This window comes from Rhodococcus sp. 27YEA15 (genome assembly GCF_049739425.1).
Lineage (GTDB): Bacteria > Actinomycetota > Actinomycetes > Mycobacteriales > Mycobacteriaceae > Rhodococcus_F.
This window is the reverse complement of the sequence record NZ_JBMHHW010000002.1, coordinates 460,941-518,611: the sequence shown is the minus strand read 5'-3', so window position 1 is coordinate 518,611 and position 57,671 is coordinate 460,941. Positions and strand designations below refer to the sequence as shown.

Below are 57,671 nucleotides of genomic sequence, written 5' to 3'. Positions count from 1 at the left end.
GGGTGCACATGGCATCATCTTCCCGATGATCGAGACAGCCGAGGACGCCGCAGCAGCGGTGGCGGCCTGTCGGATCCACCCAGGCGGAAATCGCAGCTTCGGCCCGATGCGCGCCGCCTACTCCTTCGGTCGCAACCCGGTCGACGTCAGCAAGGGCGCGGCCTGCATCGTGATGATCGAGACGGCACGCGGTGCTGACAACGTCGAGAAGATCGCGGCCGTGGACGGCATCGACTGCCTCTACACCGGACCGGGAGACCTGGCCATCACCTACGGACTACCGCCGGGACTGGACTCGATTCCCGGGGAGCACGCCGACGCAATCGAGTATATTCGCAGGACTGCACTAGCACACGAACTCCCTGTCGGCATTCCGTGCGCTGACGCGGCAGCAGCGCTCCGCCTGGCAGGCGACGGCTACAGTTTCATACCCGTCGGCGCCGACACCTGGTGGTTAAACGCCCAGGCCGGCGCAACGGTGACCCAACTCGGACTTCGCTGACCAGGAAACGGGCTTGGTGTGCACCATCGTAAGATTCTGCCCACCAAGCCCGTTCACTTCGACTGCGCCGGTATCACTCAACGCGTACCGAGTAAGGAAACCAAGGCATCGACCTCCAAGTCGGTGCCCAACGCGAGGGAGACTTCGTCACTACGGCGCATCAACTCCTTGGCGCGACGCACGGCGGCAGACGGACTCCTCGCGATCGAGCGACCAAGCTCTTCTGCCTGGTCCAGCAAGCCCTGACCCTCGACGACTCGCAACATGATGCCGATCTCGACCGCCTCGACAGCAGAAAGCCGCCTGCCGGTCAGGATCAGTTCAGCGGCCCGCTGGTATCCGATCAGTCGGGGCAGTCGCTGCGTGCCACCACCGCCGGGGACGATCCCGATGGTCACCTCGGGAAGTGCCACCAGAGCCCCCGCTGCCACCAACCGAATATCGCAGGCCAACGCCATTTCCAAGCCGCCGCCGAACGCCGCACCATTGACTGCGGCGACAGTCGGTTGCGGCAAAGCCGCGAGCAATTCGATGTCGCGACTGGCCCTCAGCCTGTCGATCCGCTCCTCGGCGGTAATCGGCTGTGCGGATTCCTTCAAATCCATTCCGGCACAGAAATGCCGCTCACCGGTGGCGGTGAGGACGACAGCATGGACCGCGCGGTCACTGGCGACCGCACGCCACAATGACGACAACTCGTCGCGCATGGATTGGTTACGTGCATGCGCCGCTGCGGGCCGGTCCAGCCATACGGTGAGCAGCCCTTCCTCGAGTCGGGTGCGCACCGACTCTCCCGACCCGCCCGGCAGCAGATCAGCCATGCGAATCAGCGTCCCGGATCGAGCCGTCGGCCGCATAGTCGTATATACCGGCTCCGGTCTTGCGACCCAAGCGGCCGGCCGCCACCAGATTGCGCAGGCCCACCGTCGGGCGGAATCGTTCACCGAGACTCTGCGACAGCGACTCCAGTACCAACAAGTACGTATCCAGGCCGTTGCGGTCCCCCAGCTCGAGTGGACCGATCGGGAAGTTGAGGCCCAGGCGCAACGCGCGATCGATATCTTCCGCCGTCCCCACTCCCTCCTCCAACATTCGTAGGCATTCGAGCCGTACGATCGCCGATATCCGCGAAGTCAAGAACCCGGGACTGTCCTTGAGACACAAGACGGTCTCCTTGCCCAACGACACCGCGAACGCCTGGGCAGCCTCGACGGTCGCATCATTGGTCATCAACCCGCGGACGATCTCGATCAGGCGCATCAACACCACGGGATTGAAGAAGTGCAGACCGATCACCCGGTCCGCGTCCTGGCCCAGACCGGAAGCTATCGACGAGATGGACAATTGAGAGGTGTTGGTGGCCAACACCGCATGCGGACTTGCCACGACGGCCGCCGCACCGAGCACCCGCTGTTTCACCTCGAGATTCTCCACCACGGCCTCGATCACCAGATCAACTCCCGCGGCTGCCTCCTCGACGGAATCGCAGAAGCGCAGCGCGTTTCGTGCCGCAGCAGCTGTCGGCTCGTCGATACGGCCCTTGCACACGAGGATCCCCAAGCTCCGATCAATCTCCTGAGCGGCCTTCTCCAACTGCTCCGAGGACTGGTCGCACACCGCGACCCTGTGCCCACTCATTGCAGCGGCCTGTGCAATACCAGCGCCCATGATTCCAGCTCCGACTATTGCGACCGACCGGCCTGCGAACTCTACATCCATGATCGCACCATAACATGTAGTCAACATATTTGTTGATAAATTTTTCTGACATCGGTAGCGTCGCGACCGTGAACCAACCCGAAGTCATCGTCGCCCCGGCCGAGCAGGGCGTCGCTCTGATCACCCTCAATCGCCCGAGTGAACTCAACGCGTGGACGTACTCGATGGAAAGCACATTCTTCGAAGCGCTCGACAACGCCGTCGGCGACTCGGACGTGCGCGCGATCGTGATCACCGGAGCAGGTCGCGGATTTTGCGCCGGAGCGTCGATGAGCATCCTCGGCACCACCGAGAATCCGGTCGCCCGTCCGGACCGGGCCACCCGACGACGATTCTGCGAACTCACCGCGTTACCCAAACCGACGATTGCTGCCGTAAACGGTCCGGCGGCCGGCATCGGCATGGCACTCGCGCTCTCCTGTGACATTCGAATCGTTGCCAATAACGCGAAATTGACTTCCTCCTTTGCCCGTTTGGGCTTGGTGGCCGAGCACGGTACCGCCTGGCTCCTCCCCCGCCTGATCGGGCTCGGCCGCGCCACGGAATTCCTGCTGTCCGGCCGAGTGATGACCGGCACCGAGGCCGAACAAATCGGCCTGGCGACATCAGCCGTCGCCGCCGAGCGCGTCGTGCCCACCGCGCTGGCGCGCGCTCGTGAACTGGCCGCGACCTGCTCGCCGCAGAGTTGGGCCCAGATCAAACTCCAACTGCACCGCGCCGACGAGATAGACCTCTCATCGGCCTACGAGGAGGCTGCCGACCTGATGGAAGTCGCTCTCGAATCGGCCGATCATCACGAAGGCGTCCAAGCATTCCGCGAACGGCGCAGCCCCACCTTCGCCCCCTGGAATGCATCCGTCGAGAACACTTCCGCCTCTTCATATGAATGCATAAATCAACGTCTTCGTTGACACTTTTGTCGACAGGACGTACGTTCGCTAGGGAACCTTGTCCTCGGCGACGAGGGTTAGCCAAGGCGAGCTCACCAGGCGCGCCGGAAAGATGAGACATGACACCAGGGTTGAGAGTGACCGAGACGAACGGCATCGCCGAAGTGGTGATCGATCGCCCTCCCGTCAACGCACTCGCGCGGACCACGTACCGCGAGATCAAAGAGACGTTCGAGGACTTCCGTGAGCGCGACGACCTATCTGCGGTGATCTTCACCGGAGCCGGAACCCGCGCCTTCTGTGGTGGCCGAGACGTGAAAGACCTCCAGGAAGAACGCAAACTAGGCGCTCCCGCCAACATTGCCGACCCATACTTGATCACCCGCGAAGCTTTCTGGGCTGTACGACACTGCGCCCTCCCCGTCATCTGCGCCGTCAACGGTCCGGCCGTGGGCGCCGGTGTCGCCCTGGTCGCCTGCTCCGACATCGCGATAGCGGTGGACACCGCAACCTTCTCACTGACCGAGATCGACGTCGGTGTCCTGGGGGGTGCGTCCTTCGCTCAACGTCTGGTCGGCCCTAGCATGGCCCGACGGATGATGTTCACCGCTGAACGGGTCCCAGCGAGCGAGGTATTTCGCCGCGGCGGTTTGGATTCCGTCGTCAGCAGCGAGGATCTCATGGACGAGGCTCGCGCACTCGCCGCCCTGATCGCATCCAAGAGCCCCGTCGCGGTCCGGATGGCGAAAGCGTCTCTGGTACGCAGCGACAGCCTGCCGCTCGAAGCCGCCTATCACACCGAGCAGGACTACACCCGCCACCTGGCCGCGCTCTCCGCGTCCACGGATGCGCTGGCAGGGTTCGGAAAGAACTGAAGTCCTCAGCGCCACTATCGCGTCCGCCCGATCCTTTCCGGATCGGGCGGACGCGGCCCGTATTCGTCAATCGAGGGTGACCTGATAGATGCCCGATCGATCAGCGGTTCCGGAAGACCGGATCACGTTTGTCCCGGAAAGCGGACATCGCCTCCTCGTAGTCCTCGGTCGCCTGCACCACGCCGAGGTGCGAGGAAATCAGGTCCAGGCTGGTGTCGAGGTCGTGGCGCTGAGATTGGTAGACCGCGCGCTTGATCATCGCCACTGCGATCGGCGACCGCGCTGCGATCCGTCCGGCGAGTGTCATTGCTGCCTCGAGCAACTCGTCGTCCGGATGGACCGAGCTTACGATTCCCACCACGCGAGCCTCCTCGGCGGACAACATGTCGCCGGTCCAGAGCAGCTCCAACGCCTTGGCCGTACCCACCAGTCGAGGCAGGAAGTAGGCGCCACCGTCACCCGGAACCAATCCGGCCTTGATGTACCCCTCGCTGAAGCGGGCCGAAACCCCCGCCAGCCGGATGTCGCACATCAACGCCATGTCCATACCAGCACCAATCGCCAGACCGTTGACCGCACAGATCAGTGGCTTGTCGAGATCCTGAACGCCCCGCACCACCTTGTACACGCGGTCGGTCAGCATCCGCTTGCGGGCGATCGGCGTCGCTTCCACGGCTGCAAGCTCGTCCAGGTCGACCCCAGTGCAAAAGCCCTTGCCGGTACCGGTCAGGACCACTACACGGACACGCTCGTCGAGTCGGGCGCAGGACAGCGCCTCCGCCCAGGCGTCGATCATCGGCCAGGTAAAGGCACCGAATTTCTCCGGGCGATCGATCCGAATCAGACCGACACTTCCGACTACCTCGTACCGCAGTTCTTCAGCCATCAGGCTCAGGACTCCTCGTGATCAGATCGAGTACCGGCCCGCCCCACGCAGGGCGGACTTGTCACCGCGTCAAGCGGTGCCACAATGGTTCGTCGTCAGCGACGACAGCATCGGCGATCGAATCGATCGAATCGAATCGGCTCCGGTATTCGTCCCGCCACGCCCACAGCCGAGTGGTCGCCAAGTGCAAATCGTGCTCCTGGGTGAAGCCCATCGCACCGTGTATCTGGTGACCGATCTCGGCCACCGTCTTGGCTGCTCCCGCAACCCGCGCGTGGGCAACCTCGAGCAACCACGAGTCCTGTGGGCGTGCACGAACCGCGGCGGCGGCACTCTCCACGACAACTGTCATCGCGCAGACCTCACCGGCCAGCCCGGCGATCATGTGCTGCACCGATTGCAGGGATGCCAGTGGGCGGCCGAACTGTTGCCGCTCTCCTGCGTAGCGCACTGTTTCCTCGTACACACGGTGTGCGGCACCGACAATCTGCGCGGCCCGACCGAAAGCTCCGCGCAGCCGAACCGTATCTATCAGCTCACCGCCGATCGGATGTAGCTCTGCTGCCGAGACGAAGACGTCGTCCAGCAGTAAGTCGTCGCGCGGCTCCCCGGCGACGTTGGCGCCGCATCGAACCGTACAGTCGGCCACCTCAACCACTGCTAGAACTGGTTCGGCTCCGCCGACGAGAACGACGACGCAGTCCGCGACGCAGCCCCAGGGCACTCGGGTGAGAACACCCGAGAGAGACCGACCGCCCGGCACCTCGACGACGTCCAGGTCGAAGGCCAGGGCTGCGGTGACCACGCCCGACGGTAGCGCCACACCGACCGCCTCCAGTGCGTGACCTGCCACCAGGTCCGTTTCCACTATCGGCACCGACACGCAGGCCGTACCGAGCGAGGAGAGAACCACCTCGGCCGCAACCAGGTCGCCCCCGGCGCCACCGAACTCCTCGGCGACCGAGACTGCCTGGACACCGAGTCCAGCGAGTATCTCCCACGCCTCGGGGTGCCATCCGCCCGTCCCCGGGCTGTCACACGCAGCACCGACGGATTCCCGTAGCGCCTTCATCTCGTCCGCATTCATCGCAGCACCGCCTTTGCAATTACACCGCGCAGAACCTCGTTCGCGCCGCCACGAATAGTGAATCCCGGCGCATGCAGGAGTGCGCCGGCCAACATGGCGGCCAGTGTCCCGGTTGCAGTCGGATCTGGGGTCACCTCGATCTGCTCGGCAACCACGTGCACGAGATCCCGCTCGAACCTCGTACCCTGGTCCTTCACGATCGCCGCAGCGACGTCGGGGCGACGGCCGGCATGTAGCTCGGCGGCGACGGCGATCGACATGCTTCGCAACGTCCACAACTCAGCAGTCAATCTGCCGAGCACCCGCCGTCCACCGGGCGTCGCGGCAAGGTAGGGCCTCGCGGCCTCGAGAAGTGGGTAGCTGCTGAGGAAACGCTCCGGCCCGGACCGCTCATAGGCGAGTTCGTGAGTGACTTGGTTCCAGCCGTCACCGATGGTGCCGAGCACGTCCTGATCGGGGACGAAGACATTGTCGAGTACGACCTCGTTGAAGTGGTGGGCCCCGCTCATCAAGTTGATCGGATTGCACTTCACACCGGGACTGGACAGGTCGATGACGAACTGGCTCAGCCCGTCGTGACGTCGACCGGTGTCCAGCGGGCTGGTCCGCACCAGGGTGAGCATCTGGTGCGCACCGTGTGCATGGCTGGTCCACACCTTGGTGCCGTCGACCAGCCAACCTCCGTCGGCCCGAACGGCCTTGGTACGAACGGCCGCCAGATCCGAGCCTGCATCGGGCTCGCTCATCCCGATAGCGAAGTAGAGCTCACCGCGAGCGATACCCGGCAGAAACCGCTCGCGCTGTTCTTCGGTACCGAAACGCAGCAGCGACGCACCGGACTGCCGATCCGCGATCCAGTGGGCGGCGACCGGCGCCCCCGCCGCCAGGAGTTCCTCGGCCAGGACGAAACGGGTGAACGCGTCCGCCCCGAGACCACCGTACTTCGTCGGAAAGGTGGTACCGATCCATCCACGCTCGCCCAACCGACGACTGAATGACGGGTCGAAGCCGGCAAGCCAACTGTCACAACGCGGTTCAAAGGAACGAGCCGAATGCTCGTCGACCAGAAATTCCCGTACCTCGGCCCGGATCGTCTCGGATTCAGCCGGCAGCGCCTGCGCATGCAGCAGTGTCGGTGTCATGATCAAAGCCGTTCCTCGGTTGCGGCTCGGGCGTGAATGCGGGTGTAGTCGTCGAGGCCTGAGCTTTCGGCCCGGCTCCAGTAGTCGACGTTCCGGAACGGTGAGACGAAGACCAGGCGTCCACGCTCGTTCCGGAAGAACGTGTTCGTTCCGGGGTGGGTCCACACGGTTTGCTCGGCGGCGTGTTCGACTTGGGCGTTGTATTCGTCGAACACATCGGAGCGAACGTTGACCGCGTCAACTCCTTCAGCCGCCATCGCATCGAAAAGCCGAGTGATGTAACGCATCTGAACTTCCATGAAATACATGAAACTGCCACTGCCCGGGAACGAATTCGGGCCTCCGAGCATGAAGAAGTTCGGAAACTCCGGCACAGTCACACCGAGGAACGCGCGGGCGTCGTCATCATCCCACGCTTGGCGCAATGTCAGGCCATCGCGCCCGATCACGTCGTAGGAGGAAACAAACCGCGAAGCCTCGAAACCGGTTGCCCATACCAGGATGTCGGCTTCGTGGAACTGACCTTCGGTGTCGACGACGCCGTTGACCTTGACCTCGGCGACGCCTTTGTCGACCAGTCTGACGTGGGGTCGACACAGCGCCCGGTACCATCCGTTGTCGAGCAGGATCCGTTTGCCATACGGGGGGTAGCTAGGGAGAACCTTGTCGAAGAGGTCGTCGGCGTCCTTACCCAACTCGTCTCTGATGTACTGGGTGAAGAACTGCCGGTGTCCGTCGTTACGGGCATTGACTGCCCGTTCCGGGTGCTGCCAGGTCGGGTCTTTCTGCAGCGAGTCGAGGACCTTGTCCCCGAACTGCCAGTACAACTTGAGCCAATACCAGGAGCGATAGAGCGGAACGTCGCTGAGCAGACGGCGGGCTCCTCCGTCGATCGGCTGCATGAACTTCTCGAACGGCGCCACCCACGGGGGAGTGCGTTGAAAGAGCGTCAGCTCCCCGACGTCCCCGACGATCGCGGGAACGATCTGCATGGCGCTGGCGCCACTGCCGATGATCGCCACCCGACGACCACGAATATCGAGGTCTTCGGGCCAGGCCGAGGAGTGGAAGGCCAGGCCTTGGAAGTCCTCGATCCCGGGCAGAGTCGGCATTTTCGGGCGATTCAAGATGCCGACCGCGCTGACCACCGCATTGAACCACTGCCGGTCCTCGACGCCGCCGCTGTCGCGGAGCACCGCATACCATCCCGCCGACTCCTCGTCGAAGGTGATCGAGACGACATCGGTTCCGAACCGGGTCCTCTCCGGGCCACCGATCGCGGCAAAGGTGCGCTCGAGATAGTCCTGCAGTTGCGGGCGGAGCTCGAAATGCATCTGCCAATCGTTCTCCGAAAAAGAGAAAGAGTAGAGATGACTCGGAGTATCGACACCGACACCCGGGTACCTGTTGTCGATCCAATTACCGCCCGCAGCGTCATGCTTGTCGACGACCAGAAAATCGACTCCCATCTCCTGTAACTGCTGCGCAGCGATGATGCCCGAAACACCGGCACCGACTACCAGCACTCGAAAGTTCGACGATGCTGCTACCGGCTTACCCAGATTGCTGCTGCCGACCAACCGTCGACGGAATTCCTCGGAGAACATCCGGCCGTAATTCTCGTCGACTTTCTCCCCGACACAGACACCGAGCATCCGGCTCATCAACTCCGGATCGGGCACCTCGATCACCGGCGCGCCACCGGCCCGCAGGTGATCGAGGGCCGCCACTCCGGCCACCAGGATCTCGTCTTGGATCTCCTGCGGCAGTCCTCCGGTGTCGTGATCGTTCAAACCTGGACTGCGCGTAGGACGATACGGATCATTCAACCAGCGCTCGTCCCCGGTGACCTGATAGATCACCATGAGCAGCGTGGGGATGTTAGCCGTCGCCACTTCACACAGCGTGCCCTCCTCCTGCTGACCGCCCACTGATTCCTTCGACACAGCCGCACCTCCGTTTTGGAATTACTCGAGATCGATGCCCCACAGCGCGCCGATGCGCCGGCCGCGGCCCGTTCGGCGCCGTCTCCGGCCTTGCATGCACGAAGTGCCCCGCGAACACGGGGGCGGATCACCGCTCCCGACCACCGTAATTGCTTCTCGATGTTTTAGTCAACACCGATGTTGATATTTAATAGATCACACCTTGTCGATAAATTCGATCCCAGTTGAGCTCGAGGCAAGGAATACCCGTCGATTCAAGATCTCCAGATAGGAATTACACCCGCGCGACCTTGGGTGACAGATCAACGTCTTCGTGGATCACACTTCGACCGTCGCGAACGGCGAATTAATCAGGACATCCGCTCGATGACCAAAGCCATCCCCTGACCGCCGCCGACACACATCGTCACAAGACCGATCTCCGCATCCCGACGCCGCAAGGCGTTGATCAAGGTGGTGATGATGCGCGCTCCCGTCATTCCGAACGGATGTCCGAGAGCAATGGCACCACCATGAACATTGAGGCGTTCGATGTCGACACCCAATTCACGCTGCGAGGCAAGCACTTGAGCGGCGAACGCTTCATTGATCTCCACCAGATCGAGATCAGCCACACTCATCCTGGCGCGCGCCAACGCGCGTTTGGTCGCCTCCACCGGCCCGAGGCCCATGATTTCGGGCGAAAGAGCCGAGGAAGCGCTGGCAACGATGCGCGCCAAGGGACGCAGACCCAGCTCCCCGGCCTTCTCATCACTAGTCACTACCAGTGCGGCTGCACCGTCGCTAAGGGGGCAACTGTTACCGGCGGTCACACGACCGTCCGAACGGAAGACAGGCCGGAGCGATTCCAATGCCTCGAGGACAACACCCTTTCGTGGACTGTCGTCGGCGGCGACCTTATTTCCGTCAGCCAGCCTGACGGGCGTGATCTCTTCGTCCCAGACGCCATCGAGTGCAGCCTGCTCTGCACGGTTCTGGGAGAGCAAAGCGAACTCGTCCATGTCACGCCGACTCACATTCGATGACAGCGCGACGTTCTCCGCGGTCTGGCCCATCGCGATGTAGATGTCGGGCAGTTCGTTGTCGAGCCGAGGATCACGCCATTCGATGACGCCTCCCTGCGCCGCGGTGCTGGTTCGCGAGCGAGCTGCGTCGAACACCGGATTCTCGGTATCCGGCCAAGAATCCGCGCTACCTCGACCGAACCGACTTACCGTCTCGACTCCGGCAGAGATGAAAGCATCCCCCTCCCCCGCCCGGATCGCATGGAATGCCATTCGTGTGCTCTGCACTGACGACGAGCAGTACCTGTTCACCGTCAGCCCGGGAAGGAAGTCGTAGCCCAACTCCACGGCAACCACCCGCCCCAGATTCTTACCGGCCTCACCAGCCGGCTGTCCGCACCCCAGGTAGAGATCGTCGATATCGCGCGGATCCAACGCAGGCACACGGTCCAACGCTGCGCGCACCATCTGAGTCGCAAGGTCGTCGGGACGAACTCCCGCCAGCGACCCTTTGACTGCCCGTCCGATTGGCGATCGAGTCGCAGAAACGATCACTGCTTCAGACATAACAACCACTCACTTTCATTTGAGGTACCGACCGACTCGGCCATGTCACCACTCACGGCAACTGCCCGAGACGGCGAGCGCAAGACCGGGGACGCACTTCGCCCACGTCAACCGACCTCGATGCTAACCCGATTGACCAAATAATCAACACTAGCGTTGCATAAAAATATCGACAAATCACTCGCCTGACGAAACTTCCTTCAGGAATTGGCAAATACTCAACAGTCAAGTTGAAACTTTGACGTTGACTTTCGGCAGGACTCAAATGTCGTCACCGTTGAACCTTCCCAACCTTCGGAACCGCGCGAAAAAGACCCCAGGAAGTGTCGCAATCGGAAACAATCCGAGACTAGGTCCGCCGAAATCGCCGACAGGCGGCAAGTCGGACGACGCGACCCGAAACACGATGCCCTGGAAGGGGACATATACCCATGCATCACAGTCCGACAAACGCGCCGAGCAGCATGTTTCCACCAGAATGACCGCAACGGCATCGACGCAAACTCGCCTTCACCCGAAGCGCAAGCTGCCGAGTGCATACAGTGAGGCAAGTTTAATCAACATATTCGTTGTATTTCTTCTTACCCCGAACGGAGCCACGCGGAACTCACGAGATCCCGACCCGGACCACTCAGGCTCGGACGCCATTCGAACCGAGGTGAATATCTCCCGCCCGAGCTTTCTGGTCGAAATCTGATAGAACAATGCATGTTCCACTCGATTCGGGCCTCTCGCGATGAATCATCGACCATCCGTCATGGCACAATCAACCTCCACCACATCACCGACTACGCGGGGGCATGCCCGTGATCGACAAACAGCCGAGCGGCGAATCGTCGAATATTCGGACATTTTTCAACGAATTCGTGGACATGAAGAAACTGCAGGACTAGGTTCACGTAATCCGCAGGTGTGACGGCAGGCACAAAATAGGAGGCTGTATGAGTAAGACGTTGAACTCCCTTCGCCCGACCGGCATCCGCACAACCACCGGTGGTCACCTTATGAAGCAGGCCTCCGAGTGGGGGCGCCACTTCAGCTCGACCGGCGTCGATCTGCGACCGCTCGACGACTTAGGAGACGCAGCCATCCGGCTTCGCCCGAACACCTCGAGGCAGGTCTACGACGTGGCGATTCCCAACCATGCTGCAACGGTTCTACCATGAGCATTCAGGCCGAGCCTTCCATCCGGCTCAACGACTCCACGTTTCACACGTTCGAAGCCGAAGACGCATTCAGGTTCCTCCGAGAGCACTCTCCGGTTCACTGGTACCCCGATCTCAACACCTGGATTGTCACGAAGCACAGCGACATCCGATCAGTATCACGAGATAACGAGCACTATACAGTGACGGACGGAATCGAACTGAATACCATCGCGCTCCAAGAACTCGCGTCCGAGCCCATGTTCGGCGATGGTGGCGAGTTCCTCGCCTTTGTCGACCCACCTCGTCACACAATTCTACGAAAGGCTTTGGCGTCCACGTTCACTGCACGGGCGGTTGCAACACGGGAGCAGCGCATTCGTGAACTTGCCCTAGGATTGGTTGACGATATTCCACCAGGCGAGGTAGTAGACTGGGTCCATGTCGCCCAACGACTTCCGGTCATGGTCGCACTCAACCTACTCGGCCTCCCGATCGAGGACGTGGATCAAGTCCGTGGCTGGAGCGAAGCGATGGAGCGTCTCTCCTATCCCCTTACCCCGGCCGAAATGGCACAGGCTCAGGCAGATTTTCTACCCTTGTCGCACTACCTGTCCGAGTGGATCGCCCGGAAGAGCGTGACACCCGCCGATGACTTGACATCTCGACTACTCGAGGTCCAGCGAGACGATGAAAGCATCACCGACGCCAACGTTCTGATGCTTCTCATCACCGTCCTCGCCGCAGGCAACGACACGATGAGATCGCTACTGACCGGGATGGTCGTCGCACTGACAGATCACCCTAATCAACTCGAAATACTGTCCTCGAAACCAACTCTCGTGCCGGACACCATCGAGGAATCTCTACGCTGGGTCACCCCAGCACGCGGATTCCTGCGAACAGTCAGCGCCCCGACCACATTGAGAGGAGTAAACTTGGAACAGGGTCAGCGCGTGTACCTGGCCTACGATTCGGCAAACCGAGACGAGGAGTTGTTCGACCGCCCTTACATCTTCGATATAGAGCGTCCGCGAACCCAGCAGGCTGCATTCGGTTTCGGCACGCATGTGTGCATAGGAGCGGCATTCGCGCGCATGGAGGCCTCAGCCCTGCTGACAGCTCTTCTGGACAGATTTCCTCGATTCGAGTCGGCAGAGCCAGCCGAAAAGATGATCGCGGTGTTGCGGAACGGTTGGCACTCTGCACCGATGCGATTCTTCGAACGCTGAGACCACCACCACGCTCATACCGCTATCCGGAACCTCGTGCCAAGGGTGTACGACAATCCACCCACTTCGATCTCGCCAGAATCTCCTCGAAAGTAGTCAACACCAGCGTTGTGTAATATAGAACGTCACATGCACTTCAAATCATGAAGATGTAGTAGAAGCTGCAGCGCATCCAAATGTCTTCTACATATATGTTGATTATTTGGATACACCTCGACCGAAGCGGGAAGCATACATGGAACCGAATCGAGTTCCGGCACCTACGACGATATCCGTCAACACCCTGATCATCGGCGCAGGCCAGGCGGGGCACACAATCGCCATGACCATGCGGCGCCTCGGACACGGTGACTCCATCGCAATCGTCGGGGCCGAGCAGCACGCGCCCTACACTCGTCCCCCACTGTCGAAGGCATTCCTTCTCGGGCAGGTCGAACCCGAGGACTTCGCCTTGGGCGGATTCGACGCACTGGCTTCCGCCGAGATCACTGCGGTGTTCGGCGAAACGGTCAGCGAAGCAACCGCTCCGACGGCAGACAACGCCGGGCGCGCGGTCACTGACGCGGGTACCGTCTTCGAATTCCGGCAACTCGCCCTTGCTACAGGGGGTTCACCCGTGCACTTGGACGTGCCGGGCGCTACCCTGCCCGGAGTGCATCAACTACGCACTCTCGAAGACGCAAACGCACTTCGGAGCGCGCTGACCACCTGCCGCCGGCTGGTCATCGTCGGTGGCGGCTTCATAGGGCTCGAAGCGGCGGCGGTCGCTCGATCCCTTGGAATCGAGACCGACCTGATCGAAACCTCCGACCGTCTGATGAGCCGGGTGGTCACGTCACAGGTTTCTGAAATGTGCGCCCGCGCTCACACCGCCCGCGGAGTCAAGGTTCACTTGTCGACTCGTGCCACCGCCTTCCACGGCACCGACCACGTCACCGAGGTCGAACTGGAGACGGGTGAGCGACTACCCGCCGACGCCATCTTGGTCAGCGTCGGCATGCGCGCGCAAAGCTCCCTCGCTCGCGGACTTGGCCTCGCTACTGGTCGTGGGATATTGGTCGACGAGGCAGCCAGGACCAGTAACCCGCTGATCTGCGCAGCCGGTGACTGCACCGAGTTTCATCATCAGGCAGCGCCCGGAGGCGGTCGGATCTCCCTCGAATCAACCCAGAACGCCATCGACCAGGCTCGCACCGCCGCCGCAACCCTCGCTGGTAAACCGGCTTTCTACAAGAACATTCCGTGGTTCTGGTCGGATCAGGGCGACTGGAAGATTCAGATCGCCGGATGGGCCGCCGACCATGACGATCATCTGATCCTCGGCGACCCCGCGGATCAGCAATGTTCAGTCATCTACTTCCGCGACAATCGGTTGATAGCCATCCACGCGATCAACCGGCCCGCAGACTACACGGCCGTACGACGAGCACTCACGCGCGGCGCCACTGTTACGCGCGAATCGTTCACCCACACCGAGGAACTGCCTGCAGAGTTACATTCCTGATCACGCGCTCGCTCAGGAGATGCCCGAACTGGCGCGCAGAAGCTACCGTGATGCGGGCGGGCACCCGGTAGCTTCTGCCGCAGTAGCGAGAAAGCCCACCGTGACGAAGTCGAATTCCGCGACCTCAAGGTGTTCCTTCGCCAACCTCTCCAACTCGGTTGCCGATGCCTCACGGCCGACCGTAGTGCCTATTTTTCCTGTGGCCACAACTTCAGTGCCGCCGTCACAAAACGATTCTCACCACGGAGGATTCACCCGGAGCCTCGGCCCGACATCCGAAAATGCGGTGAAACTCCGTTCTGGTCGAGGAGCGCGCGGATTCACTCGAGGCCAGACAACTGCAGTCGACATCCATGTCACCTGCAATACGCCGCACCACTACATCACGTATCCGCCCGAAAGCCGAGACGCGATTCTACGATTGCAATCCGTCTAGCGCGTCCGCGAATTCCGCAGGGCCCCTTAGCCCGACCGTCTCGAAGTTTGTTACTCGGAGTAACCTCGACCGTCACCAGCATGACGATCCATCTGAGAACCAACGCATTTCGTTGCATCTCCCCAAGTCCGCATCGACGACACCGGCCGGCATACCGGCTTCGAGAACGAGATTGTGCGAAACGGTACCAGCATACGTACCCGACCTTCGGCCACACTTTCCCAGCCGAGCCGAACGTCGCCTGAACTGGCTCAAGGCTCGTCGACCGCCTGCAAGTCATAACATCTCGACGAGACACACCTAGCTCATCGTCGAGTACACAGATTCTAGTGTCCTACGTCTGAGATTCGTTCGATATATTTTGCGAGTGAATTGAGGATTTCGTCCGCAGTTTTGGTCCAGGCAAAGGGTTTCGGATTCTCGTTCCAATCGGCGATCCATTCCCGCACGTCCTTCTCCAGTGACGCGACGGAGGTGTGCACTCCACGGCGGAGCAGTTGATCGGTGAGATACCCGAACCACCGCTCGACCTGATTGATCCACGAGGACCCGGTCGGGTAGGGGTCCCTCCCGCTCGCGGGGGAGAAATGAATATGGAACCGTGGATGTTTCGCCAACCAGTCCCGTACGGTGACGGTTTTGTGGGTCGCGAGATTGTCACAGACCAACTGCACATCGAGTTCGGTCGGGACCATTTTGTCGATCGCGACCAGAAACTGCTTGAATTCGACGGCCCGATGCCGGCGGTGCAGTGCGGAAATGACAGTACCGTCGGCGATATCGAACGCTGCGACTCCCCCGAGCACTACGTGCAGGGAGGTACCCCCCAAGCTCATGACATCGGAACGGACTTCAGTCGTGGCTGCGCCGCTCAGGCATACCGGCCATCATCAGCAGCACCGGTTGGGACCGATCGAGAGCTTGCATTCCGGATTTCTCGTCCACACACGGCACGACCGCATGCTCGGGCGGATTGTGGTACAGGCCAACGACATCGACGACTTTGTCGACGAACTGCGGGTGCGTGGAGAGTGTGAAACCGTCGGTGAGGTGCGGTTTCAGCTCGAACTTGCGCCAGATCCGTCCGATCGTCGATGTCGAGAGCCCGGTCTTCTCCGCCATCGACGTTCGTGACCAGTGCGTCGCCTGGGGCGGTGATTGTTCGAGAGTGCTGGTGATGACGTCTTCGACCCGGTCGAGCAGGATCGACGGCGGGCGGCCGGGCCGTGGTTCGTCGGTCAAACCTTCGAGGCGTTTGTCGATGAACCGAGAACGCCACTTGGTGACGGTGCTCGGGGTGACCCGCAGGTCGTCGGCGACCTGCTTGTTCGACGCGCCCGGCTGCGCGCACGCCAAACACGATCTTCGCCCGCAGCGCCAATACTTGCGATGTTTTGGCCCGCCGCGACCACTGCGTCAACTGTTCGCGTTCTCCATCGGAGAGTTCGAGTCCGGTTTTCGGGCGGCCAGGCCGGGGTTTGTCGGTCAACCCGGCCAATCGGTCCTGCGTGAACCGCCGCCGCCACGCATTCACTGTCATCCGCGAGACACCCACCTCGGATACAACATCGTCGTACACCACACCAGGCTCACTGCACGCCAGAATGATTCGAGCCCCAAACCACCATCCGAGACGACCCCTGCGACCACGTGAGCAGTTGAAACCGTTCACTATCAGTCAGCACGAACTCAGGCTCGGAACGCTCAACGCGCACCACCCTCGTATCGTAACAATTTATACAGTGAATTTCAGGCGCAGGACACTAGTGTCCTGCGTTAGAAATTACACCAATTAGTTTATAATCTGTTTCATGTCGCATCGTGGACCTTCGGCTGTTGAAATCACGTTGTCCGTGGCTGAACGTGCCGAGCTGACGCGCAGGGTCGAATCGGGTGGCCGGCGGCAGGCGGAGCGGGCGCGCATCGTGTTGGCCTGCGCCGAAGGTGCGTCGAACGCGGGTGTTGCACGCGAACTCGATCTCACGGTAGCGACATGGCGGCGAAAGTTCGCCGCCGAGCGGCTCGAGGGACTGGCCGATGCCGGGCGAAGTGGGCGCCCGAAGGCGGAATTGGTGTTGAGCGAGGACGAACGAACGCAGCTGACGTCGTGGGCGAGGAGAGCGAAAACCGCTCAGTACCTTGCGATGCGGGCAACGATCGTACTGCGCTGCGCCGAAGGCGGGACGAACAAGCAGGCGGCGGCCGATCTCGGTGTCGACGAGTCGACCGTGAACCGGTGGCGTCAGCGTTTCATTACACACCGGCTCGACGGGTTGGTCGACGAGCCCCGGTCAGGCCGGCCGCCGTCGATCCTGCTCGATCAGGTCGAGGACGTGATCATCGCGACCTTGGAGTCGACGCCCAGCAAGGACACCCACTGGTCCCGGACGTCGATGGCTGCGCACACCGGACTGTCCAAATCAACGATCGGGCGGATCTGGCGCAAGTTCGATCTCAAACCGCACCTGCAGGACTCGTTCAAGCTGTCCACCGACCCGCTGTTCGTCGAGAAAGTGGTCGATGTTGTTGGCTTGTACCACAATCCACCTGAGAAGGCGATCGTGCTCTGCGTCGATGAGAAGTCTCAGATCCAAGCCCTCGACAGGTCACAACCGATCCTGCCGATCGTGCCCGGCACTCCCGAACGGCGCACCCACGATTATCTTCGTCACGGTATTACCAGCCTCTTCGCGGCATTCAACATCGCCGACGGCACCGTCATTTCCGCACTGCACCGTAGGCATCGAGCCGTCGAGTTCCGCAAGTTCCTGATCACCATCGACAAAGCCGTACCCCGTGACCTCGACGTGCACCTGGTGTGCGACAACTACGCCACCCACAACACCGCCGAGATCAAGGCATGGTTGGCCAGGCATCCCCGCTTCCATATTCACTTCACCCCAACAGGTTCGAGTTGGATGAATCAAGTCGAACGCTGGTTCGGACTGCTCACCGACAAGCTCATCCGCCGCGGTGTCCATACCTCGGTCAAAGCCCTCGAAGGCGAGATCACCGAGTGGATCGATACCTGGAACGACAATCCGCGTCCTTTCCGCTGGACCAAGACCGCTGACGAGATCCTCAGATCCCTCGCCGACTACCTCGCCAAGTTCAACCCAACCACGACGAAAACAATCAATAACTAACATGCTTAATTTCTAACGCAGAACACTAGTAGCACTGGCTCACCGTCCGGTCACACTGGATTCGAAGTCATCGGAACCATTGACCGCGGCCATCAGTCCGTGCGTCGAACGATCCACCGACGGGGTTCACCACGAAACCGGAAGCCCCGCCAACGTGTGGTGAAATTGCGAGTCACCCGACCGGACCTCTCCCGCTAGTCGAAGTTGCGGCAAGCGGTCCAAGATGGCGGTCAGCATCTGCGCCGATTCCAGCCGAGCCAAAGCATGTCCAAGGCAGTAATGAGACCCGAACCCGAACGAGATGTAGTCGTTGGGCTGACGGCGGATATCGAACCGTTCCGGATCCATAAACATCAGGGGGTCGCGGTTGGCTGCCGCCAACGACACCATGACCGTGTCGCCCTTAGGAATGGAAATACCTTCCACCACTACATCTTTGACAGCTACTCGTGCCTGCGGGAATTGCGCAGGGCTCTCGCAGCGCAGCATCTCGTCGATAGCTCCTCCCAGGAGTGCTCGATCGGCCTTGAGGTCCTCGAACTGCTCCGGATTGAGCAAGAGCCGATGAATCCCGTTACTGACGAAGTTCGAAGTAGTCTCGTAACCGGCAAAGATCAATTCGAATGTTATGGCGACGAGTTCCCTTTCGCTGAGTCTGCCGTCCTCTGCGCCCTCCGCTTCGATGAGATTCGTGAGCAGATCGTCCCCCGGACTCGAACGACGCTCTGCGATACGGTCCCGGACGTACGCGGCGACCTCCAATGCACTCTCGTTGGCCCCGTCGATGAACAGCGAGATGTCCGTACCGGCGGGAGGAGCCGTCATCGTAGAAGACCACTTCGTGAACAGCGCCAGATCGCCGTGACGGACGCCAAGCAACTCCGTGATGATGTGCTCGACAACCGGATAGGCGAAGTCGTGCAAGAGGTCCATCTGTCCGGCGGGTTCGAGTCGGTCGAGAACCTCGTCCGCAATCTCCCGAATTCGGCTCTCCCAGCGCAGTACGCCTCCTCGTGTGAATGCCTTCGATACCAGTCGACGCAACCGCGTGTGCTCTGTTCCGTCGTTGTACAACATCCGTGAAGTGAAGATCGCCCGCGCCTCCGGATGGTCAACCAGTACATGTTTGAGGGCCGCTTCCCTGCGGCTCAGCAGTGCATCGTTGCGCAACACTTCACGGGCACCCGCATAGGTCGACACCAGCCACACCCCTGAATCGGACCGGACAACTGGCGCTTGCGCTCGCAAGTCGGCAAGAAACTCATACGGGTTGCGGCGCGCCGTCGGATCGCTGAGGAAGCGTCCTACACGAGTAGCGAGATCGACTGCGACAGAGGAAGAGTCCGGTTTCGGTTGTTGGTGGACGTCCGGCGTGGGCGCAACCCTGTCCACTTGCACGCGCTCACGATAGATACGCATTCGAAAATCGTTGTATTCCGATACTGCGTCCGGAATGAGCGATCCTGACGCCGACGTGATCGGTTCCCAGTTATTGCGGATCGCCGCCAGATCGAATTCATCAGGGCTCGGATGTTGATAGCCGTAAGCCGCGGACATGAACACCATTCGCATACTGCCGGCAGTGGCAGCGAAGAACTTCCCGTTCGCATCGCATTCCTCGTGCGCGAGCCAACATGCGGCCGGGGCTACCATCGCCGGAGTGCGGGCCACGCTCTCCACCCGCCGATAGCCCGAATCGACCGATGCGTTCGAACGCGTCATCGCTCCGGGGAGCAGACCATTGACGAAAATTCCAAGAGGAGCGCCTTCGGTTGCCAAAATCCGCGTGAGCCCGGCAAGTCCACCTTTCGCCGCCCCATACGCAGACAATCCTGGACTGCTCACCAACACTCCGTCGATCGAACAGACGTTGACTATGCGTCCATATCCGCGTTTCTTGAAATGCGGCCACGCGGCACGAGAAATGTTGAAGGAACCTCCGACACTGACTTCAAATGCGGCTAGCAAATCCTTCATTGTTTGCTGTTCGAACGGCGCATACGGCACGACCGCCGCATTGTTGACGACCGCATCGATATGACCGAAGTGGTTGAGCGCGTCCTCGACAACAGTGGCAGCAGTATCCTCTACTGAAACATCAGCAGAGCTTGCTACAGCGCGCCCTCCCATAGCCACAATCTCGTCGGCGACCGACTGAGCCACGCCGAGGTCGAGTCGGTCCCTGCCGAATTCCAGCTCTGAGAGCCCGGCATACCGCTCTGCATCTGTCGAAACTCCGATGTCGTTGACCACGACAGCTGCTCCCAGACTGCCGAACAACAGTGCGAACTCACGCCCAAGGCCGCGTCCAGCTCCTGTGACAACGACGACCCTGCCGTCGAAACGCACCTCGGCATTGCTCCTGCAACCCAAATCAGTCGTGCCACTTCGATGACCCATGTGAGCTCCTCGCTAAATCCTCGACGTCAGATCAGACTGCGACCCCTGGGCGGTAAGTGCCTGCAGACCCAAAGTGACGACACCGTTCTTGATTTCGAACGCGACGCTACATAAGAATATGATCTAAGTCAACGATTATGTTGAAATTATACGGGATTGTTCTCAGAGAATATTTTTCGTTAAATAACTTTAAATGATGCGCGAACCAGAAGAAACAGAGCAACCACGCTCAAGTCATATTCAACATCAGTGTTGTTCGTTTTTCGGAGCGGACATGGGCTTCGATGAGGGACCACGTGACTTCGTTGACAAATCCGATCCTCGAGTGACCGCTGACCTGCCGTATCGCAATCGCCGAGCCGAGTCCGTCAGTCCGCATTTTGGTCACAGCCTTTGCCTCGACATCGACTTCGCAAGAGTCAAGATCGACTATCGTGCCGACCCATTCGCACGAATCTGTCCAGAAACCGCCGACAAACTATCGCCAGCTACACCAATAGCTGGGCGACACAAGCGCATCAGCCCCGGCCCAGTCAGCATTGAAGAAATCGCTATTACCCGAAACTTCGACAGCACGATGATGATTGACAAATTCGATACCCGTCCAGAACTGAATCGCGTGTAAGCGTTTGCAGTGGCCGGCCCGGGGCTGGCTGACAGGATAGGTGTCGTCGCTGCAACGCCGTGTGACTCATGAATCGCTCTGCTCCTGTTCGGATGCACTGGCCGGGGTTTGTCCACTCTGTTGTGGCGGCGACGCCGGTCATGCTTCGGCGGCTTGATCAGAAGCCTGCCCGACCCCGTTGCCGCGAGGTCGTGGCCCATTACAGGCCTGCCTCGAAGTGCTCTTTTCCGGGCCGACGCCGACAACGACGTCGGCCATCGGAAAGGACATCCGTCGCTATGCCTATCGTCGCAGATAACTACGAGATCGTCATCGGTGTAGATACCCACGCTGCCGCCCATGCGCTGTGTGTTGTGGCCGCTGTAACCGGTGCTGTGCAGGACAAAGCGAGTTTTCCAGCAAGTCCAACGGGTCTTGATCGGGCCCGCACGTGGATCGCACACAGAGCAGGTCAACAAGCCGTCCTCGTCGTCATCGAAGGCATCGGCTCCTACGGCGCCGGACTCTCCGACCGCGTTCTTGCGGCGGGATTCCCGGTAGCCGAACCCTCCGTGATGGGTTCGGCAGATCGGAGAGGAGTCGGTAAGACTGACGATCTTGACGCCGCCCGCATCGCCCGGTCAGTTCTGTCCGTCGACGTCGATCGACTGCGCCGACCGCGTGCGGACGGATCGCGAGTGGCGATGCGCGTTCTCGTGGTCGCGCGCGAGCAGATGACGTGCGAACGGATGCGCGCGGTCAATGCGTTGACGGCTTTGGTTCGCACTGTCAAACTTGGTGTAGATGCACGAAAATCGTTGGCATACAGTCAAGTAAAGGAGATCGTCACGTGGCGATCTCGGCCCGAGGGCGCCACCACTGCGACGCGCCGAGCAGAGGCCGTGCGACTAGCCAAGAGGATTCGTGCGCTCGACTCGGAGCTGATTAACAATCGAAAGTCTCTCGAAGCATTGGTCAAGACCAATGCGCCAGAACTGACTGCCGCGGTCGGGGTCGGCGCAGTGGTTGCAGCGACTGTCCTGATCGCGTGGTCACATGCAGGTCGGGTGCGCTCCAAGGCTGCGTTCGCTTCACTCGCCGGGACCTGCCCGGTCCCGGCTTCATCAGGTAACACGGTGCGCTGCAGGCTCAATCGCGGCGGTGACCGCCGTCTGAACAGAGCACTGACCACCATCGTCATCGTGAGGATGCGAGTTGATCCCCAAACTCGCGCCTATGTCGAACGTCGACGAACCGAAGGCCACACAACCAAGGAGATCATGCGATCCCTCAAGCGTTACGTCACCCGGCAGCTGTTCCGGACACTTGCCACTGCACACCCAATCTTGGTGTCTTTACAGATATAGAAGCATCTGACTTTTGTTCCGTTCTTCTAGTAAGGATGGAGCATCATGAACAGGAAGTATTCGCCGGGGATGCGTGAGCGTGCGTTGAGGATGCTCGCAGAGTCCGGGCCGGACCACTCGACGACGATGAGCGCGATCCGTCACGTCGCTGGGATGAGCCCGGAGACGCTGCGGTTGTGGCAACGCCGCTACGAGGTCGATGCCGGTGTGAAGCCTGGGTCACGACCGAAGCGGCGGCGGAAATCAAGCGCCTACAGAAGGAGGTCTCGGAGTTGCGGAAGGCGAACGAGATCGTCAAGGCTGCGAGTAACTTTTTCGCGAAGGAGCTCGACCACCCCTTGACGAGATGATCCGGTTCATCACCGAACACCGCGATCGTTTCGGGGTCGAGCTCATCTGCCAGGTCCTGCGACCGGCAGTGAGAGGATTCCTCACCTCTCGGGGCTTCCGCGCCGCGGTGAACCGCACCCTGTCGGCGAGGCACTTGCAGGACAATCTGCTGGTGCCGGAGATCGTTCACCCGCATGCGGAGAACTATGTCATCTACGGGCGCCGGAAGATGCATGCGCTGATGCGAGGGCAAGGTTGAGATGTTGGGCGGGATCAGACCGAGCGCCTCATGCGGATTGCTGGTGTTCGCGGGGTGCGCAAGTCGAAACGGATATTTACAACGAAGTCCGATCCCGCTCTGCAGAGGCCGACGGACCTCGTCAATCGCCGGTTCACCGCTGACGGTCCTCGCCGACTCTGGGTCGCCGCCTCTGGGTCGCTGACTCTGGGTCGCCGACGTGACCTATGTCGCGACGTGGTTCGGGTTCGCTTACCTCGCGTTCGCCACTGACGTCTACTCGCGTCGCATCGTCGGATGGAACGTTGCAGCAACTCTGAAGGCAGAGATCCTGCCGATGCAGGCGCTCGATTTGGCCGCGTGGGACGCCGACGACGATCTGACTGGTCTGACGCATCATTCGGACCACGGCTCGAACCTGGCAACTATATGGCGATGGTCTATACCGACCGGATTGTCGAACTCGGTGCGATTCCATCCACAGGAACGGTAGGTGACAGTTTCGATAACGCGATGGCGGAGGCAGTGAACAACCTCTACAAGACTGAACTGATCCGTCGGCGAGGCCCCTTGCGGACCGTTGAGCAGGTCGAGCTCGCGACTGTCGAATACGTGTGGTGGTGGAACAACCAGCGCCTGCACGGGGAGCTCGACATGCGCACCCCATGTGAAGTCGAAACGGCGTACTACGCTGGCCTCGAATCAGCCCAACCAGCACCCGCCGGACAAGTCTCACCACAGGAACGAAGGTCAAACCGATTCAATCACTCGCCCTACACCGTGTTTGACAAAACAGTCTTAGTACCAGCCGATTTCGACCAGAATGTGAGTTACCAAGCCATGGCCAAGATGGCCTCACGGGAATACTCCCGTGAGGAGTGCATCTCGGCAAGGTGCTTCTGAGTGAGTGCAACCAGTTGATCCTCGTCGCTGCCGACAAGAACCTCACCACACGGACAATTGAGATGCGTCTTCATTGGTTCTCCTCGTACTACAGGATCGGTTCACAACTCGAGAACAAGTCGCGAGGACTTGGAACGGCCCACACAGATCAGCATGGTCCCCTCCTCGTCATGTTCCTCGTCTGACATCAGGGTTCCCCGATGATCGGGCTCCCCTTCGAGCACAACGGACTCGCAACTCCCGCAATAGCCCTCGGTACAGGAAAAGGGGATGTCAGCTCGAACATCTTGAATGACTTCGAGGAGGCTCTTGTCCTTGGGGACCTGGAGAGTCACTCCGGAGGAACGGAGTTCGACTTCGAACGCCGTGTCACTGTCGGTGGCTACGTCAGGCCCGCCTGCCGGAGCTTCGAAACGCTCGAAGTGAAGACGTTCGGACACCCCGGCTTCTGCGCACGCCGTGGTCAATGCTTCGAGCAATGGACCAGGACCACAGCAGTAGACGCTCGCGTCCGTCGAGAGATTCTCGACGATCGACGAGATATCCAGCAATCCGTCTTCATTCTGAGGGACGATGCTGACATTCTCACCACCGAGTGCCACGAGTTCGTCGACGAACGCCATGTGTGCGAGATCGCGACCACCGTAGTGGAGATGCCATTTCGCACCACGAATCCTCACCTCGTCGACCATCGCCTTGATCGGAGTGATCCCGATTCCACCGGCAATCAGCACGAACTCCGATGACTCCGCCAGTTTGAAATGGTTACGCGGCTTCGAGGAACTGAACTCCGACCCTTCTCGGAGCTCACGGAAGACCTCTTCCGATCCTCCACGCCCGTTAGGTTCACGCAACACGCAAATAGAATACGTGTGCAGGTCGTCCCGATCACCGCAGAGGGAGTATTGCCGTGTCAGCCCCGATGGGAGACGAATGTCCAGGTGAGCGCCAGGTTCCCATGCCGGTAACGCCTCACCGAGAGTGCTCTCCAATTCCAGTAAGAGCGCTTCCGTCGCGATTTCAGCTCTACGCCGCACGCGAAGCGTAATTTGATCCTTGTTCTGTGACATCTCTGATTCCTTGTCCTTCACCGTTGGTCCAGGTGCTCAACTGTGAAAGCTCGTCGTCGCGCCCTACTCGCTGATCTACACCTCGGTGACAGCCGGTTGAGTCCTCCTAGAGCGGCATCACGACGTCGTAACGGACGTAGCGCACGCCGCCCTCCATGGTTGTCTCAACTTGCTGCACTACATCGGGATCAGGTCGTATGCCGTGCTCGAGTTGCAGTCGCAGCATCTTGGCCAAAAGACCTTGAGCGTCGTTCTCGCCCTGCTCCCAGATCAGGATCGGGCGGCCGAGGCACATGTGCGGGCCACCACCGAAGGCCATCCCGAAACCGGTGACCTTGTCGACGAGCGGTTGACGGCGAGGGTTGTACTCGTCGACGGCATCACCGAAGACAAGCTCGTCACGGTCTGCCCTGCCGACCCACGCCTTCACCCACTGGCCGGCACGAAACTGTTGCCCATTGCCTAGCGAGGCATCCTCCTTCGCCTTCCGAACCAAGTACGGGCGCGTCACCCGGTGCAGCCGAAGCGTCTCGGACATGCACTTGTTCAGGAACGCTCGGTCCCGGATCTTCTCCCGGTCCTCTGGATGTGTCTCGAGCCACGGCAGAACGTCGTCGAGTCCGTAGACAGAAAAAATCACCGGGTTGTTGACTGCGGCAGCCAGGAGTTCGGTCATCTCGCGAAAGATCACCGAGTCGTCGATGTCGTCCAGGTCGTCCTGGACCGCGATCATGCTGGTGATCAGGTCTCCCGGCAGCGCAGTCTTCTTGGCGGCGTCGTCACCGGCCTCACGCACCAGTTCGAGTCGACGCCGAAAACTTGGCAGGTAGGCTTCTTCACGGATCTGAGCCATCGCCTCACGCGCCCGGTCCCGGGCTTGGTCGCGCTGTGCGGGCGGAACGTAGTCGAGAACGATTCCGCCGACCAGGTGACCGGAGACCGCACGGAATCGCTCGATCTCCTCCTCGGTCTCGATCTGGTCGATTCCGATCATCTGGGCCATCAGTCGCCAGTAAACTCGTGAGGAGAAGTCGAAGAGATTGAACCGAATCTCGGTGGCGCCCGGCAACGCCTTTTCTTTCTCCAGTCGCAAGTAGTATCCGAAGATCTCGTCGAACGCCGTTCCCTCTGCCCCCCAAGGCATCTTCGGACTGAGCATCCGCGCCATCGCCTTGCGCCGGTTGAGATGGGCACGGCCGTCGATTGCGATCAGCGATCCCTCGACGAACTCCAGGGAGTCCTCATAGGAGCCTTCCATGCCGAAGGAGCGACTCCGGAGCATCTCCTCGACGTCTCGGTAGCTACTCAGATCGACACCCGAGTCGCGGTCGAAACCGATCGGCGGGTGACCCGCGGGAAGCTCCGTCGCCTGGTTCGTCATGTCGATCAACCTCATTCGTGAGTCACGGTCGCTGTCACAGCGGAATACGGTAGGAAGCAAACCGCTCCCACCCTCCATACCCAATACTCACCGTAGCCTCGTCATCTCATACTGTCAACGCTAATGTTGACTATTTCGCACCACGTTCCAAATCGCACGACCTACAAACTCATGTATGCGCGCACGCCGCGTATGGCAATTTCATCAACATAACTGTTGCAAAAAATTCGGAGAATAACTCACCTTAGACGCTGGGGCCGGTCCGCGTGAGCCTACCGTGATGGCCGAATGTTCGTGACGCACTGCGGTTCGCCGAGGGACCACCCCCGGTCAAACCTGCTCGGAATCAGCAGCGACGCTCGGTGCGTCGATTCAGCCACGATGGTAATCCGCAGTCCATCGTGAGATACCGGGGATCACTGGTCACGCAGATTTTGCGGCCATCGAGTGATGGCGATATCGCTGCCGCGCTATCACCACTCGCCTTCACTACGATTGCAAAATTGAATCGGCAAACCACGGCGAACGGTAGCCCTTCATGCCTAAGCAGAGGGTGCGGCCGCATTTCGGTAGTACGAATTCGACAGCGAGGGCAAGTATTGAGAATGACTGCATGACGCTACTCCATCTGCGAATCGATGGATGTAGTGTCAGCTATGGAATCATTGCCTTGATCCCGCGAGTAGAGCATTCCAACCATGGCACCGCCCTGCTGCTGAAGAACAACCAGTATGATTTAGGCACAACCGATCTCACCGGCAGCAGCGTTCTAATTCACCGCGCAACAGAAGCAATAGAGGCGGCTCCCGGAAGTGTCTCGGTACATGTTCTTTCGAACGCCGTTTTCGGGATACCTGTCAGCCGGTGAGTTCCCCGCAGTTAGTCCTTCGAACCCGCGAGGAATGCCTCCCTGGTTGCTTCCAAAGCACTCAGATGCTCATTGACGTCGGTCTTACGCTTGGGCCGCTCCGAAGAACCAGGAACCGGCACCGCCGCAGTCCGAATATTAAGATGCGTTGCGCCCTGGTCACGCCATGCGGCGATATCCGATACCAACTCCTCGCCGCTCCGATTTCCTTGCTGCACGGTCCCAATCAGGGTCATCTGATCGCGCCTGCCGAGCTCGTCGACCCTCTCCCAAAAGCGGGCACATCGATCCATCGAGTTCTGGGCGCTCTGCGTCAGGAACCAGCCGTCGCCGTGAGTCGCCGCACGCTCGAGAGCAGGAACGGAGTCGCCTCCAATGATCAACGGAATCGGCCGCTGCACCGGCATCGGGCAAAGTCCGACCGCCTTGAGGTGATCGAATTCGCCGGTGAAGAACACCGATTCCTCGGTCCAAAGTCGGCGTAAAACCTCGATCTGCTCATCGAATCGGCGTCCACGAGTCTTGTAATCGGCACCCAGGACGGCGTACTCCGCATCGTTCCAGCCGACACCTACGCCCAGCCGGATACGTCCACCACTGAGAACGTCGGCAATTGCCGCTTGCTTCGCGATGAGCGCGGTCGGTCGCTGCGGTGCCACCAGGACACCACTGGTCAGCATGATCCGACTGGTGGCGGCCGCCAGGAATCCCATCACCACGAACGGCTCGAAAAACGGATTGGTGTGCTCGTAGATCGGCCTTCCCTTCTTCATGGTCGTGGGATTCAGTGGCTTCCAGTCAGGACGCTGATCAGCGTTGATTCCGACAACGTGCTCGGGGATGAAGAGCTCGTCATAGTCGATCGACTCTAGTCCGTTCGCCCAGTCCCGCAGCACCGCAGGATCGGTGCCGAGGTCCTGGGTCGGATAAGTCGCTCCGAACTTGATGCTCATGTCATCACCCCAACGTGATCTTGGCGTCGGGGGACGGGAAACGCACCAGCAGTAGCTCGCCGCCTTCGACACCTGCCAGTTCGAGCTCCTCACCGGGTGCGATCCAAACACCGGTGAGCGGACCGAAGGTCTCTTCACCCCGCGAGTACGAACCCTTGGTGGTGAACAGTAGTGTCGGACGTCGGTCCGGCTGGAGCGAAAGAACGCCGTCGGCCGACCAGGTCAGAAGCTCTGCCTCGGTGTCGTTCTCGGTGAAGCAGCCCAGACGTCGCTGATGGATGGAGTCCAGTTCGTCGGTAACACCGAACGCCGACGGGGTCATCACGACCGGCTGCCGATAGCGTGAAGTCTGGGGCACGTAGGGACGTTTGAAGACCTGCTCCCAGATCGCGTTCAGTGGGTCCTTGTTGTACGGCGTTCCGGCAGTGTCTACGCCGTGGTAGATGCCGTCCTTGAACTCGCCGGCCGCCTCAAGTTCTGCGACGGCCTTGTCGTTTGCTTCTTTGGTGACGAAGTTGTCACCCCACTGGGCGATAAGGATGATCGCATCGGCGCACTTCTGCGGACCGTAATAGGCGTTCGCCGGGAAGTACCCTACGTCGCCTTCGTTCAACACGGTGAACCCGAGGTCCATAGATCCGCGGACCGCGAAGCGGAGCTGCTCGAAGTCGTGGCGGTGCCGGATCGAGGTATAGGCGCGGTCTCCTTCGGAGAACAGCTCGATCCGCACGTCGTAGGCGACGCCGTCAGTCTGCTCCGCCGCGCGAATGACCTTCCGATAGATGTCTCCACCGCGGGTGTTCGGTACGATGAGATCCCAGGTGAGCTTGTCAGTCTCGATAATCTCCATTGATGTATACCTCTCTGCAAGAACGGAATCGGTCAGCCGTGGATGAGGGGACGATGCAAATCACCACGGAACTGCGGCTCAACCTCCGGCGCCGTCAACACCTCATCCAAATCCAACCCCGACCGCTCCACCACCGGCCCCAACGCCGCCACATCAAACCCGTACAACTGCGCAGCATTCCCATACAACATCCGCTCAGCCTCCGCAGGCGCCACACCCTCAGCACCAAACGTCGCCTGCAAATAACGCAACGTCCCATGACGCCACGCACCCTCACTATGCGGAAAATCAATACCAATCATCATCTTGTCCACACCAATCTCCCCACGCGCACCAATCTCCGCACGAGAAAAAATCGACGAACCCAAAAACCCCTGACGCGCCCAATACTCACTCGGACGCATCTTCACCACATCCCGAATATCCCGCTTCAACTCAGAATTCGTCCACGAATGATCCATCCGCGCCAACGCACCCAACACCCAATCCGAATGCGTCTCCGTGAACACCACCTTCAAACCAGGAAAACGCTCCAACACCCCACCAAAAATCAACGACGGCAACAAACCACGAATCCCCGTGAACACATCAGAACCAACCAACGCACGACCAGACGTCGCCGTCGGCGCACCCACATACGTCGGAATACTATTCGCAATCGCCACATGAAAATTCGCGACCAGACCCAACTCCTCCATCACCGCCCACACCGGATCGTACTCAGCCTGATAAATCCGAGCCGTATCCTCCACCGCCGGAATCGCCACCCCACCACAACCCAACCGCGCCGCAGCCCGAATCTCCTCCACCGCAGCACCCAAATCATGAAAACTCACCGCAGCCATACCAATCCACCGCTCCGGAGCCACCGAACGAAAATCAGCCAACCACCGGTTATACGCCCGAAAACCCGCAGACAACTGCTCCACACTCGCCGGAGCCAACCCCATCGCCATCGCCCGCGTCGGCGAACTCATCATGAACGGCGTCGCGAACTCCTGAAACAACACCTCCGCCGAAATCCCCTCACGATCCAACTCCACAATCCGCCGCTCCGGATCCCACATCGAATCCAAACGACCAGGCTCGGCAACCTTCTCCAACCACTCAGCCGCCGCCTCCGGATCCAACCGAGCATTCACATTCTCGGCATCAACGGTCACCACACCATACTTCTCGTACTGCACCAAGAACTCGTCAAAATCCGCACGAAACTCAACATCCAAATACGGACGATAATCAGCCATCCGAGCAGCCACATGACCATCAGACGAAATCACCGGAACACGACTCACAGCAACCAACTCCCAAACAAGCGACGGACCACCTGAAACGTTCGGCGGGGACGACCCAGGGCCGCCACCTGCGGCCAGGCTAACTCACGTCGTCATCTTCGTCAACGATAACGTTGATTATATTCTCACGGTCGAACCGAGCCACGCAAAGTATTCAGCCCACGAAATGTGCCGTCCCCAGTGCAGAGAGCCTCCCACTGAGATAGCCCGCCCCGGTCACTCGACGCCGCGCGCGAATCAGTCCCCGAAGCCCACTCGACTCGCACTCCATACAACATGAACGTTGAACATTTGCGTGGCTCCTGTAATACTCAGGCATCCTGAAGATCTCGAACCTCGAGGCTTCGCAGAACCGAACCGGGCGACCGCACGCTGTGACAGGCATAGATGCCGCACGGCGCGACCCTCGGAGCTCGTACGCACCGAAAGGAGATACTAATGAGCAGGCTCACCGCCCAAACCCGAGCGACTGCCACCGGCTCAACAGGCCAGGCCTCACCCTGCCGGTCTTCGGTCCCCGCGTGGCGTCAGGACGTCACCTCGGAAGAGGTCCCCGCCGGCTTGATCGCCCGCCTCACCTCCAAGTTGTCGGAAGCGTTTACCGAGGCAGGCATCGGCCCGGTTCACGTCTCCCACTCCGGGACTAAGGTTTTGGTGGAATTCCCCGAGTCCGACTTCCTGTTAGTCGTACACCGGGGAGATATCACCGGATTGTTTGACACCACTGTGATTGCCTGTGTGCGCGCCCCCGCCCCCGATCTCTCGACCTGGTGGTCGCAGTGGAAGCTCGAAGGTGACATGTCCTCGATCGCCGAACTGCACTTCAGCGAGCTCGTTCTGAACCGCCGCAAGTTGTTGGACATGCTCGAGGAGCACCAGCGTGAAAACGGTGAGACCATCGTCTGACTCCCGTAGACGGCTGGACACTCATCCCTGTCGCGCAACCCTCAGTTGGCTTTCGTCGGCCAACTTGTTGATCAACTCGGCAGCCTCACCTAGCAGACGGATCTGCGCCGGATCTGCAGAGACAGCGATCGCCTGCGCCAGCCAGCTCTCGCGTACGGTCCTCAGATCCCGTGCCACTTTACGACCATGTGCAGTCGGTGTGATCTGCATTCGCCTGCGATCGTTGACATCCTGGGCCGATTCCACCAAACCTGCCTTGGTCAACACCCGCACGGTGTCGGTCATCGACTGCGGGCGGACGTGTTCAGCCGCAGCCAGTTCGGTCACGGTGCTGCTGCCCTCCTCGATGATCCTGGTCAGCGTCAGCAGCTGCGTCCACGACCATCCACCAGCCAGATCGGCGGACTCACGCCGCAGACGCGCGCGCAGCCGGACCATGGACCCGGCCAAGGCAGAGGCAACCTCGGCCGACTCAGAGTTCTTCGAGCTCGCACCACCGTCAATCCACATCTCAACCCCTTGCAGGCTCGTGCATCGCATTTACGACTACACCGCCAACCAACCGTCTGGCGAGCGCCAGATAGGCACTGCCGCTTGACTCGAAAACCACTTTCACGGACAACCTTAATGAGTCCGGAGACAACCTTAGCGATATCGCAGTTGTCGTCCCAACCATCAGTCGAAAGGACTCCGATGGACATCGACCTCGCACTTGCTCTCATACGCTTCACACTCGGCGCGACGCTCATCGCCCATGGCCTCAACAAAGCCATAGGCCCCGGCGGGTTCACCGGCACGACAAAATGGTTCGAGACACTAGGCCTCCAACCTGCTTGGATGCATGCACGACTTGCAGCGTTTACCGAGATTGGAAGCCGGGGCACTCCTCGCTGCCGGCCTCTTCACCAGTGTCGCAGCAATGGCATTCGTCGCTTTGATGACCGTAGCTGCGCTGACCGACCACCGAGGAAAGGGGTTCTTCGTCTTCAAGGGCGGATGGGAGTACACCGCCGTGGTAGGCGTCACCGCACTGGCCCTCGCCTTCAGCGGCCCCGGTGACTGGTCACTCGATGCAGTATTCGGCCTCGATGTCGCCGGTATTGGAATCGGTCTGCTATCCGGGGCAATCGGTGTCGGCGCGGGTTTAATCCTGATCTCCGTCTGCCGGCTGCCAAGCAAGGCACCTAGCGGCAAGTGATCAGGAAATTGTCAAACAATTTGGTGTGCAGAAGTTTTCGATCACGAAGACCCCAGAAAAACACCCCTGGGCGGCCATGGATCGGGCTTCACGCCTGGAAACGGTTGACCCGACCGGTACAGCACGAGAGCTGCGGGATACGTCGGTGGTCGAGCAACACACGGTGGCATATCTACCACACGAAGTCCGGAATCCTTTGCGCGCCGACGGAACCTACCAATCATCTCGGGTCGGTCGGTTTCGACTACAGGCCGACCCTTGGAGCCTGTGGGATCTTCACCGATCTACGTTCTTCCAACCGGGTATTGTGTAGGCTTCGAGGCGAAGCAGCTTTGTTGCTCTGATCATCTTCTGGCGCAATGATTCGCGCCCCAATCGCAACATTGTGGTCCATCCGAGAACTGCGGTCTCGATAGGGTACTCGCAAGTTAGGAAAGAACTGTGGCTTATGTGATTACGCAGGCGTGCTGCAATGATGCTTCATGCGCGGACGTGTGTCCTGTCAACTGTATTCGTCCGACGCCGGACGAGCCTGAATTCGCGACGACGGAGATGCTCTACATCGATCCACAGACGTGCATCGACTGTAGTGCGTGCGTGGACGAGTGCCCGGTCGACGCGATCTTCGCCGACTTCGAACTCAGTGAGGCCCAAGCGATCTATTCCGAGATCAATGCCGACTACTTCGAGAAGCATCCGATCGGCCCGGCCTTGCCTCAACCAGACCAGCCACGCCCCCCCAGCGCCGACCTAGGCACGCTGAGGGTGGCTATCGTCGGCTCCGGTCCGGCAGCGTGTTACGCCGCGATCGAGCTCAGCGCACGCCCGCGCGTCGAGATCGACATGTTCGACCGTCTTCCCACACCGTACGGACTGGTCCGTGCGGGCGTCGCACCCGACCACCCCGGTACGAAGGGTGTCATCGACGTGTTTCGTTCAGTGCTTAACAAGCGGTCGGTTCAGTGTCACTTCAACGTTGAGGTTGGCAACCACGTCACCCACGAAGAACTGCTGCAACATCACCATGCCGTCATATATGCGGTCGGTGCAGCCAGTGACCGCCGTCTCGAAGTACCCGGTGAAGACTTGGCCGGATCACACGCTGCGACCGAGTTCGTCGCCTGGTACAATGGTCACCCGGACTACGCGAGCCGCACATTCGACCTGTCCGGTGTGCGCGCGGTGATCATCGGAAACGGCAACGTCGCGCTCGATGTAGCGCGGATCCTCGTCACCGACCCGAACGAGCTTGCGACGACCGATATCGCCGAACATGCTCTCGAAGCGCTGCGGCACAGCAACGTACGCGAGGTCGTCCTCGTCGGACGTCGCGGCCCGGCGCAGGCGGCATACACAAACCCCGAGTTGATCGCACTTGGGCAGATGGCTGACGTGGATATCGTGGTGGATCCTGACGAAGTCGTTCTCGATTCGGTCAGCCGCCGGTGGATCGACGGTCCGGACTCGGAGCACTCCGAGAAACTCAAGGTTCGCCAGGTCGAGGAGTTCGCCAAGCGCACGGCCACCAACGGCCGCAAACGAATCGTGCTGCGTTACCTCGCGTCGCCCGAACAGATTCTCGGAATCGACCACGTCGAAGGCATCCGACTGGTGCGCAACGAACTCGTTGCCGACGAGGCAGGCACGCTGTCAGCCCGACCAAGCGATCACACAGAGACACTCGACACCGGCCTGGTACTCCGTTCGATCGGCTACAAAGGTCTGCCGGTGCCGGACCTGCCGTTCGACGAACGTAGTGGCGTCGTGGTCAATGAGAACGGCCGGGTAGTTGATCCGGAAATCGGCTCCCCGATCCCCGGTGTCTACGTTGCAGGCTGGATCAAACGCGGGCCCACAGGTGTCATCGGCACCAACAAACATTGCTCGGCGGCCACAGTAGACCTCCTGTTCTCAGATTTCACGAGTGGCGTACTCACGCAACCGAGCAGCGACCCGGAACATTTCGCGGAACTGATCGGTCGGCGGCAGCCGGACGCGATCGACTTCCGCGGCTGGCAGCGCATCGACAAACAGGAGCGGCTTCTCGGCGACGAGAGCGGGAGGCCACGGACCAAGATCGTCGATCTCTCGGCAATGCTCGACGCGGCTTGGGGCGAAGCAAACTGAAACCCGGGTGCAAAGCCTCGAGTAATACATTGGTACAACCACACTTCGTGGTTGTCGTGCACCGCACATGTCTACCGGTGATTTCAGTCGGCCAACCTGATACCGACGGCCTTCAGGAAGCAGCCGGCGCGGCGGGTTAACCTTAGATGACCCACTTAATTTCACGGAATCTGTTTAATCACATAACCTTTCCGTGCAGCAACAAAGTGCGAGATCGACTACACCCGTCGGCAATACAGACTGTTCGGCCACTGACTTCGACCCCGGGATCGAAGTCAGATAGGGTCCGAGCCTCGATCTGCCCAGATTCCTCGAACATGACCGATGTGTCGACGCATGAGGGCTTCCGCACCCATCGCGTCGCCTGCCTCGACGAGATCGAGGATCTCTGCATGCTCGTGTGACGACGGGATGAGTTCGCCGCGCTCTGCGAGGGTCTTGAGTCCGTAGATACGCGATCGAGCGCGAAGTGATCGAACCGTGTCGACAAGTTGAGCGTTACCCCCGAGAGCCAGCAACCCGGAATGGAATTCCATGTCGATGGTGACGTGCGCGAGCAGGTCGTGCTCGACTGCCGCCTTCTCGATACCCAAGGCAAGTGGGCGCAGGGCCTCGATGTCGGCGACCGCAACGCCTAGTTCGGCGATCCGGCGAACAGTGGGAACCTCGATCAGCAGACGCAACGCGGTGAGGTTGTCCAACTCTTCCTCGGACGGCTCTTTGACGCGGAAGCCCTTGTTTCGAACGGCCTCGACCAAGCCTTCTTTTGCGAGATCGATCATCGCCTCCCGCACCGGGGTCGCGGACACTCCGAATTGTTCGGCGAGTACCGGGGCGGAATATACCTCGTTTGGGCGTAGCGCACCGGAAATTACTGCACCGCGCAGGGTTTCGATGATTTCCTCACGCATATTCCGTCGCGGAAGGAATGCCGCCAGTACGGGAGCCACGTGGCCACTCGCGGACATCGGATTCCTCCTGCATCGTTCAACCAGCGGACGGAACAACACAGACCAAATCCCGGGCCTGTCCTGCTCGACTTGCATGTCGATGGTAGCAGGGCGATACCATGTTACATGGCATCGATCCTCGATCGACATGTCACATCGCTTGGATCTCCGCTGCCAACTATTGGCGTGCTGCGAGGTTCCGAAAGGCACGACGCCGACGCCGGGCCGCCTCGTAACGCAGATGCGCGACGTCGCCTTCCAGAGCTATCGGCGGGACGGCACTGGGGCGACCGTCCTCGTCGACGGCGACCATGGTGAAGTACGAACTGTTGGTGTGGCGGCTATGCCCGGTGCCGATGTCCTCGGTGTCGACTCGAATACCGATCTCCATCGAGGTTCGACCGGTGTAGTTCACGGACGCCGAAAACGTGACCAGTTCGCCGACATGAATGGGTTCGCGGAAGACGACGCGGTCGACCGAGATCGTGACTACGTAGGACCGCGCATATTTGCTCGCGCAGGCATAGGCTACCTGGTCGAGTAGCTTGAGAAGTGCTCCGCCGTGGACATTTCCGGAGAAGTTACTCATGTCGGGTGTCATGAGAACGGACATGTAGAGTGAGCGCGGCCCTGCCTCGACTGCTACCACCGGTCACACCTGGTGATCGCGGCGCGACTCTGCATTCTCGCTGCGCTCGTCGCGAGAACGTGCCAACGCTTCTTCCGACCTCAATACGTCGAGAATTTCTTCAGTCGCGAATCCGCTGCGAGTTGCCCAGACTGCGCTGGCCAATCCGGCAGCGAAGACCATCAACGCCGTCCAAAGGTCGCCGAAGACCTTCTCGTGACCGTTGGTCGTGTCGGTAATGTAGGAGGCAACCATCGCAACGAGTAGCGATACCGGCAACCAGACAGATGCCGCTACCTGCTTCCGACCGTCGGCATTACTTGCCACCCACAGAACAGCCAGTGTTGCGAACACAACGGCCACGAACAACCCGATGAAGGTCCAATCGTCGAGACTGTCGGCCCGTTTGGTGGTGCCCACCGTGAGAATCCACCCCCCGGCCCACGCGAGTACAACCCAGACAGCGGTGAAGGTGATCGCGATCGTGTAGCCGGCGGCATGACCGAACCAGCCAAGTCGGGGACCTATGTAGGCAGCCGAGATCGGCAGCGCAAAAAAGAAAATGGTGAGTAGGTTCGTCAACGTCCACCAACCGGCGAAGTAGATGACCAGCAACGATGCTGCATGCGCGAATCCGCAGACGAATCCTGCTGCAGGTAGCCGGATAGGACGGGTGAGTTCAGGTGCGGTCCGCCGCAATACCATGACCAGGGGGCTACCCATCAGGTAGCTGACGATGAGCGCAGTGGAAACCAGTCCCACCATCTGATACCAACTCGGAGCGGGAAAGAGAAAAAGCAGACTGACGACGGCACACAAGGTCATCGCCACCCACGGCACTCCGAAGCGGTTGAGCCGCTGAAAGATGGTCGGTAGTGAGCCGTTGACGGAGTTCGCGTAGGTGGTACGACCCGAGATTCCGGCGAAGGTCAACCCGGTGACGGCAGGCGCGGCGACAGCATCCATCAACAAGATCGTGCCAAACCAGGCGAATCCCGCCACTGCCAGCGCATCGACCAGCGGTGAAGCCGCCCAGTTGCTTTCGCTCAGACCTGCCCAGTCTCCGGGTGCCAGACCCAGACTGGACCAGTCCATCACCCCGAGGAATCCAATTTGCAGCGTCAGGTAGATGACTAGCGGGATGATCAGGCCCCCGACGACAATCGCGATCGGCAAGTGCTTGCGCGGGTTCTCGGATTCACCGCCGAAATCGGCAATGACTCGGATCGCGTTGAAAGCGAAGACAACTCCGCCTGCAGTCATTGCATGAAAGATCGCAGAGGTACCGAGAGGTGCGAATCCACCGTACTGCGTGACGTTTTCCGACTTGAATGCAGTGAACAACAAGATCGCAACCGCAATCGGGATGACGATCTTCCACAATGACAGCCAAGCACTGGTCTTCGCGAGAACCTTGACCCCGAAAACGTTGAGGACGAAGAACAACGCGATCAACCCTGCCGCCCCGACGATACCGTTCGGCCAGGTCAACATCGTGACCCCGTCAACGACGTGCAGTAAGTGCAGATTCGGAAATTGCCCACCGAGATAGGTCAGTGCGGCCAGCGCTTCGATCGGCGGCAACGTGATACACGCGATCATGTAGCCCCACCCGTTCATCCAACTCAGCAGGGATCCGTGGGTGAACTGGGGACCGCGCACACTGATGCCGGTACGGGGCAGCGCGGTCGAGGCCTCGAGCCATGGGATTGCCATGATTGTGAAGACGATTCCACCGAATATCCAGGTGACAATCGCGGCCGGCCCTGCCAACCCCGCCGTGGCAAGAGGAGCGAGCAGCCACGAGGCGCCGATCTGGACTGTGACCGCAATCGCGATGAGTTGCCACAGTCCGATCTTGCGTTGCAGGTGAGAGTCGGACTGCTCGAACTCTCCGAACGCAATATCGGGAGGGGTGTGTGATGAAGTCATGGTGTTTCCTACTCGTGTGTCGCGCTGTACCTGTGATGTCGACGGCTTCTACGGATTGACCCGTGCTCTCGTTGTACAACGACGCGTCCACATCTGTTGCGCCGCAATTGGAAACGAGTCGGAGACGTATCCTTACCGGTACCTCACAGTACAATGTCACAGGTCACATTGCCTAGACTATTCGGTGAGAAGAAATTTCTCACCGTGAGAAACTGCAGATTCCCCGGAAACGGCCGACGCGACCTCTCGATTTTCGGGGTCCGCCATTTTCATCTCGTCGGCATCGTCCGCTCAACATCGCGGCTCCCCGAATGCGGCCCGCGGCGGACCGAGAAAAGCAGACCCTCTTCGTATTTCGCAATGAGGGCCTGGCTCTTCGGTTGAACGACGAATGCTCAGTCCGCGACGCGCAGTACTCCGTCGATCCGGCGCGGGATCTGAGTGCAGTTGTCGCGCAGCTCTTCCGGGAGAACAGATTCAGGTGCGTCCTGAAAAGTGATCGGCCGCAGGAAACGCCGGATAGCGGTTGCCCCGACCGAGGTGTGGATCGAATTGGTCGAGGGCCAGGGCCCGCCATGTGTCTGCGCCCAGGACACTGCGACGCCGGTCGGGAATCCGTTGTAGATCACCCGCCCCGCCCGGGGTTCGACGACGGCGGTCAACTCCCGAGTGAGATCCGATTCCTCGGGTCCTGTGTGCAACGTCGCGGTCAACGAGTGCGACAGGGTGTCGAGCGCTCGTGTCACACTCGTCGTTGTCGAGTCGGCGCTGAACCGCACCACAACCGTGACGGGCCCGAAGATCTCGTCGATCACACCATCGCCGAGAGCCTCTACAGTGGTTTCGAACAGCTTTGCCGCAACACTGAACCCCTCCCCGGCAGGCCGGCCCGTACCGACCTGCCGGATTTCCCGGCTCCGCCCGACAGCGACGGTGTCTTCGGAGTACGTGGTGTAGATCCGCTCGTTGAGCAGAGTTTGCGCTGGGACGCCCGCAACTGCGGAGCGGGCTGCCTCGACGAGCCGATCACCGTCCGCTCCGGCCGGCACCAGTACCAGTCCAGGCTTTGTGCACAACTGTCCCGATCCGGTAGTGATAGACGCGATGAGACCGCGCCCGATGTCTGCACCGCGCTCGGCAGCTGCGCCGGGAGTGACGATCACCGGGTTGATACTGCTCAGCTCGCCGTAAAACGGAATTGGCTCGCTGCGGGTACCGATGACCTCGAGTAGCGCCTTTCCTCCGTTCAGCGAGCCGGTGAATCCGACTGCTTTGATCGACGCATCCGCTACGAGGTCGGCACCGGCTCTGGTACCGAAAACGATGCCGAAGGTTCCAGCGGGGGAACACACCGCAGCTGCGGCGTCGCGCAGGATCTCGAAGGAGAGCTGCGAGGTCGCAGGATGCGAACTGTGCGCCTTGACGATTATCGGAGACCCGGCGGCAATCGCCGAGGCCGTGTCGCCCCCGAGTACGGAGAACGCAAAGGGAAAGTTGCTGGCACCGAATACTGCCACCGGCCCGATCGGCACCAGCATGCGGCGCAGGTCCGGGCGCGGTCCCATCGGGGTGTCGCTCGCTGGGTCGACGGTCGCCTCGAGGTAACCGCCATCGCGAACCACGTCGGCGAAAAACCGGAACTGAAAGACCGTGCGAGTCAGTTCCCCGCCGAGCTTGGCGTCGTTGAACCCGGTCTCCTGGGAGGCGGTGCGGATCAGGTCATCGCGCCGCTCCTCCACTGCGCCTGCGAGTGCATCGAGCAGATCCGCTCGGAAGAGACGTCCAAGCCGGCGCAGATCGGTGGCAGCGGCGTCCGCGGCCGCAGTGAGTCGAGCCACCTCCTCGGTGGTCGTGACGTGTGCAACGGGCGCGAGTGCAGCCCCGGTTCGCGGATCGATGCCGGCGATGGTGGTCATGATGTCCTTTCCAAGAAGTCAGTCGGGGTCGGTATTTCAATCGAGGTCGGTACCGATCACATGGAGCGCAACGTCAGAGCGCTACGGCGTGGGTAATCGGTGATCAGGCTGACCGTGCGATCACGCAATACGAGGTGGTGCATGCTGTAGTCGCCGAAAACGGCGAGAGAGCCGTGCTGTGCGACGCCGTCGAGGGTGATCCCAGAGTCGAACCGCGGCACCCGAGCCAGCACAACATGCAGATCTTCGATAACAGGAGTGCGATTCTCCCAGAACATGTCTGGGTTGTCGTCGAGGACAAATCGCGCCAGATGCGTGGTCATCAACCTTTGCATCCGTTCCCGAAGTAAAGGTGGTACGGATACGCGCCGACGAGCCGGGTGTCCGGTAGGTCAGTTCGACGGCGGTCACGTGGCCGTGATCGCTGAGCGCGAGGTTGGCGGTCATGAATTCTCCGGAGAACGGATGGGAACGGGCTCAGCTATGGGCAACGGCCGAAACCGCTTCTGCAACGACGACGTCTTCCCAGGACATACCGGAACTCTTGAACAGCACAGCCTGGTCTGCTCGCAGAAGTCGATCACCGCGCACAACGTCTTTCATCGGTATCAAGTCGGCGGCAACCAAGTCTGATTCGGCTATGGCCATGACGACGTCACCGCCCTCACGCAGCGCCGTGCCGACATCCTCGACGATCACCTGTGCGCGAGCGCAAAGCGCGGTGTCGACTTCCCGCCGATCCCGATCGTGCGACCCGACGGCGATCACGATCACATCCGATTTCGCGTCCGCGGAGTCGAAGACCGGGACCGCCGATCCGGTGGCACACACGATGACGTCCGCGCGCCGGACGGCGTCCTGAGCTTCGCACGAGCCGGCCGTCACCACGCGGGCATCGTGACCGGGAAGTCCTTCGACACTCCGAAGATTCCGCACGACATAGGTGACAGATGCGATAGTTCGGGTTCCGCTGACCACTCCGGCGATGGTGTCGACATGCCCGGTTCCCTGGGGGCCGGCGCCGAACACTGCCACCCGCAACGGCGTTCGGGAACGCAACAGCGCCGGTTTGACCGCAGCGACGGATACGGCAGGGGTTCGGAGTGTGGTGAGCGCAGTACCGTCGAACAGCGCTCGAGGTGTCAGAGTCTCGGCGTCGAAGAGGATGTAGACCGCCTGGATCAGGGTCAGCCCACGAGCGGGGTTTCCGGGCGCGACGGTAGCAACCTTCACGCCGGCGCTCGATCCGGACTGTGACGGCATGAGCAGGAGTTGGCCATGATCGACATCGAGGATTTGCCGCCGAAAGTCCTTGGCAGGCTCGATATCTCCACGCAGCGCATTCTCGATCGCATTCACTGCGGCGGCAGGGGTGAGTGAGTCGAACACGGTTTGTGCCGACAGGAAATCGATAGAATCGGTTGTCACCGTGATGACCTTTCGTCGGGATGTCGATTGACGGCGCACGGGCCCTCACGACGAATGCACCGCCGTGAAACGCGAATCGGCAATGGTGAGACCGGTTACATCGGCCTCACCACCACACTCGGGCCAGAGTCAGAGTTCGAATCCGGTAGGAAACGGGTCCTCTGGATCAAGCAGGTACTGCGCCGTCCCGGTGATCCATGCACGCCCCGTGATAGTGGGCGTGACAGTGGTGATATCCCCGATGGCACCTCGGTCGACGAGACGGCCGACGAACCGAGTGCCGATGAAGGACTCGTTGAGGAAGTCCGAGTTCACGTCGAGTTCGCCACGAGCGTGCAATTGCGCCATGCGAGCGCTGGTTCCGGTTCCGCACGGGGACCGGTCGAACATTCCCGGCGCTATCACCATCGCATGCCGTGAATGCATCGCGGTCGACCCGGGCGCAGCCATGTACACGTGATGGCACCCGGCGATTTCAGGGTTGGTCGGGTGCACGGGAAGGTCCTGTTCGTTGATGGCGGCGCTGATTGCCAGGCCTGCCTCCATGATCCGGCCCTTGTTGGCACGATCGAATTCGATTCCCAATGTCTCGAGTTCGACGACGGCATAGAAATTTCCGCCGTATGCAATGTCGTAGGGCACCGAACCCCACTGCCCGACGTCGACTCGTCGATCGAGGCCGAGGGCGAACGACGGAACGTTCGTCAACGTCACCTTGCCAGCAACTCCGTCCGCGACGTCGACATCGGCGACGACCAGGCCTGCCGGTGTGTCGAGGCGAATGGTGGTCACCGGTTCGTTGACCTCGACCATTCCGGTCTCGACGAGTACCGTCGCAACCCCCATGGTGCCGTGCCCGCACATGGGAAGACACCCGGAGACTTCGATGTAGAGCACGCCGTAGTCCGCGTCGGGGCGAGTCGGTGGCTGCAAGATCGCCCCGCTCATGGCCGAATGTCCCCGCGGTTCGTTCATCAACAGTTTTCGAATGTGGTCGAGGTTCTCGATGAAATACCGGCGACGGTCGAACATGGTGGCGCCGGGAATGGTCCCGACGCCACCGGTCACGACCCGAGTCGGCATGCCCTCGGTATGAGAGTCGACCGCATGAAAGACCCGGTTGCTACGCATGGGTCAGGCCAGTCCCTCTGCGACAGCTTTTTCAGTCGCCGCACGGACCAGCTTCTCCTGCTCCGCGGTGAGCGGAACACGCGGCGGGCGGCTCGGACCGCCGTAGCGACCCACGATGTCCATACTGAGCTTGATCGCCTGTACGAACTCGGTCTTGGAATCCCAACGCAGCAGCGAGTGCAACGATTTGTACAGCTCGAGTGCCGATTCGATCTTGCCTGCCGAAGCCTCTTCCCAAATCTGAACACTGGTGCGGGGCAGAGCATTCGGATAACCGGAGATCCAGCCCGGCGAACCGGCGACGGCGAACTCGAGTGCAACGTCGTCAGTTCCGCACAATACATCGAGTTCGGGAGCGGATTCGGTGATCTCGTAGTAGCGACGGACATCGCCGGAGAACTCCTTCACACCGGAGATCAGGCCCTCGGCATGCAACTCGGCGAGAAGCTCCGGGGTCAGATCGACCTTGGTGTCGAACGGGTTGTTGTATGCCACGATCGGTACACCGACCTCCGCGACGATCCGGTAGTGCTCGACCACTGCGCGGCGATCCGCACGGTATGCGTTGGGCGGCAGCAGCATCACCGCAGGAGCGCCTGCTTCGGCAGCTTGCTCGGTCCAGCGGCGCGCTTCGTCGGCACCGTACGCAGCAACACCGGGCATGATCGTGAAGCCCTTCGGTGCCGCCTCGATCGCGGTCGTGACGACGCGGGCACGCTCTTCCGGTGTGAGGTTGTGGTATTCGCCCAGCGAGCCGTTGGGCGTGGCGCCGCTACAACCGTTCTCCGCGAGCCATGCGATGTGCTCGCCGAAACCGTCGAAGTCGATCTCCAGGGTCCTTCCACCGCGGTCGTGCATCGGCAGTGCAGTGGCGACCAGCACTCCGTGCCAAGGTGCCTTCGGTGCGTTCATGTGCCCTCCAGTAGTCAAGTGTCCCGGATTCTCCCGAAACTGCGGAACTTCCGTCCCGTTCACTATGCCATGTGACATGTAAAATTGTATAGACTTGAATGAGAATGTGCTCGCCACTTCGCAAAGGTCAGTTAGGTTCAGCGGTCGCGGCCAAATCTCCCAACAACACTGGTTGACCAATGGGCCTACCGGCGACACCTCGCAGATCGGCAACAGTGACATCACGGTTACCTCGAGCTGCAACCAGGCAACTGGTGGCGTATCCACAGACCCGGCCCTGGCACATACCCATTCCTGGTCGGGCGTAGAGCTTGACCGCTCGGGAATCGACGGCGCCGAGTTCGTCGACGGCAGTGTCGACTGCCGAAGCCTCGACCTCCTCACATCGACAGACGATCGTGTTCGGCTCCAGCCAGCCGGTCCATCCGCTCGGGACGGGGAAGGTGCTGTGCATCGCCCTGGCGAAGGAATGCAACGCCGCGCGTTGACGTCGAAGACGCCGCAACGCTGTGCGATCGGCGGCGGCACCGACAACGGCGGCGGCCGCGTGCAGCCCGGCTATGCGGCCTTCGACGACCGACGCGGCAGCACCGGAGACACCGCAGGATTCGCCCGCGAGATAGATCCCGGCGACCGAACTGGATTGCGCGTCGTCCGCCACCGCGATCAAACTTCCGTCGATGTCGAGAACCGTCTCGCAGCCGAGTTGAAGTGGAATCTCGAGTTGCGGCGTGAATCCGTATCCGACCGCGACAGTGTCGCAGTCGATCCTCGACTCGGTTCCCGGGAGGACGTTCCAGTCCCGATCAAGTTTGGCAGTGGTGACACCGACGACTTCGTCGTCACCGTGCGCCGCAACGACGGCGGTGCGCGTGCGGTAGGGAATGCGGTGTCTGATCATCGTCCGCACGTACTCGGCACCTTCGCCGAGCTTGGCGGCATTGCGCCCAAGCGCCACGGGGAACCTACCGAACCCGGCCGGATGACCCGCTTCGAAAACTCCGACGACCTCGCCTCCCGCGTCGGCCAGACCGGCGGCTACGGCCAAGAGGAACGGCCCAGTCCCCGATACGACAAATCGGCGGCCCGCGAGGACTCCCTGTCCCTTGAGGAGCGCCTGAACTGCGCCCGCGGCGTATACACCCGGGAGCGTCCATCCAGGGAAAGGGAGCTGGCGGTCGTAGGCGCCGGTCGCGACGACCAGTGCCCGGCTGTCGATGACCTGTTCACCGGACGGAGTACTCGCGTGCGCGGAAAATCCGCCGCCGGTGCGTTCGACGTGCCAGACGGAGTGGAACGGCAGGTGGTCGATCAAGTCACTGTTGGTGGCCAAGTCTGCGCGCAGACTCGTGAAAGTCGACCAATCGTGGTGCAGCGCACCGGTGTCGTTGTCACGGTTACGCCAATACTGCCCGCCCGGTCGGGCACCGGCATCGACAAGGGCAATACGGGCCCCGGCTCGCGCCGCAGAAGTCGCGGCAGCCAATCCGGCCGGTCCGGCGCCGAGAACTGTCAGATCGTAGGGGGACTCAACACGAGAGGTTGCCATGACCTGCTCCTTCCTGGGTGGTGATGACGTCATCCGGGCGAACCTCGATCAGGCAAGCTCGGCGGTTCGGTTCACCGTTGACCGTAATCAGGCAGTCGAAGCAGATACCGATGCCGCAGAACACACCGCGGGGAGCATCCCCGACTCTGGTGCGACGCCACGAGCGGCGACCACCGGCGATCAGGGCCGCAGCGATACTCTGCCCCGGCTCGGCCGCAACCGGGTGATCGTCGAACTGGAACTCGAATCTCGTGGTGCTCATGCAACAGCCTCCTCGAAGCGGTCGGGGCGGAACGGGAACAGGTCCAGAGCAGGCGTGGTCTCTGAAACAATCTGAGCGACAAGCAATCCGGTGCCAGTAGCCAGTCCGATTCCGGCGCCTTCATGACCGGTGGCATGAATCAGTCCCGGAGCGCGCGGATCAGCACCGATGACCGGAAGGTGGTCGGGGCAGTACGGCCGAAACCCGAGATAGGTGCGCAGTAGCGCAACATCGGACAAGAAGGGGAAGACTCCGATCGCCTGCGCGGCCAGCTTGCGGATCACCGGAAGGGACACCGAGCGGTCGAAGCCGACCCGTTCCCTGCTTGCTCCGATCAGGACCGTACCTGCGCTGGTTCCTTCGACCACCACCGACGTCTCGAGCCCCGCATCACTGCTCGCGACGTTGGCAACATACTCGGCGGTGTAGACCTTGTGTCGGATCGCCCGCGGCAGCGGCTCGGTGACCAGGACGAATCCTTTGCGGGGCAGCACGGGGACGGGCGCACCGGCCAATTCGGCGATCGGTCCGCTCCATGTCCCTGCGGCATTGACGGTCCATGCCCCGCGTACAACGGGCATGACAGCAGAATCGGTGCGCACTCCGATGACGGCCCCACCCGGTCCGTGCAGGAAACCGACAACCGATGTACCGGAGAGGACCGTCCCACCGCGTGCGCGTACATGTTGCAGAAGCCGCGCGGTGGTCAGCATCGGCTGCACCTGGCTGTCCTGCGGGTAGAAGGCACCGCCGACGGCATCTGGCGTCACATTGGGCTCGAGGTCGAGTAACTCGTCCTGCGAGATGTCGATCGCATCGATTCCCACTCGCCGTTGCGACGCCGTCAGCGACTGCAAGCCCGTGGACGTGGAATCCGAGGTGGCCACCACGACACCACCTTTGGCCTGATACTCCAGTCTGTCGGCACCCAGACGAGCGGCCACATCGGCCCACAATCGGGATGACAACAGTGCCAGATCCAGTTCCGGACCCGGATGTTTGTCGGAGAGCAGGATGTTGCCTTCACATGCCGCCGTCGTACCGCCGCCGATGGCGCCACGCTCGATCACGGTGACCTCGAGGCCCGCCTCCGAACAGTAATACGCGCACGCCGCGCCGATCACTCCGCCGCCGATGACGACAACCCCATTGCTGTAGCCAAATTCCACCATGCCAGTAGTATGTCACATTGCATTTAGTTCGTGAATCCACAATTTTCGTATGACCGGGCAACATTGCCGGCAATACGAACAGCACAAACCTGGTTGCCTTCCGCCACCTCATCGACACTGCACTACTAGTCGTCCGCGTATCCGTGACGACTACCGACAGACCGGCCTCGGGTAGCAGCGACTCCGAACCTGCAGCTATGGGCCATCGATAGGTCTGGGCCATAGCTGTGGACCTACACGCGGCCTCCGGACTGCGCTGGGCCCGCTGGGCGAGATCCGCAGCGAACCAGATCTGCGCAATCCACCCAGTCAGCTGACCGGAATTTCACCGCCCCGCCCTGAACCCACCGACGAACACCTCGATTGTCCGTCGACAACTCTTCACTCCGACAAATTTCGGATCCACCTCGGCCCGATTCTGCTCCGCATGACAAAATCCCTGGCGGCCACAGTGACGGAACTTCCGCCCGTCTAGTCCCCGCTTCCACTACGCAATTCGTCGTATATGTTGCCGACACAGGTATTGCCATCACCTTGAATCGACTTGGCGGGACCTTTCACGAACCCAGCCTGCTCTGGCGGCCCGAACGACGATTCGATCGATCCCTTCCGAGCGATCGCTACCGCCGCCGGACGGCCGTAGATGCATGTCGACGGCCGTTCACCGGCCGAACACAATCACGTAGAAAACTCGTCATCGACCATCAGAGCATGGATAGCGTGATTCGACATTCCGGACGCACGGATATCGTTGGGCAAAGTTCGGTAAGTACCCACGAGGAGATTCCATGACCCTGACCACGACCTGTATTTCAGCCCTCGCCGCGAGCGGCCTCGTCGGCGGATATGCCGTCGCCCGCCAGAGTGGAAACCGCAAACTCGGCGGCGCCGTACTCGGAATCGTCGGATCGGTGTGCGGGACGTACTGGGCGCGCACGAGTGGACCGGCACGGACAACCGCGCTCGTCTCAACCTATGTAGGCGCGTTCGGAGCCTCACATCCCCTCGCGAAGAAGATCGGCCCCTGGCCGTCGGTCGCCGTCGTCGCCGCAGGCACCGCGATTGCATCTCAACTGATCAGCAAGTAACTCCGCTCGATCCGTCCCGGTAGATCTCGTCGACACTGCAACGGGCATCCTCGAACGGGGCGTCCAGTGCGCACAGCGGTTGCCCTGCCACCAGGACCGTGTCCGGCACGGACATCGGTCGATTCATGACGGAGTACCGGTCCCGCCCATCGAATACACACGCCGGCCATGGAGTCGGAACGTGTCAATGCCTCACCGTGACGTGAGCATTGCGCGTTCTGCATGTCCTGCACGCAATGTACGCAATGCGTGCAGAACACGCATCCCTTGTATGAACAGGAATGTCACGGATGCTCCATAATCCGCGAACCTCTGCATTGGCTTTCGGCATCATTCGTGACGAGCTTCCATCGTGTGAGGTTGCCCGAGCGGTAGGGGTGATCGGTGCACTCCTCGCTGTCGGTACAGGTCTCGGAATTGTGCTAGCCGGCCCCATTGTCTCGTTGTTGAGTTATCGTTGGCTGTTCATCATCCCGTTCGTCGTCACCGCCGTCGCCGCTATTGCCACCCAGGTTCTGGTGCCGGAATCGCCGGTGACGACACCCGGAAAGATCAACTGGCTCAATGCATCATTGCTATCTGTCTGGCTGATCGCACTACTTCTCGCTGTCAGCCAAGCCTCGTCGTGGGGGTGGTTGTCGACGACGGCGCTCGTGCTGATTGCCGTCGCAATCGTAATCGCGGTGTTGTGGGTGATTGCGGAGTCACGCTCGGACAATCCGTTGATCGACATGCAGATGATGCGCATCCGATCGGTGTGGACGGCAAACCTGGTGGCGTTGCTGCTCGGTGTGGGCATGTACGCCTCTTTCGGTTTTCTACCGCAGTTTTTACAAGCACCGACGGAATACGGATACGGTTTCGGAGCATCGGTCACCGAATCCGGCTTGACGTTATTGCCCATGACAATCGGCACTTTCGTATCCAGTATCTACACCGGCCGGTTGTCGGAACGGTACGGCTCCAAGAGTGTCCTTGCGACGGGAGTTCTGATCGCCGCCGCCGGCTTCTTCGTCGTCGCACTGATGCACGGACACCAGCGGGACATCTACGTGGCCAGCGCGATCATCGGTATCGGACTCGGGTTGGCATTTGCCGCGATGTCCACCGTCGTGGTCGCAGCTGTCCCCCTTGACCAGACCGGTGTCGCCAGCGGCATGAACGCCAACATCAGGACTATCGGAGGATCGCTGGGTGCCGCCGCGATGGCAAGCATCGTAGCGGTGGGCGCGTCCCCCTCCGGCGTGCCTCTCGAGTCCGGCTACACAAACGGATATCTGATGCTCGGCGGTATTTGCATTGTCGCAGTATTCGCTGCCCTGCTCATTCCGAAACAGCCGAACCTACCATCCCTGTGAAACCACACGTGAATAATAGATCAGCGCCTAAAATGCGTCCGAGATTCGACCCGGCGATGTCATGGACCATCACATCGAGATTCCCTGTCGGCGCTGATCGAGTCCTTGGAGCGGAAGGGTGACGTCCAAGCAGAAACCACCTTCGACGGATCTGGCGTACACGTCTCCGCCGTGCGCGTGGACGATGCCACGAACGATCGCGAGCCCGAGACCTGCGCCCGAGGCAACACCAGATGACGAGTCTGCCTGCCGAGCGGCATCTCCTCGCCATCCCACGTCGAACATGCGCCCCAGGTCTTCGGTCGACACCCCTGACCCGTGATCGAGGATGCTCAACACCAGGTGCCCGTCGTCACGCGTGGTCGCCGAGATGAGGATTTCGGATCCGTCCGGGGTGTACCGGATGCCGTTGGCAAGAAGATTTCCGATCGCCCGAGTCAATTCACGGGCGTCACCCCACAGCGTGTGCCCTGTCATACCGTTCTGGCGTATCCGGATATCACGCTGCAAGGCAACTTCCTGCACGTCGGACACCGCATCGGAGACGAGGTCGAGTAAGTCGACGATCTCGCATCGCAGACCGAACGATCCGCTCTCGATCCGTGAAAGCTCGAACAGATCGTCGACCATGTGATTGACGGTATCCACCTTGTCCCTGATCAACCGCACGTACAGGTCGGGGTCTGCGACGACACCCTCACCGAGAGCTTCTGCCATTGCCCGAATTCCAGCGAGAGGAGTGCGTAGATCGTGCGAAATCCATGCGAAGAACTGACGGCGCGCGGCATCGAGCTTGTCGATCTCGGACCGCGCGTCGGCCAATCTCTGTGACGTCTCGGACAGTTGTTCGGAGAGTTCGTTGAACTCGCGCCAACCAGGGTTTTGCGGGTCGAGCACATCGCCGTCCGCGATCTGTCGGGTGGAGCGGATCAAACTCGAAATCGACCGTTTCGCAACACGGGTGGTGATCAGCCATGCAGCACCCACACTCATCAGCGTCGAGACGGCCATCACCCAGCCGAGCACCACCAGATCATGAGCGGAGAAGAACATTTCGATCAGTACCATGATCGTCGAGCAGGCTATCGACAGCACCGCAGCCGCAACAACGACAACGAATTGAGACGCTATCGAACCATGCCTGTTGATGCGCAACACAATCCACGCCACGGCAGTGATCACCGCGGTACACGTCACCGTCGTTCCGACGATCAGCAACAAATCATGCACGGCCGGCATCAGGAATCAGCACCTGTACCGAACTGGTAACCCGCGCCCCACACTGTGACCAGGTGGCACGGAAACCGCGGATCTTCCTCGATCTTCTCGCGCAGCCGCCGGACATGCACAGTCACCGTCGACGCATCTCCAAACCCCCATCCCCACACTTCACGCAGTAATTCCTCACGGCCGACCACACGACCGGCATTGCGGATCAAGTACACGAGGAGCTCGAACTCTCGTGTGGTCAAGGAGATCTCGTCGCCTTTCGTCCATACCCGCCGACGCGTGAGATCGACTCTGAACTGATCTGCCTCGATGATCGTCTGCACTCCCCCTGCACTCCGGCGACGCAAGAGTGCCTGCGCCCGAAGCTGAAGCTCGCGCATGGAGAACGGCTTACCGAGATAGTCGTCGGCACCACGTTCGAGCCCCTCGATACGCTCGTCGACCGCGGACAGCGCAGTCAGCATCATGATCGGCACGTCCGAGTAGCTGCGCACTTCACGGCATACGTCGTCTCCACTGCGACCCGGGAGCATCCGATCGACGATCATGAGATCCGGTATTTGCGCACGAGCAGCGTTGCCTGCACTGATTCCGTCGCCGTACTCCGTCACTTCCATGCCGGCGGCACGCAGGTACTCCCCCACGACCGATCTGACCGTCGGGTCGTCCTCCACAAGCATCACACGAGGTACAGAATTCACGACTCGACAATAGCGTCGACCCGACGGTATCCCCCGATTCTTACAGTCTCGACATAGTCCATTACGGGCTTGTCATATCCGAATGCATGCCGAGCTCGCGGTGATTGAGTGGGTGGGCAAGATTTCCTCAGGAAAGGACTCCACACCGTGCGTACCAAAGTCGGCATCGCCATCGCATCACTGTCATTGACGCTCGTGCTGGGCGCATGCAGCAGCCAGAACGACACCCCGGCAGCGGGTTCGAGCACCACCGTCGCCGATACTTCGGCGGCAGCGGCAATGACCCGAGGAACATCACACGAACTCTCCGGCACCTTCGCCGGCCTGAACGACAAGAAGGTCACCGGCGTCGCGAACGTAACCGGCAACACACTCACCCTCTCCGGCTTCTCGTCGGATGAAGGACCTGACCTCCACCTCTACCTCACCAACGGCACCGACGAGGCTGCCGTATCCGTGGGAGTCGAACTCGGAAGCGTCGCTTTCGCGAACGCATCCCAGACCTTCACCCTCAACGGTGCGAACGCATCGACCTTCACCGACCTCGTCGTTCACTGCGACAAGGCCAAGGCCGTGTTCGGCGCGGCAAGCCTTTCCTGATGGGGCGCAACCGGTTCTCTGCTCTCGTCGCACCGGTGTTTGCCGGTGCGACGAGAGTCGCCCTCGGCGCACTGTGGCTGCACGAGGGCCTTGTCAAGTATCGGGCTCATTTCGGCCGTGCCGACATTCTTCTCGTCGTCGACAGCACGTCGACGAACACTCGTGTCCCAGATCTCTACAAGATCTTCACCACCGACGTCCTGGGAACAATGCCCGGACCGTTCGGAATCGTCGTTCCGGCGGTGGAAACCGGTCTGGGAATCGCACTCGTCGTCGGGGTGTTCACGCGGGCGACTGCAACAATCTCGGCACTGGCTTTGTGCACGTACTGGCTCGCCGATCAGTTGACCGGGCAGTATCCGACGATGACGGCGCTGTCCGTCCTGGTGATTCTGTGGCCGATACCGTCTTCCACATTGTCGCTGCCGACCCTGCTCGGGAGGCGGCGGAGGGCGCCATACAGCGGATCTGCGTGCAGTCGTCGACGAGCAGAATCTCGACGACACGGCTTAGAGCGATCGGGGTGGCATCGGAGGCGCCCGAACGTGCGAGGCCGGGGACCTGTAGCCGATCCTGCCGGTACGCCTCGAGAATCGGCAGCGCGCACAGAGGCAGTATCAAGCAGCCACCCCTATCCGTGCCTCCATACCTGCGGTGACGAGTGAAACGGGGCGGAGGGATTTGCAGGAACAGCATGAAGCCGATCCGGGCCTGCGCGGTGGCGCCGGTGCGGGTAACAGGTCGTCGGGCCGGGGTGATCAGCCTGATGGTGTTTCCACGCAGGCAGCAACGACGGCAGATTCGGCGCGGTATCGAGTTTTCGAATCTGCCGGATCGAAACACTGGGCATTGACCTCGCTACCAGATATACAAGTTTGGCGTTGGGGCGCAGAGGTTTTCGGTACGAACTACGCATGTTAGATTGAGCTGCGGTCATGAGTACCAGCGTCAAGCCCTGGCTTGCTGGTCGGCAACCCTCCTGCGCGGTGGGGTGCTCCAGGTGACGACCGGGCGGGATCAGAGCAGATTCCGCAAGCGCGCAGGGGTGAGGACTGGAGCCCCGGTGTGCGTCCGCACTCATCCGAAAGGTCTTTGATCGTGGTTGGTTCGCCTGATTTTCTACACCTGGCAATCGAGATAGACGGCGCGGGAAGTCATCCCGCTGCGTGGCGGGCGTGGGGACACCCGCCCGAGCAGTTGCTCTCGCCCCGCATTCTTCGATCGACCACAGCAGCCGCGGAGAAAGCCGGGATCTCACTCGTCACCTTCGCCGACACGGTGGTACCGGAAAGCGCGCCGTATCCGGTGGGCAGATTGGATGCCGGGACCCGCGCCGCGTACCTCGCCTCGACAACCGACCGAATCGGACTCGCGCCGACGGTACAGACACTGACCACCGAGCCTTTCCACGTCGCCACCCAACTCGCCGGCCTCGATCACGCGTCGAGAGGACGCGCCGCCTGGGTGGTTGGCGCGGACAACTCCGCCGACGCCAACGATGCCGTCGGTTTCGCGGCCCGGAGCACCGAAGCCGCACGAGCCGAGGTCCGAGACGTCGTGGACCTCGCCCGTCGACTGTGGGATTCGTGGGAAGACGACGCCGTCATTCGTGATGCCGCAACCGGCCGCTACCTCGACCCCGACAAAGTCCACCATGTCCGATTTTCCGGCGAGTTCTTCGACGTCGTCGGCCCGCTGATCACCCCACGACCCCCGCAGGGACAGATCGTGGTCGTGGGTGACGCGGATCTGGGTGTGTCGGATCTTCTCGACATCACGCTGGTCTCCGGCCGCGACGAGACCGCGATCGCCGAAGGCGCTGCCCGACACGACGGATTGACCTTCGCCGAGATCGAGATCGTTCTCGACGACTCCGGCCAGGCGGCACAGTCCCGCCTCACCGCACTCGACGACCACGCGACGTGGCACGACAGTGGGCGGTTCCGTTTCGTCGGTTCCGCACCGGAATTCGTCGACTTGCTACGGTCCCTGACGGGCACCGTCGACGGTGTCCGGATCCATCCCGCCGTCGCCACCACCGATCTGGGCGTTCTGTACCAGAGCGTCGTTCCCGCACTGCAGGAGCTGTCCCTACACCGTGCGCCGCAGGTCGGCGCGACCCTACGCGAGACGCTGGGGTTGCCGCGCCCTGTCAGCCGCTACGCATCGCCGTCGACCCGCTAGTCACATACCTCTGAGGAGTTCGCCATGACCACTCCGGACACCGGAGCGCCGTACGACGCCGAAGCGCAAGTTCACCTCGGTGTGTTCTATCCGGGAATCGGCCCGCAGACCGTGTGGGAGGATCCGAAAGCCGCGGACCAAGTTTCCGCCGACACCTTCGTGACGGTGGCCCAGACCCTCGAGCGGGGACTGTTCGACGCCTTCTTCCTCGGCGACGGCCAACGCGTTCGTGAGAACCGGGGCGCGGTGTTGGCCACCGACATCGCCGGCCGTCCCGACGCCATCACGCAACTGTCGGCACTGGCGGGTGTGACCGATCGAATCGGCTTGGTTGCCACCCAGAACACCACCTACAGTCTTCCCGTCGACCTGATCCGCCGGCTCGCGAGCCTGGACCTCCTGTCCGACGGCCGGGCGGGCTGGAACATCGTCACTACCGACAATGCCTGGACGGGCGAGAACTTTCGTCGCGGCGGCTGGCTTCCACACGAGCGCCGCTACGAACGAGCCACCGAACTCGTCGAACTGGCCAAACAGTACTGGGGCGCATGGTCTCTCGGCGACGTCGCATCGAGCGTCGACGCCGACTCGTGGTTGCCGGGCAGCACCGCCGATGTCACCCGAACATCCGACATCCTGCGCGCCCGCGCGACGCCCACAGTGCCCGGGAGCCGACAAGGACGCCCGGTCCTGTTCCAGGCCGGCGACTCCGACGGTGGCCGTGAACTTGCCGCCCGCCACGCCGATGTCGTGTTCTCGGCGAACACCGAATTCGACACCGCCGTCGCGTACGCGCGAGACCTTCGGACGCGACTCGCCACCCACGGCCGGTCTGCGGACTCTCTTCGTATCCTGCCCAGCGCCACCGTCGTCATCGGCGACACCGCTGCGGACGCCGACGAGAAGGCTCGCTGGCTCCGCGAGAGCGCCTACAATCCGCACCGCGCCATCGCCTATCTCGAACATTACTGGGGTCAAGACCTTTCGGCATACGACCCGGACGGTCCACTGCCCGACGTCGAACCCGTCGACGGCGAACTCGATCCGTCCCGAGGAACGATTCAGATCGCGGACCGCACCGGAAAACTCGACCAGATCGCGCGCTGGCGTGCACTCGCCGACGAAAAGGGACTCTCCATCCGACAGTTGGTGCTCGAGGTCGCCCCGAACTTTCGGTACGTCACCGGGACGGCAGGCGAGATCGCCGACCGCTGGGCGTACTCGGTCCGGCACCGAGTGGTCGACGGATTCAACATCAACCCGTACCACCTGACCGATTCGATCGACGACCTCGTCGACAAACTCGTCCCGGCCCTGCAGGAGAGAGGCGCGTACCGCACCGAGTACACCACCCATACCCTCCGCGAGCACCTGGGGTTGCCTGCGGTGTGAGTGATACCGGCACCGCAGAACGTGAATCGGCCCTGCATCCATCTGGGTGCAGGGCCGATTCCCGTTGACGCTCAGACCTACTCGATCACATCGGCGACCGATCGCTCGCGCCGATCCGAATCGGCGGTTCCGGTCTTCGAATCATCGGACACGCTGGATGTTTCGCTACCTTTTCGGCGCAGGCGCGTTGCGGCGAGCACCCCGAGGATCATGATGGCTGCGGCGATCATGACAGCAAAGCGGTCACCACCGGCGGAGCCACCGACGTGCGATCGAACGGTCGTGGAGACCGCAACGAGCACTGCCAGTCCAACGGCATTGCCTATGTTCAGAGCGGTGGACGCGAGGCCGTTTGCCACACCCTGTTCATGCGGGGCCACGGCAGTGCTCGCGACAATCCACATGGCGGTCCAGGTAACCCCCTGCCCTAGACCCGAAATGACCAAACCTGGTACGAGTGCCCAGTACGAAAGCGACGACGAGAAACCCAGAGCAAGCACGATGGTTCCCGGCAGTCCGAGAGCGAAACCGGCGAGCAGAGCGCGTTGTCCACCAACATGATTGAGGAGTCGTTCGCCCAACTGCGTACCGGTGGCGATTGCCACCGACGGCAGCAGAAAAGCCAGACCGGTCTGCAGCGCGGACAGCCGATGCACGTTCTGAAGCAGCACCGTGAGGAAATACGGTAGAGCGCCGAACGTGCCCATGTAGACGAAGGTCGTCATGACACCGACTGCGACGTTGCGATTGCCGAGCAGACGCAGAGGCATCAGCGGGTCGGTCGAGCGCGACTCGATGACGACGAACGAAACCGCTGCCGCAATCGAGATGGCAAGCGCAGTGATGATCGGCCACGTCCCCCATCCGTCGGCCGGACCTTGTACCAGTGCATACACGAACAACGTGGCTGCAAGGGTGACCGAGGCAGCTCCTGGCAGGTCGAACGTACGCGACTCGGACCGAGGGACATCGCGGGGTATCAGGGCGAATGCGGCCGCTGCGGCGACACCGGCCAGGACGACATTGACGAAGAACACTGCAGGCCAACCGAACCATTGGGACAGTACGCCACCGAGTAATGCACCCAACGTCAGTCCGCTGGCACCGGCGCCGCCCCATATGGCGAGAGCTCGGTTACGCACACGCCCTTCCGCGAAGAGGTTGCTGATCAGCGCCAATGTCGAGGGGAGAAGTAGTGCCCCGCCGACACCTTGAACAGCACGGGCAGCAATCAACATGAATGGCGCCGATGCGAAACCGCCGACCAGGGAACTGATTGCGTACAGCGCCAGGGCGGTCACGAATACACGTCGGCGCCCGAGGAGGTCCGCTGCTCGTCCGCCGAAGAGCAGGAAGCCTCCGGCGAAGACGGTGTACGCACTGACGACCCATTGCTGTGTCTGTCCGTCGAATCCGAGCGAGCGTCCGATGTCGGGCAGTGCGACGTACACGATGTTGATGTCGAGAGAGAAGATCAACTGAGCGAAGGCCAGGAGTGCCAACGACCAGCCCAGTCGCCTTCCTGTTGGTGCATTCATGCTGCCCCCACCGATTGAAAACTACGTTAGTACGTGAACAGTAGTCCTATTTTTGATGCGACTGCAACACGAATGGCCATGAAAAGCGGATCGTCTACGAGACCGCCGTAGGCGGGTCGGGAAGATACGCACCGATCGTGGTTTCGGCGACACTATCGGTGGCGAGAGCGGCGAGCACGGTCGGAAGGAATCCAGGAAAACGCGATTCGATGTCGTTGCGGCGCAGAGACAAGAGGTTTTCTCGACCCGAGGGTTCCTGATCGATGACACCGGCATCGCGGAGCACTCGCCAATGATGGGTCAGGGTCGACTTGGACACTCCGGTCACCAACGCACCGCAACGGTGCTGTTGGTTGTCGGCCAGTGCCGCCAGGATCGCCAGTCGGACAGGGTGACCCAATGCACTCAGTATCTCCTCGAACCGAATCTGGGACTTGTCGGGGATGGCCATGTGCCCGAGTCTACTTCCATCAGAGCTCGACCAGGCGAATCGTCCGGCACCAGGCGCATGCCCGCAGGTTCACGGCCACTGCCGAGATACGTCGACGATCTGCAGTTGTTTCTCCGGTAAGGATCGACCTGACGACCACCTGATCGATGACGTCGATCCACGCCGCCGGTCAACAGTCCGCTTCACACCTTGCTGAGCTCCTGCTTTTCCACGCCGATGCACCTATACGGCGTTCCAGGCAACGGAACAGCCCAGCATGGCATCCATCATGCGACCTCTAGATTCACCGGCACCGTGCGCGGCAACTACGAGGATCACCCTCCGGCCCCTGCCGCGTACCCGTACGAAGGAGCAAAGAATGGGTTCTTCCGAGGATCTCTCGTCAACTACCGGCACGGTGTCCAAGCTCAGCGACGCCGTCGTCGACCTCCTCGACCCGTGGGCCGGCTGGCAATCCTTGAGCGGTAGGAAACCTGTTGCAACTCAAAATGACCCGTCCGATGGAGCGTGTTGGTATCTCCTCGGATATCCCGATATGCGGAGCACGCTGCAGGACTATGCGCGTGCATCCAGCCAGAAGGATCCGGCCAAGAGAACGCCCGAGGATTTCGATCTCATTCCCGGCGAGGTGGATCCGCCGTCACATCGCAAGTACCGCAGTATACTCAACCCGTTCTT

The 57,671-nt window shown here is 61.0% G+C and carries 52 protein-coding genes, 3 pseudogenes and 1 riboswitch (2 of these 56 cut by a window edge); of the genes and pseudogenes, 24 read left to right on the top strand and 31 right to left on the bottom strand.

What is annotated here, in order from left to right; genetic code table 11:
• Positions 1–502 carry the 3' portion of an HpcH/HpaI aldolase family protein gene (locus tag ABH922_RS27430; RefSeq protein ID WP_424810182.1) on the top strand. 260 nt of this gene lie to the left of the window's left edge, so 502 of the gene's 762 nt are visible here — the last part of the coding sequence; its start codon lies beyond the left edge, outside the window; it ends in the stop codon at positions 500–502.
• Positions 503–579: 77 nt separating this feature from the next.
• Here ABH922_RS27430 and ABH922_RS27425 read toward each other — a convergent pair whose 3' ends face one another.
• Positions 580–1,323 carry an enoyl-CoA hydratase/isomerase family protein gene (locus tag ABH922_RS27425; protein WP_424810181.1) on the bottom strand — a complete coding sequence of 248 codons (744 nt, stop codon included), beginning with the start codon at positions 1,321–1,323 and terminating at the stop codon, positions 580–582.
• The gene (locus ABH922_RS27420) at positions 1,316–2,221 is read right to left on the bottom strand and encodes a 3-hydroxyacyl-CoA dehydrogenase family protein (protein ID WP_424810180.1); all 906 of its coding nucleotides are present in this window, start codon (positions 2,219–2,221) and stop codon (positions 1,316–1,318) included. The genes ABH922_RS27425 and ABH922_RS27420 overlap by 8 nt, the downstream gene beginning before the upstream one ends.
• A 68-nt stretch (positions 2,222–2,289) precedes the next feature.
• Between ABH922_RS27420 and ABH922_RS27415 the strand changes: the two genes are divergently transcribed.
• Entirely contained in the window at positions 2,290–3,132 is an 843-nt protein-coding gene (locus tag ABH922_RS27415) for an enoyl-CoA hydratase-related protein (protein ID WP_424810179.1), read from the top strand.
• A gap of 116 nt (positions 3,133–3,248) precedes the next feature.
• Positions 3,249–3,986 (top strand): enoyl-CoA hydratase-related protein, encoded by a 738-nt coding sequence (locus tag ABH922_RS27410; protein WP_424810178.1) that lies wholly within the window; start codon positions 3,249–3,251, stop codon positions 3,984–3,986.
• Positions 3,987–4,086: 100 nt separating this feature from the next.
• On the opposite strand, the gene ABH922_RS27405 is transcribed toward ABH922_RS27410, so the two are convergent.
• From ABH922_RS27405 to ABH922_RS27385, 5 genes are all read right to left on the bottom strand, one after another.
• Positions 4,087–4,872, bottom strand: coding sequence for an enoyl-CoA hydratase/isomerase family protein (locus ABH922_RS27405; protein WP_424810177.1), 786 nt, complete (start codon positions 4,870–4,872; stop codon positions 4,087–4,089).
• Positions 4,873–4,933: 61 nt separating this feature from the next.
• Entirely contained in the window at positions 4,934–5,959 is a 1,026-nt protein-coding gene (locus ABH922_RS27400) for an acyl-CoA dehydrogenase family protein (protein ID WP_424810176.1), read from the bottom strand.
• On the bottom strand, positions 5,956–7,101 hold the full coding sequence (locus ABH922_RS27395; RefSeq protein WP_424810175.1) for an acyl-CoA dehydrogenase family protein: 1,146 nt from the start codon (positions 7,099–7,101) through the stop codon (positions 5,956–5,958). The genes ABH922_RS27400 and ABH922_RS27395 overlap by 4 nt, the downstream gene beginning before the upstream one ends.
• Positions 7,102–7,103: 2 nt before the next feature.
• Positions 7,104–9,047, bottom strand: a complete 1,944-nt coding sequence (locus ABH922_RS27390; RefSeq protein ID WP_424810174.1) for a flavin-containing monooxygenase — start codon at positions 9,045–9,047, stop codon at positions 7,104–7,106.
• Positions 9,048–9,397: 350 nt separating this feature from the next.
• Entirely contained in the window at positions 9,398–10,618 is a 1,221-nt protein-coding gene (locus ABH922_RS27385) for an acetyl-CoA C-acetyltransferase (RefSeq protein ID WP_424810173.1), read from the bottom strand.
• Between the two features lie 941 nt (positions 10,619–11,559).
• On the opposite strand from ABH922_RS27385, the gene ABH922_RS27380 reads away from it, so the two are divergent.
• The 3 genes from ABH922_RS27380 to ABH922_RS27370 all read left to right on the top strand — a co-directional run bounded on the left by ABH922_RS27380 (position 11,560) and on the right by ABH922_RS27370 (position 14,499).
• Positions 11,560–11,784 carry a hypothetical protein gene (locus ABH922_RS27380; RefSeq protein ID WP_424810172.1) on the top strand — a complete coding sequence of 75 codons (225 nt, stop codon included), beginning with the start codon at positions 11,560–11,562 and terminating at the stop codon, positions 11,782–11,784.
• A 182-nt stretch (positions 11,785–11,966) separates the two neighbouring features.
• Positions 11,967–12,995, top strand: coding sequence for a cytochrome P450 (locus ABH922_RS27375; RefSeq protein ID WP_424810171.1), 1,029 nt, complete (start codon positions 11,967–11,969; stop codon positions 12,993–12,995).
• Positions 12,996–13,230: 235 nt separating this feature from the next.
• Complete coding sequence (locus tag ABH922_RS27370) at positions 13,231–14,499, top strand: NAD(P)/FAD-dependent oxidoreductase (protein ID WP_424810170.1); 1,269 nt, start codon at positions 13,231–13,233, stop codon at positions 14,497–14,499.
• 762 nt (positions 14,500–15,261) lie between these two features.
• Here the strand turns inward: ABH922_RS27370 and ABH922_RS27365 are convergent.
• A pseudogene (locus ABH922_RS27365) lies at positions 15,262–16,424 on the bottom strand (IS630 family transposase).
• A gap of 541 nt (positions 16,425–16,965) precedes the next feature.
• Here ABH922_RS27365 and ABH922_RS27360 point away from each other — a divergent pair.
• Positions 16,966–18,081 carry an IS630 family transposase gene (locus ABH922_RS27360; protein WP_424810312.1) on the top strand — a complete coding sequence of 372 codons (1,116 nt, stop codon included), beginning with the start codon at positions 16,966–16,968 and terminating at the stop codon, positions 18,079–18,081.
• Between the two features lie 126 nt (positions 18,082–18,207).
• Here the strand turns inward: ABH922_RS27360 and ABH922_RS27355 are convergent, their stop codons facing one another.
• Positions 18,208–20,481, bottom strand: a complete 2,274-nt coding sequence (locus tag ABH922_RS27355) for a cytochrome P450 (RefSeq protein WP_424810169.1) — start codon at positions 20,479–20,481, stop codon at positions 18,208–18,210.
• A gap of 193 nt (positions 20,482–20,674) precedes the next feature.
• Here ABH922_RS27355 and ABH922_RS27350 point away from each other — a divergent pair, with 193 nt between their 5' ends.
• From ABH922_RS27350 to ABH922_RS27330, 5 genes are all read left to right on the top strand, one after another.
• A complete protein-coding gene (locus ABH922_RS27350) occupies positions 20,675–21,106 on the top strand; it encodes a hypothetical protein (protein WP_424810168.1) in 432 nt (143 codons plus the stop codon).
• A gap of 278 nt (positions 21,107–21,384) precedes the next feature.
• Entirely contained in the window at positions 21,385–22,452 is a 1,068-nt protein-coding gene (locus tag ABH922_RS27345) for an IS110 family transposase (RefSeq protein WP_424810167.1), read from the top strand.
• A 346-nt stretch (positions 22,453–22,798) separates the two neighbouring features.
• Positions 22,799–23,041: a hypothetical protein gene (locus ABH922_RS27340; protein WP_424810166.1), complete on the top strand. Its 243-nt coding sequence runs from the start codon at positions 22,799–22,801 to the stop codon at positions 23,039–23,041.
• Between the two features lie 199 nt (positions 23,042–23,240).
• Positions 23,241–23,513 (top strand): hypothetical protein, encoded by a 273-nt coding sequence (locus tag ABH922_RS27335; protein ID WP_424810165.1) that lies wholly within the window; start codon positions 23,241–23,243, stop codon positions 23,511–23,513.
• The gene (locus tag ABH922_RS27330) at positions 23,456–23,923 is read left to right on the top strand and encodes an integrase core domain-containing protein (RefSeq protein WP_424810164.1); all 468 of its coding nucleotides are present in this window, start codon (positions 23,456–23,458) and stop codon (positions 23,921–23,923) included. Before ABH922_RS27335 ends, ABH922_RS27330 begins: the two co-directional genes overlap by 58 nt.
• Before the next feature lie 101 nt (positions 23,924–24,024).
• Here ABH922_RS27330 and ABH922_RS27325 read toward each other — a convergent pair whose 3' ends face one another.
• Both ABH922_RS27325 and ABH922_RS27320 read right to left on the bottom strand, forming a co-directional pair.
• On the bottom strand, positions 24,025–24,780 hold the full coding sequence (locus ABH922_RS27325; protein WP_424810163.1) for a PDR/VanB family oxidoreductase: 756 nt from the start codon (positions 24,778–24,780) through the stop codon (positions 24,025–24,027).
• Between the two features lie 319 nt (positions 24,781–25,099).
• Positions 25,100–26,374, bottom strand: coding sequence for a cytochrome P450 (locus ABH922_RS27320; protein ID WP_424810162.1), 1,275 nt, complete (start codon positions 26,372–26,374; stop codon positions 25,100–25,102).
• A gap of 613 nt (positions 26,375–26,987) precedes the next feature.
• Here ABH922_RS27320 and ABH922_RS27315 point away from each other — a divergent pair.
• Positions 26,988–27,242, top strand: coding sequence for a hypothetical protein (locus tag ABH922_RS27315; protein WP_424810161.1), 255 nt, complete (start codon positions 26,988–26,990; stop codon positions 27,240–27,242).
• Between the two features lie 11 nt (positions 27,243–27,253).
• Here ABH922_RS27315 and ABH922_RS27310 read toward each other — a convergent pair whose 3' ends face one another.
• The 3 genes from ABH922_RS27310 to ABH922_RS27300 are packed head-to-tail and all read right to left on the bottom strand — an operon-like array spanning position 27,254 to position 30,340.
• Complete coding sequence (locus ABH922_RS27310; RefSeq protein WP_424810160.1) at positions 27,254–28,195, bottom strand: LLM class F420-dependent oxidoreductase; 942 nt, start codon at positions 28,193–28,195, stop codon at positions 27,254–27,256.
• A gap of 4 nt (positions 28,196–28,199) precedes the next feature.
• A complete protein-coding gene (locus tag ABH922_RS27305) occupies positions 28,200–29,045 on the bottom strand; it encodes a hypothetical protein (protein WP_424810159.1) in 846 nt (281 codons plus the stop codon).
• Positions 29,046–29,077: 32 nt separating this feature from the next.
• The gene (locus ABH922_RS27300) at positions 29,078–30,340 is read right to left on the bottom strand and encodes an amidohydrolase family protein (protein WP_424810157.1); all 1,263 of its coding nucleotides are present in this window, start codon (positions 30,338–30,340) and stop codon (positions 29,078–29,080) included.
• A gap of 438 nt (positions 30,341–30,778) precedes the next feature.
• Here ABH922_RS27300 and ABH922_RS27295 point away from each other — a divergent pair, with 438 nt between their 5' ends.
• A complete protein-coding gene (locus ABH922_RS27295) occupies positions 30,779–31,246 on the top strand; it encodes a hypothetical protein (protein WP_424810156.1) in 468 nt (155 codons plus the stop codon).
• Positions 31,247–31,267: 21 nt separating this feature from the next.
• Here the strand turns inward: ABH922_RS27295 and ABH922_RS27290 are convergent, their stop codons facing one another.
• Positions 31,268–31,756: a MarR family transcriptional regulator gene (locus ABH922_RS27290; protein ID WP_424810155.1), complete on the bottom strand. Its 489-nt coding sequence runs from the start codon at positions 31,754–31,756 to the stop codon at positions 31,268–31,270.
• A gap of 117 nt (positions 31,757–31,873) precedes the next feature.
• Between ABH922_RS27290 and ABH922_RS27285 the strand changes: the two are divergent.
• From ABH922_RS27285 to ABH922_RS27275, 3 genes and pseudogenes are all read left to right on the top strand, one after another.
• Positions 31,874–32,059, top strand: a pseudogene (locus ABH922_RS27285) (hypothetical protein); the annotation flags it as partial.
• Positions 32,060–32,087: 28 nt separating this feature from the next.
• Positions 32,088–32,444, top strand: coding sequence for a DoxX family protein (locus ABH922_RS27280; RefSeq protein WP_424810340.1), 357 nt, complete (start codon positions 32,088–32,090; stop codon positions 32,442–32,444).
• Positions 32,445–32,885: 441 nt separating this feature from the next.
• Entirely contained in the window at positions 32,886–34,571 is a 1,686-nt protein-coding gene (locus ABH922_RS27275) for an FAD-dependent oxidoreductase (RefSeq protein ID WP_424810154.1), read from the top strand.
• A 275-nt stretch (positions 34,572–34,846) separates the two neighbouring features.
• Here the strand turns inward: ABH922_RS27275 and ABH922_RS27270 are convergent, their stop codons facing one another.
• The 11 genes from ABH922_RS27270 to ABH922_RS27220 all read right to left on the bottom strand — a co-directional run bounded on the left by ABH922_RS27270 (position 34,847) and on the right by ABH922_RS27220 (position 46,451).
• Entirely contained in the window at positions 34,847–35,539 is a 693-nt protein-coding gene (locus tag ABH922_RS27270) for a GntR family transcriptional regulator (RefSeq protein WP_424810153.1), read from the bottom strand.
• A 160-nt stretch (positions 35,540–35,699) separates the two neighbouring features.
• The gene (locus tag ABH922_RS27265) at positions 35,700–36,134 is read right to left on the bottom strand and encodes an acyl-CoA thioesterase (RefSeq protein ID WP_424810330.1); all 435 of its coding nucleotides are present in this window, start codon (positions 36,132–36,134) and stop codon (positions 35,700–35,702) included.
• Between the two features lie 39 nt (positions 36,135–36,173).
• Positions 36,174–38,081, bottom strand: a complete 1,908-nt coding sequence (locus tag ABH922_RS27260) for an APC family permease (protein WP_424810152.1) — start codon at positions 38,079–38,081, stop codon at positions 36,174–36,176.
• Between the two features lie 395 nt (positions 38,082–38,476).
• Positions 38,477–39,997 (bottom strand): aldehyde dehydrogenase (NADP(+)), encoded by a 1,521-nt coding sequence (locus ABH922_RS27255; RefSeq protein ID WP_424810151.1) that lies wholly within the window; start codon positions 39,995–39,997, stop codon positions 38,477–38,479.
• 56 nt (positions 39,998–40,053) lie between these two features.
• A complete protein-coding gene (locus tag ABH922_RS27250) occupies positions 40,054–40,320 on the bottom strand; it encodes a hypothetical protein (protein ID WP_424810150.1) in 267 nt (88 codons plus the stop codon).
• A 154-nt stretch (positions 40,321–40,474) separates the two neighbouring features.
• Positions 40,475–41,425 carry an ornithine cyclodeaminase family protein gene (locus ABH922_RS27245; RefSeq protein ID WP_424810149.1) on the bottom strand — a complete coding sequence of 317 codons (951 nt, stop codon included), beginning with the start codon at positions 41,423–41,425 and terminating at the stop codon, positions 40,475–40,477.
• A gap of 129 nt (positions 41,426–41,554) precedes the next feature.
• Entirely contained in the window at positions 41,555–42,556 is a 1,002-nt protein-coding gene (locus tag ABH922_RS27240; RefSeq protein ID WP_424810148.1) for a proline racemase family protein, read from the bottom strand.
• A 3-nt stretch (positions 42,557–42,559) separates the two neighbouring features.
• A complete protein-coding gene (locus ABH922_RS27235) occupies positions 42,560–43,468 on the bottom strand; it encodes a dihydrodipicolinate synthase family protein (RefSeq protein WP_424810147.1) in 909 nt (302 codons plus the stop codon).
• Positions 43,469–43,595: 127 nt separating this feature from the next.
• Positions 43,596–45,017, bottom strand: coding sequence for an FAD-dependent oxidoreductase (locus ABH922_RS27230; protein WP_424810146.1), 1,422 nt, complete (start codon positions 45,015–45,017; stop codon positions 43,596–43,598).
• A complete protein-coding gene (locus ABH922_RS27225; RefSeq protein ID WP_424810144.1) occupies positions 44,998–45,279 on the bottom strand; it encodes a (2Fe-2S)-binding protein in 282 nt (93 codons plus the stop codon). The genes ABH922_RS27230 and ABH922_RS27225 overlap by 20 nt, the downstream gene beginning before the upstream one ends.
• Positions 45,276–46,451 carry an NAD(P)/FAD-dependent oxidoreductase gene (locus tag ABH922_RS27220; RefSeq protein ID WP_424810142.1) on the bottom strand — a complete coding sequence of 392 codons (1,176 nt, stop codon included), beginning with the start codon at positions 46,449–46,451 and terminating at the stop codon, positions 45,276–45,278. The genes ABH922_RS27225 and ABH922_RS27220 overlap by 4 nt, the downstream gene beginning before the upstream one ends.
• Before the next feature lie 788 nt (positions 46,452–47,239).
• On the opposite strand from ABH922_RS27220, the gene ABH922_RS27215 reads away from it, so the two are divergent.
• A complete protein-coding gene (locus ABH922_RS27215; RefSeq protein WP_424810141.1) occupies positions 47,240–47,539 on the top strand; it encodes a hypothetical protein in 300 nt (99 codons plus the stop codon).
• On the opposite strand, the gene ABH922_RS27210 is transcribed toward ABH922_RS27215, so the two are convergent.
• On the bottom strand, positions 47,529–47,654 hold the full coding sequence (locus ABH922_RS27210) for a hypothetical protein (protein ID WP_424810140.1): 126 nt from the start codon (positions 47,652–47,654) through the stop codon (positions 47,529–47,531). The two genes, ABH922_RS27215 and ABH922_RS27210, sit on opposite strands and share 11 nt — an antisense overlap.
• A 175-nt stretch (positions 47,655–47,829) precedes the next feature.
• Here ABH922_RS27210 and ABH922_RS27205 point away from each other — a divergent pair, with 175 nt between their 5' ends.
• Positions 47,830–48,897: an MFS transporter gene (locus tag ABH922_RS27205; RefSeq protein ID WP_424810139.1), complete on the top strand. Its 1,068-nt coding sequence runs from the start codon at positions 47,830–47,832 to the stop codon at positions 48,895–48,897.
• Between the two features lie 69 nt (positions 48,898–48,966).
• On the opposite strand, the gene ABH922_RS27200 is transcribed toward ABH922_RS27205, so the two are convergent.
• Together ABH922_RS27200 and ABH922_RS27195 are read right to left on the bottom strand one after the other, a co-directional pair.
• Positions 48,967–50,136 (bottom strand): sensor histidine kinase, encoded by a 1,170-nt coding sequence (locus tag ABH922_RS27200; RefSeq protein WP_424810138.1) that lies wholly within the window; start codon positions 50,134–50,136, stop codon positions 48,967–48,969.
• The gene (locus ABH922_RS27195; RefSeq protein ID WP_424810137.1) at positions 50,136–50,828 is read right to left on the bottom strand and encodes a response regulator transcription factor; all 693 of its coding nucleotides are present in this window, start codon (positions 50,826–50,828) and stop codon (positions 50,136–50,138) included. The genes ABH922_RS27200 and ABH922_RS27195 overlap by 1 nt, the downstream gene beginning before the upstream one ends.
• A gap of 147 nt (positions 50,829–50,975) precedes the next feature.
• Here ABH922_RS27195 and ABH922_RS27190 point away from each other — a divergent pair, with 147 nt between their 5' ends.
• The 4 genes and pseudogenes from ABH922_RS27190 (at position 50,976) to ABH922_RS27175 (ending at position 55,004) form a co-directional block, all read left to right on the top strand.
• Positions 50,976–51,428 (top strand): DM13 domain-containing protein, encoded by a 453-nt coding sequence (locus ABH922_RS27190; RefSeq protein ID WP_424810136.1) that lies wholly within the window; start codon positions 50,976–50,978, stop codon positions 51,426–51,428.
• Positions 51,428–51,853 (top strand): annotated as a pseudogene (locus ABH922_RS27185) (DoxX family membrane protein); the annotation flags it as partial. The gene ABH922_RS27190 and the pseudogene ABH922_RS27185, both read left to right, overlap by 1 nt.
• A gap of 506 nt (positions 51,854–52,359) precedes the next feature.
• A riboswitch (SAM riboswitch) is annotated at positions 52,360–52,472 on the top strand.
• 54 nt (positions 52,473–52,526) lie between these two features.
• Entirely contained in the window at positions 52,527–53,612 is a 1,086-nt protein-coding gene (locus tag ABH922_RS27180; RefSeq protein WP_424810135.1) for an LLM class flavin-dependent oxidoreductase, read from the top strand.
• A 24-nt stretch (positions 53,613–53,636) separates the two neighbouring features.
• A complete protein-coding gene (locus tag ABH922_RS27175) occupies positions 53,637–55,004 on the top strand; it encodes an NtaA/DmoA family FMN-dependent monooxygenase (RefSeq protein ID WP_424810134.1) in 1,368 nt (455 codons plus the stop codon).
• 77 nt (positions 55,005–55,081) lie between these two features.
• On the opposite strand, the gene ABH922_RS27170 is transcribed toward ABH922_RS27175, so the two are convergent.
• Together ABH922_RS27170 and ABH922_RS27165 are read right to left on the bottom strand one after the other, a co-directional pair.
• Complete coding sequence (locus tag ABH922_RS27170) at positions 55,082–56,542, bottom strand: MFS transporter (RefSeq protein WP_424810133.1); 1,461 nt, start codon at positions 56,540–56,542, stop codon at positions 55,082–55,084.
• 94 nt (positions 56,543–56,636) lie between these two features.
• A complete protein-coding gene (locus ABH922_RS27165) occupies positions 56,637–56,993 on the bottom strand; it encodes an ArsR/SmtB family transcription factor (RefSeq protein WP_424810132.1) in 357 nt (118 codons plus the stop codon).
• 358 nt (positions 56,994–57,351) lie between these two features.
• On the opposite strand from ABH922_RS27165, the gene ABH922_RS27160 reads away from it, so the two are divergent.
• A protein-coding gene (locus ABH922_RS27160) for a cytochrome P450 (protein ID WP_424810131.1) crosses the window boundary here: on the top strand, positions 57,352–57,671 show its start. It continues 913 nt past the right edge of the window; 320 of the gene's 1,233 nt are visible here — the first part of the coding sequence; the start codon lies at positions 57,352–57,354; the stop codon falls past the right edge of the window.

Excerpts from the sequence above, each read along its gene's own strand:
- ABH922_RS27425 (WP_424810181.1), bottom strand. The coding sequence starts at position 1,323 with ATGGCTGATCTGCTGCCGGGCGGGTCGGGAGAGTCGGTGCGCACCCGA.
- ABH922_RS27420 (WP_424810180.1), bottom strand. The coding sequence starts at position 2,221 with ATGGATGTAGAGTTCGCAGGCCGGTCGGTCGCAATAGTCGGAGCTGGA.
- ABH922_RS27405 (WP_424810177.1), bottom strand. The coding sequence starts at position 4,872 with ATGGCTGAAGAACTGCGGTACGAGGTAGTCGGAAGTGTCGGTCTGATT.
- ABH922_RS27400 (WP_424810176.1), bottom strand. The coding sequence starts at position 5,959 with ATGAATGCGGACGAGATGAAGGCGCTACGGGAATCCGTCGGTGCTGCG.
- ABH922_RS27395 (WP_424810175.1), bottom strand. The coding sequence starts at position 7,101 with ATGACACCGACACTGCTGCATGCGCAGGCGCTGCCGGCTGAATCCGAG.
- ABH922_RS27385 (WP_424810173.1), bottom strand. The coding sequence starts at position 10,618 with ATGTCTGAAGCAGTGATCGTTTCTGCGACTCGATCGCCAATCGGACGG.
- ABH922_RS27380 (WP_424810172.1), top strand. The coding sequence starts at position 11,560 with ATGAGTAAGACGTTGAACTCCCTTCGCCCGACCGGCATCCGCACAACC.
- ABH922_RS27370 (WP_424810170.1), top strand. The coding sequence starts at position 13,231 with ATGGAACCGAATCGAGTTCCGGCACCTACGACGATATCCGTCAACACC.
- ABH922_RS27355 (WP_424810169.1), bottom strand. The coding sequence starts at position 20,481 with ATGGGTCATCGAAGTGGCACGACTGATTTGGGTTGCAGGAGCAATGCC.
- ABH922_RS27350 (WP_424810168.1), top strand. The coding sequence starts at position 20,675 with ATGATGCGCGAACCAGAAGAAACAGAGCAACCACGCTCAAGTCATATT.
- ABH922_RS27345 (WP_424810167.1), top strand. The coding sequence starts at position 21,385 with ATGCCTATCGTCGCAGATAACTACGAGATCGTCATCGGTGTAGATACC.
- ABH922_RS27340 (WP_424810166.1), top strand. The coding sequence starts at position 22,799 with ATGATCCGGTTCATCACCGAACACCGCGATCGTTTCGGGGTCGAGCTC.
- ABH922_RS27330 (WP_424810164.1), top strand. The coding sequence starts at position 23,456 with ATGGTCTATACCGACCGGATTGTCGAACTCGGTGCGATTCCATCCACA.
- ABH922_RS27320 (WP_424810162.1), bottom strand. The coding sequence starts at position 26,374 with ATGACGAACCAGGCGACGGAGCTTCCCGCGGGTCACCCGCCGATCGGT.
- ABH922_RS27315 (WP_424810161.1), top strand. The coding sequence starts at position 26,988 with ATGACGCTACTCCATCTGCGAATCGATGGATGTAGTGTCAGCTATGGA.
- ABH922_RS27310 (WP_424810160.1), bottom strand. The coding sequence starts at position 28,195 with ATGAGCATCAAGTTCGGAGCGACTTATCCGACCCAGGACCTCGGCACC.
- ABH922_RS27305 (WP_424810159.1), bottom strand. The coding sequence starts at position 29,045 with ATGGAGATTATCGAGACTGACAAGCTCACCTGGGATCTCATCGTACCG.
- ABH922_RS27295 (WP_424810156.1), top strand. The coding sequence starts at position 30,779 with ATGAGCAGGCTCACCGCCCAAACCCGAGCGACTGCCACCGGCTCAACA.
- ABH922_RS27290 (WP_424810155.1), bottom strand. The coding sequence starts at position 31,756 with ATGTGGATTGACGGTGGTGCGAGCTCGAAGAACTCTGAGTCGGCCGAG.
- ABH922_RS27280 (WP_424810340.1), top strand. The coding sequence starts at position 32,088 with ATGCACGACTTGCAGCGTTTACCGAGATTGGAAGCCGGGGCACTCCTC.
- ABH922_RS27270 (WP_424810153.1), bottom strand. The coding sequence starts at position 35,539 with ATGTCCGCGAGTGGCCACGTGGCTCCCGTACTGGCGGCATTCCTTCCG.
- ABH922_RS27265 (WP_424810330.1), bottom strand. The coding sequence starts at position 36,134 with ATGTCCGTTCTCATGACACCCGACATGAGTAACTTCTCCGGAAATGTC.
- ABH922_RS27260 (WP_424810152.1), bottom strand. The coding sequence starts at position 38,081 with ATGACTTCATCACACACCCCTCCCGATATTGCGTTCGGAGAGTTCGAG.
- ABH922_RS27255 (WP_424810151.1), bottom strand. The coding sequence starts at position 39,997 with ATGACCACCATCGCCGGCATCGATCCGCGAACCGGGGCTGCACTCGCG.
- ABH922_RS27250 (WP_424810150.1), bottom strand. The coding sequence starts at position 40,320 with ATGACCACGCATCTGGCGCGATTTGTCCTCGACGACAACCCAGACATG.
- ABH922_RS27240 (WP_424810148.1), bottom strand. The coding sequence starts at position 42,556 with ATGCGTAGCAACCGGGTCTTTCATGCGGTCGACTCTCATACCGAGGGC.
- ABH922_RS27235 (WP_424810147.1), bottom strand. The coding sequence starts at position 43,468 with ATGAACGCACCGAAGGCACCTTGGCACGGAGTGCTGGTCGCCACTGCA.
- ABH922_RS27230 (WP_424810146.1), bottom strand. The coding sequence starts at position 45,017 with ATGGCAACCTCTCGTGTTGAGTCCCCCTACGATCTGACAGTTCTCGGC.
- ABH922_RS27225 (WP_424810144.1), bottom strand. The coding sequence starts at position 45,279 with ATGAGCACCACGAGATTCGAGTTCCAGTTCGACGATCACCCGGTTGCG.
- ABH922_RS27220 (WP_424810142.1), bottom strand. The coding sequence starts at position 46,451 with ATGGTGGAATTTGGCTACAGCAATGGGGTTGTCGTCATCGGCGGCGGA.
- ABH922_RS27215 (WP_424810141.1), top strand. The coding sequence starts at position 47,240 with ATGACCCTGACCACGACCTGTATTTCAGCCCTCGCCGCGAGCGGCCTC.
- ABH922_RS27210 (WP_424810140.1), bottom strand. The coding sequence starts at position 47,654 with ATGTCCGTGCCGGACACGGTCCTGGTGGCAGGGCAACCGCTGTGCGCA.
- ABH922_RS27205 (WP_424810139.1), top strand. The coding sequence starts at position 47,830 with ATGCTCCATAATCCGCGAACCTCTGCATTGGCTTTCGGCATCATTCGT.
- ABH922_RS27200 (WP_424810138.1), bottom strand. The coding sequence starts at position 50,136 with ATGCCGGCCGTGCATGATTTGTTGCTGATCGTCGGAACGACGGTGACG.
- ABH922_RS27175 (WP_424810134.1), top strand. The coding sequence starts at position 53,637 with ATGACCACTCCGGACACCGGAGCGCCGTACGACGCCGAAGCGCAAGTT.
- ABH922_RS27170 (WP_424810133.1), bottom strand. The coding sequence starts at position 56,542 with ATGAATGCACCAACAGGAAGGCGACTGGGCTGGTCGTTGGCACTCCTG.
- ABH922_RS27165 (WP_424810132.1), bottom strand. The coding sequence starts at position 56,993 with ATGGCCATCCCCGACAAGTCCCAGATTCGGTTCGAGGAGATACTGAGT.